The 55951-nt window shown below is 68.8% G+C and carries 57 protein-coding genes (2 of these 57 cut by a window edge); 25 read left to right on the top strand and 32 right to left on the bottom strand.

Annotated features, from left to right (window positions below; genetic code table 11):
* The 7 genes from AB0K08_RS11725 to AB0K08_RS11695 all read left to right on the top strand — a co-directional run.
* A protein-coding gene (locus AB0K08_RS11725; RefSeq protein ID WP_363354608.1) for a Fic family protein crosses the window boundary here: on the top strand, positions 1-504 show its end. 543 nt of this gene lie to the left of the window's left edge; the window shows 504 of its 1047 coding nt (coding positions 544-1047); the start codon falls outside the window, past its left edge; its stop codon occupies positions 502-504.
* Positions 501-851, top strand: coding sequence for a holo-ACP synthase (locus AB0K08_RS11720; protein ID WP_363354606.1), 351 nt, complete (start codon positions 501-503; stop codon positions 849-851). Before AB0K08_RS11725 ends, AB0K08_RS11720 begins: the two co-directional genes overlap by 4 nt.
* 23 nt (positions 852-874) lie before the next feature.
* Positions 875-2338: an NAD(P)H-hydrate dehydratase gene (locus tag AB0K08_RS11715; protein WP_363354604.1), complete on the top strand. Its 1464-nt coding sequence runs from the start codon at positions 875-877 to the stop codon at positions 2336-2338.
* 120 nt (positions 2339-2458) lie between these two features.
* Entirely contained in the window at positions 2459-2602 is a 144-nt protein-coding gene (locus AB0K08_RS11710; RefSeq protein ID WP_363354602.1) for a hypothetical protein, read from the top strand.
* Between the two features lie 85 nt (positions 2603-2687).
* Positions 2688-4853: an acyltransferase family protein gene (locus AB0K08_RS11705; RefSeq protein ID WP_363354600.1), complete on the top strand. Its 2166-nt coding sequence runs from the start codon at positions 2688-2690 to the stop codon at positions 4851-4853.
* A gap of 146 nt (positions 4854-4999) precedes the next feature.
* Positions 5000-7177 carry an acyltransferase family protein gene (locus AB0K08_RS11700; protein ID WP_363354598.1) on the top strand — a complete coding sequence of 726 codons (2178 nt, stop codon included), beginning with the start codon at positions 5000-5002 and terminating at the stop codon, positions 7175-7177.
* A gap of 90 nt (positions 7178-7267) precedes the next feature.
* Positions 7268-8785, top strand: coding sequence for an FAD-dependent oxidoreductase (locus tag AB0K08_RS11695; protein ID WP_363354596.1), 1518 nt, complete (start codon positions 7268-7270; stop codon positions 8783-8785).
* 69 nt (positions 8786-8854) lie between these two features.
* On the opposite strand, the gene AB0K08_RS11690 is transcribed toward AB0K08_RS11695, so the two are convergent.
* Positions 8855-8980 (bottom strand): hypothetical protein, encoded by a 126-nt coding sequence (locus AB0K08_RS11690; protein WP_363354594.1) that lies wholly within the window; start codon positions 8978-8980, stop codon positions 8855-8857.
* Between the two features lie 124 nt (positions 8981-9104).
* Between AB0K08_RS11690 and AB0K08_RS11685 the strand changes: the two genes are divergently transcribed.
* From AB0K08_RS11685 to AB0K08_RS11675, 3 genes are all read left to right on the top strand, one after another.
* Complete coding sequence (locus AB0K08_RS11685) at positions 9105-10046, top strand: iron-containing redox enzyme family protein (protein WP_363354592.1); 942 nt, start codon at positions 9105-9107, stop codon at positions 10044-10046.
* Positions 10034-10345, top strand: coding sequence for a CDGSH iron-sulfur domain-containing protein (locus AB0K08_RS11680; protein WP_363354590.1), 312 nt, complete (start codon positions 10034-10036; stop codon positions 10343-10345). The genes AB0K08_RS11685 and AB0K08_RS11680 overlap by 13 nt, the downstream gene beginning before the upstream one ends.
* Positions 10346-10422: 77 nt before the next feature.
* Positions 10423-10677, top strand: coding sequence for a DUF433 domain-containing protein (locus tag AB0K08_RS11675; RefSeq protein ID WP_363354588.1), 255 nt, complete (start codon positions 10423-10425; stop codon positions 10675-10677).
* Positions 10678-10782: 105 nt separating this feature from the next.
* Here AB0K08_RS11675 and AB0K08_RS11670 read toward each other — a convergent pair whose 3' ends face one another.
* The 6 genes from AB0K08_RS11670 to AB0K08_RS11645 all read right to left on the bottom strand — a co-directional run bounded on the left by AB0K08_RS11670 (position 10783) and on the right by AB0K08_RS11645 (position 14706).
* Positions 10783-10956, bottom strand: coding sequence for a hypothetical protein (locus tag AB0K08_RS11670; protein ID WP_363354586.1), 174 nt, complete (start codon positions 10954-10956; stop codon positions 10783-10785).
* 14 nt (positions 10957-10970) lie between these two features.
* Positions 10971-11453 carry a hypothetical protein gene (locus AB0K08_RS11665; RefSeq protein WP_363354584.1) on the bottom strand — a complete coding sequence of 161 codons (483 nt, stop codon included), beginning with the start codon at positions 11451-11453 and terminating at the stop codon, positions 10971-10973.
* Entirely contained in the window at positions 11450-12310 is an 861-nt protein-coding gene (locus AB0K08_RS11660; protein ID WP_363354582.1) for a hypothetical protein, read from the bottom strand. Before AB0K08_RS11660 ends, AB0K08_RS11665 begins: the two co-directional genes overlap by 4 nt.
* A 221-nt stretch (positions 12311-12531) precedes the next feature.
* The gene (locus AB0K08_RS11655) at positions 12532-13146 is read right to left on the bottom strand and encodes a class I SAM-dependent methyltransferase (RefSeq protein ID WP_363354580.1); all 615 of its coding nucleotides are present in this window, start codon (positions 13144-13146) and stop codon (positions 12532-12534) included.
* A gap of 61 nt (positions 13147-13207) precedes the next feature.
* Entirely contained in the window at positions 13208-14128 is a 921-nt protein-coding gene (locus tag AB0K08_RS11650; RefSeq protein WP_363354578.1) for a nucleotidyl transferase AbiEii/AbiGii toxin family protein, read from the bottom strand.
* Positions 14125-14706, bottom strand: a complete 582-nt coding sequence (locus AB0K08_RS11645; RefSeq protein WP_363354576.1) for a hypothetical protein — start codon at positions 14704-14706, stop codon at positions 14125-14127. Before AB0K08_RS11645 ends, AB0K08_RS11650 begins: the two co-directional genes overlap by 4 nt.
* 98 nt (positions 14707-14804) lie before the next feature.
* Here AB0K08_RS11645 and AB0K08_RS11640 point away from each other — a divergent pair, with 98 nt between their 5' ends.
* From AB0K08_RS11640 to AB0K08_RS11630, 3 genes are read left to right on the top strand one after another with little or no spacing between them, the layout of a single operon-like run.
* Positions 14805-17267, top strand: a complete 2463-nt coding sequence (locus tag AB0K08_RS11640; RefSeq protein WP_363354574.1) for a DEAD/DEAH box helicase family protein — start codon at positions 14805-14807, stop codon at positions 17265-17267.
* Between the two features lie 51 nt (positions 17268-17318).
* A complete protein-coding gene (locus tag AB0K08_RS11635) occupies positions 17319-17567 on the top strand; it encodes a type II toxin-antitoxin system Phd/YefM family antitoxin (protein WP_363354572.1) in 249 nt (82 codons plus the stop codon).
* 5 nt (positions 17568-17572) lie between these two features.
* Complete coding sequence (locus AB0K08_RS11630; protein WP_363354570.1) at positions 17573-17830, top strand: type II toxin-antitoxin system RelE/ParE family toxin; 258 nt, start codon at positions 17573-17575, stop codon at positions 17828-17830.
* Here AB0K08_RS11630 and AB0K08_RS11625 read toward each other — a convergent pair.
* Entirely contained in the window at positions 17818-18030 is a 213-nt protein-coding gene (locus AB0K08_RS11625; protein WP_363354568.1) for a hypothetical protein, read from the bottom strand. The genes AB0K08_RS11630 and AB0K08_RS11625 overlap by 13 nt on opposite strands.
* Before the next feature lie 715 nt (positions 18031-18745).
* Positions 18746-19648 (bottom strand): glucose-1-phosphate thymidylyltransferase RfbA, encoded by a 903-nt coding sequence (gene rfbA, locus AB0K08_RS11620; protein ID WP_363354566.1) that lies wholly within the window; start codon positions 19646-19648, stop codon positions 18746-18748.
* Positions 19649-19849: 201 nt separating this feature from the next.
* Here rfbA and AB0K08_RS11615 point away from each other — a divergent pair, with 201 nt between their 5' ends.
* The 3 genes from AB0K08_RS11615 to tsaE all read left to right on the top strand — a co-directional run bounded on the left by AB0K08_RS11615 (position 19850) and on the right by tsaE (position 22174).
* Positions 19850-19990 (top strand): hypothetical protein, encoded by a 141-nt coding sequence (locus AB0K08_RS11615; protein WP_363354564.1) that lies wholly within the window; start codon positions 19850-19852, stop codon positions 19988-19990.
* A 50-nt stretch (positions 19991-20040) separates the two neighbouring features.
* Positions 20041-21357 carry an alanine racemase gene (alr, locus tag AB0K08_RS11610; RefSeq protein WP_363354562.1) on the top strand — a complete coding sequence of 439 codons (1317 nt, stop codon included), beginning with the start codon at positions 20041-20043 and terminating at the stop codon, positions 21355-21357.
* A gap of 199 nt (positions 21358-21556) precedes the next feature.
* Positions 21557-22174 (top strand): tRNA (adenosine(37)-N6)-threonylcarbamoyltransferase complex ATPase subunit type 1 TsaE, encoded by a 618-nt coding sequence (gene tsaE / locus AB0K08_RS11605; protein ID WP_363354636.1) that lies wholly within the window; start codon positions 21557-21559, stop codon positions 22172-22174.
* A gap of 44 nt (positions 22175-22218) precedes the next feature.
* Here tsaE and AB0K08_RS11600 read toward each other — a convergent pair whose 3' ends face one another.
* From AB0K08_RS11600 to AB0K08_RS11590, 3 genes are all read right to left on the bottom strand, one after another.
* Entirely contained in the window at positions 22219-23142 is a 924-nt protein-coding gene (locus AB0K08_RS11600; protein WP_363354560.1) for a fumarylacetoacetate hydrolase family protein, read from the bottom strand.
* A 90-nt stretch (positions 23143-23232) separates the two neighbouring features.
* Positions 23233-24129 carry an MBL fold metallo-hydrolase gene (locus AB0K08_RS11595; RefSeq protein ID WP_363354558.1) on the bottom strand — a complete coding sequence of 299 codons (897 nt, stop codon included), beginning with the start codon at positions 24127-24129 and terminating at the stop codon, positions 23233-23235.
* The gene (locus AB0K08_RS11590) at positions 24126-25313 is read right to left on the bottom strand and encodes an MFS transporter (RefSeq protein ID WP_363354556.1); all 1188 of its coding nucleotides are present in this window, start codon (positions 25311-25313) and stop codon (positions 24126-24128) included. The genes AB0K08_RS11595 and AB0K08_RS11590 overlap by 4 nt, the downstream gene beginning before the upstream one ends.
* Before the next feature lie 209 nt (positions 25314-25522).
* Here AB0K08_RS11590 and AB0K08_RS11585 point away from each other — a divergent pair, with 209 nt between their 5' ends.
* Positions 25523-26470, top strand: coding sequence for a LysR family transcriptional regulator (locus tag AB0K08_RS11585; protein ID WP_363354554.1), 948 nt, complete (start codon positions 25523-25525; stop codon positions 26468-26470).
* Positions 26471-26550: 80 nt separating this feature from the next.
* Here AB0K08_RS11585 and AB0K08_RS11580 read toward each other — a convergent pair whose 3' ends face one another.
* The 4 genes from AB0K08_RS11580 to AB0K08_RS11565 all read right to left on the bottom strand — a co-directional run bounded on the left by AB0K08_RS11580 (position 26551) and on the right by AB0K08_RS11565 (position 30971).
* Positions 26551-28164: an S-layer homology domain-containing protein gene (locus AB0K08_RS11580; RefSeq protein ID WP_363354552.1), complete on the bottom strand. Its 1614-nt coding sequence runs from the start codon at positions 28162-28164 to the stop codon at positions 26551-26553.
* A gap of 206 nt (positions 28165-28370) precedes the next feature.
* Positions 28371-28841, bottom strand: coding sequence for a DUF664 domain-containing protein (locus AB0K08_RS11575; protein WP_363354550.1), 471 nt, complete (start codon positions 28839-28841; stop codon positions 28371-28373).
* Positions 28838-29974, bottom strand: coding sequence for a glycerate kinase (locus tag AB0K08_RS11570; protein ID WP_363354548.1), 1137 nt, complete (start codon positions 29972-29974; stop codon positions 28838-28840). The genes AB0K08_RS11575 and AB0K08_RS11570 overlap by 4 nt, the downstream gene beginning before the upstream one ends.
* Positions 29975-29978: 4 nt before the next feature.
* Entirely contained in the window at positions 29979-30971 is a 993-nt protein-coding gene (locus AB0K08_RS11565; protein ID WP_363354546.1) for a D-glycerate dehydrogenase, read from the bottom strand.
* A gap of 77 nt (positions 30972-31048) precedes the next feature.
* On the opposite strand from AB0K08_RS11565, the gene AB0K08_RS11560 reads away from it, so the two are divergent.
* Positions 31049-32011 (top strand): LysR family transcriptional regulator, encoded by a 963-nt coding sequence (locus AB0K08_RS11560; protein WP_363354544.1) that lies wholly within the window; start codon positions 31049-31051, stop codon positions 32009-32011.
* 30 nt (positions 32012-32041) lie between these two features.
* On the opposite strand, the gene AB0K08_RS11555 is transcribed toward AB0K08_RS11560, so the two are convergent.
* The 11 genes from AB0K08_RS11555 to AB0K08_RS11505 all read right to left on the bottom strand — a co-directional run bounded on the left by AB0K08_RS11555 (position 32042) and on the right by AB0K08_RS11505 (position 42788).
* Positions 32042-33046: a PDR/VanB family oxidoreductase gene (locus AB0K08_RS11555; protein WP_363354542.1), complete on the bottom strand. Its 1005-nt coding sequence runs from the start codon at positions 33044-33046 to the stop codon at positions 32042-32044.
* Between the two features lie 18 nt (positions 33047-33064).
* Positions 33065-33859 (bottom strand): ABC transporter permease, encoded by a 795-nt coding sequence (locus AB0K08_RS11550; protein WP_363354540.1) that lies wholly within the window; start codon positions 33857-33859, stop codon positions 33065-33067.
* Positions 33860-33862: 3 nt separating this feature from the next.
* Positions 33863-34741, bottom strand: coding sequence for an ABC transporter ATP-binding protein (locus tag AB0K08_RS11545; protein ID WP_363354538.1), 879 nt, complete (start codon positions 34739-34741; stop codon positions 33863-33865).
* A gap of 4 nt (positions 34742-34745) precedes the next feature.
* Positions 34746-35189, bottom strand: coding sequence for a DUF126 domain-containing protein (locus AB0K08_RS11540; protein WP_363354536.1), 444 nt, complete (start codon positions 35187-35189; stop codon positions 34746-34748).
* Positions 35186-36466 carry an aconitase X catalytic domain-containing protein gene (locus AB0K08_RS11535; protein ID WP_363354534.1) on the bottom strand — a complete coding sequence of 427 codons (1281 nt, stop codon included), beginning with the start codon at positions 36464-36466 and terminating at the stop codon, positions 35186-35188. The genes AB0K08_RS11540 and AB0K08_RS11535 overlap by 4 nt, the downstream gene beginning before the upstream one ends.
* Before the next feature lie 27 nt (positions 36467-36493).
* Complete coding sequence (locus AB0K08_RS11530; protein ID WP_363354532.1) at positions 36494-37792, bottom strand: FAD-dependent oxidoreductase; 1299 nt, start codon at positions 37790-37792, stop codon at positions 36494-36496.
* A gap of 69 nt (positions 37793-37861) precedes the next feature.
* Positions 37862-38977, bottom strand: coding sequence for an ABC transporter substrate-binding protein (locus AB0K08_RS11525; protein WP_363354530.1), 1116 nt, complete (start codon positions 38975-38977; stop codon positions 37862-37864).
* A gap of 180 nt (positions 38978-39157) precedes the next feature.
* Positions 39158-39970 carry an IclR family transcriptional regulator gene (locus tag AB0K08_RS11520; protein ID WP_363354528.1) on the bottom strand — a complete coding sequence of 271 codons (813 nt, stop codon included), beginning with the start codon at positions 39968-39970 and terminating at the stop codon, positions 39158-39160.
* A gap of 15 nt (positions 39971-39985) precedes the next feature.
* A complete protein-coding gene (locus AB0K08_RS11515; protein ID WP_363354526.1) occupies positions 39986-41071 on the bottom strand; it encodes an amidohydrolase family protein in 1086 nt (361 codons plus the stop codon).
* Positions 41068-42216 (bottom strand): amidohydrolase family protein, encoded by a 1149-nt coding sequence (locus tag AB0K08_RS11510; RefSeq protein WP_363354634.1) that lies wholly within the window; start codon positions 42214-42216, stop codon positions 41068-41070. Before AB0K08_RS11510 ends, AB0K08_RS11515 begins: the two co-directional genes overlap by 4 nt.
* Before the next feature lie 2 nt (positions 42217-42218).
* Positions 42219-42788, bottom strand: a complete 570-nt coding sequence (locus tag AB0K08_RS11505; protein ID WP_363354524.1) for a Rieske 2Fe-2S domain-containing protein — start codon at positions 42786-42788, stop codon at positions 42219-42221.
* 354 nt (positions 42789-43142) lie between these two features.
* Here AB0K08_RS11505 and AB0K08_RS11500 point away from each other — a divergent pair, with 354 nt between their 5' ends.
* Both AB0K08_RS11500 and AB0K08_RS11495 read left to right on the top strand, forming a co-directional pair.
* Positions 43143-43637 (top strand): hypothetical protein, encoded by a 495-nt coding sequence (locus AB0K08_RS11500; protein ID WP_363354522.1) that lies wholly within the window; start codon positions 43143-43145, stop codon positions 43635-43637.
* Between the two features lie 50 nt (positions 43638-43687).
* Positions 43688-44269 carry an RES domain-containing protein gene (locus AB0K08_RS11495; RefSeq protein ID WP_363354520.1) on the top strand — a complete coding sequence of 194 codons (582 nt, stop codon included), beginning with the start codon at positions 43688-43690 and terminating at the stop codon, positions 44267-44269.
* A 156-nt stretch (positions 44270-44425) separates the two neighbouring features.
* Here the strand turns inward: AB0K08_RS11495 and AB0K08_RS11490 are convergent, their stop codons facing one another.
* Positions 44426-46858, bottom strand: coding sequence for a calcineurin-like phosphoesterase C-terminal domain-containing protein (locus AB0K08_RS11490; protein WP_363354518.1), 2433 nt, complete (start codon positions 46856-46858; stop codon positions 44426-44428).
* 226 nt (positions 46859-47084) lie between these two features.
* Here AB0K08_RS11490 and AB0K08_RS11485 point away from each other — a divergent pair, with 226 nt between their 5' ends.
* The 4 genes from AB0K08_RS11485 to AB0K08_RS11470 all read left to right on the top strand — a co-directional run bounded on the left by AB0K08_RS11485 (position 47085) and on the right by AB0K08_RS11470 (position 49794).
* Entirely contained in the window at positions 47085-47411 is a 327-nt protein-coding gene (locus AB0K08_RS11485) for a hypothetical protein (protein WP_363354516.1), read from the top strand.
* 3 nt (positions 47412-47414) lie between these two features.
* Positions 47415-48227: a nitroreductase family protein gene (locus AB0K08_RS11480; RefSeq protein WP_363354514.1), complete on the top strand. Its 813-nt coding sequence runs from the start codon at positions 47415-47417 to the stop codon at positions 48225-48227.
* Between the two features lie 134 nt (positions 48228-48361).
* Complete coding sequence (locus tag AB0K08_RS11475; RefSeq protein ID WP_363354512.1) at positions 48362-48859, top strand: hypothetical protein; 498 nt, start codon at positions 48362-48364, stop codon at positions 48857-48859.
* Entirely contained in the window at positions 48859-49794 is a 936-nt protein-coding gene (locus tag AB0K08_RS11470) for a hypothetical protein (protein WP_363354510.1), read from the top strand. The genes AB0K08_RS11475 and AB0K08_RS11470 overlap by 1 nt, the downstream gene beginning before the upstream one ends.
* 105 nt (positions 49795-49899) lie before the next feature.
* Here the strand turns inward: AB0K08_RS11470 and AB0K08_RS11465 are convergent, their stop codons facing one another.
* The 4 genes from AB0K08_RS11465 to AB0K08_RS11450 form a co-directional block, all read right to left on the bottom strand.
* A complete protein-coding gene (locus tag AB0K08_RS11465) occupies positions 49900-51306 on the bottom strand; it encodes a hypothetical protein (protein WP_363354508.1) in 1407 nt (468 codons plus the stop codon).
* Positions 51307-51384: 78 nt separating this feature from the next.
* Positions 51385-52107, bottom strand: a complete 723-nt coding sequence (locus tag AB0K08_RS11460) for a hypothetical protein (protein ID WP_363354506.1) — start codon at positions 52105-52107, stop codon at positions 51385-51387.
* 209 nt (positions 52108-52316) lie between these two features.
* Complete coding sequence (locus AB0K08_RS11455; RefSeq protein WP_363354504.1) at positions 52317-53918, bottom strand: helix-turn-helix transcriptional regulator; 1602 nt, start codon at positions 53916-53918, stop codon at positions 52317-52319.
* A 46-nt stretch (positions 53919-53964) separates the two neighbouring features.
* A complete protein-coding gene (locus AB0K08_RS11450) occupies positions 53965-55134 on the bottom strand; it encodes an FAD-dependent oxidoreductase (RefSeq protein ID WP_363354502.1) in 1170 nt (389 codons plus the stop codon).
* A gap of 212 nt (positions 55135-55346) precedes the next feature.
* Between AB0K08_RS11450 and tsaB the strand changes: the two genes are divergently transcribed.
* Positions 55347-55951: the 5' portion of a tRNA (adenosine(37)-N6)-threonylcarbamoyltransferase complex dimerization subunit type 1 TsaB gene (gene tsaB / locus AB0K08_RS11445; protein WP_363354500.1), read on the top strand. It continues 100 nt past the right edge of the window; only the first 605 of its 705 coding nucleotides appear in the window; its start codon is at positions 55347-55349; the stop codon falls past the right edge of the window.

Raw genomic sequence — 55951 nt, 5'->3', positions numbered from 1 at the left:
ACGAAGGCCTACTATGACATCCTCGCGGAGGTAGGCCGGGGCAGCTGGCGACCACAGGGGGATGCCAGCCCCTGGGTTGAGTTCAATCTGACAGCCCACTACCGCCAGGCCCGCACCGTCCAGCGGCGGATCTGGCTGCTCAGCAGGATCGCCGAGCGTGTTGATGAGCTGGTGGACCGCCACGGAGTGCCCGAGCGCTGCGCTCCTGTGGTGGAGACGTGCTTTGCGGGATGGCGGATCCAGAACGCCACCTACCGGGACATCGCAGGGGTCAGTGCCAACGTCGCCTCGCGAGACCTGCGCCTCCTGGTGGACACCGGGATTCTGCAGAACCGCGGCCTCAAAAAGGGGGCCTGGTACATGCCCGCGGACGGCGAGGTCTCACGGCTTCGTTCCCTCCGTGGGGAGTCGGAAGACCTGTTTCCGGCTGGCCTTGATCCCTACCGGCTACTGCGCCGGGGAGAGACCCTCCCTACCAGTGCCGACGTTAGGATGGTTGGATGATCATCGGCATCGGCGTGGACGTCGTCCTGGTAACCCGCTTCAAACACCAGTTGGAGAAGGCACCTGCCCTCCGCGACCGTCTGTTCACACCGGCCGAGCGCGAACTCAACATCCGTTCCCTGGCCGCACGCTTCGCCGCCAAGGAGGCCGTGGCCAAAGCGCTCGGAGCCCCGGCCGGCATGAACTGGCAGCACTGCCAGGTGGACGTGGACGCCGCCGGCGCTCCGCACGTGGTGGCGATCGGAACTGTGGCCGACGTGGCAGATGCCAAGGGAGTCAAAAAGTGGCACCTGTCCCTCAGCCATGATGGGGATGTGGCTACCGCGATGGTGGTCGCGGAGGGCTGACCCTTTCTGCTGGAGGCAATGCCATGATCCACGCTTACACCGGAGCCGCCGTCAGGGCAGCCGAGAAACCCCTGCTCGACGCCGGTCACGGCGCGGTGCTGATGCGGCGGGCCGCTTGGGGGTTGGCCGCTGCGGTGTTGCGCGTGCTTCGCGCTCGCGGATCGGTAGCCGGTTCGACCGTGGCGGCGCTGGTCGGCATGGGCAACAACGGCGGGGATGCACTCTGGGCGTTGAGTTTCCTGCGCCGGCGTGGCGTGGACGCAGTGGCCGTGCCGACCGGGAAGGCGATGCACGAGGCTGGGCTGGCCGCACTCCGATCAGCTGGCGGCCGGGTGGCCGATCGGATACCGGAGGGCACGACGTTGCTGATCGACGGCGTCCTCGGGACCGGAGCCCGGGGCGGCTGGGAGCCGCCGCGCGTGCCGGAGGGAGTGGCCGTCGTCGTGGCCTGTGACCTGCCGTCCGGGGTGGACGCCGACACGGGGCACGTGGCCGGGGGAGTGATACCCGCCGACGTGACCGTGACCTTCGGGGCGCTCAAGACCGGACTGGTGGTGGGCGCCGGAGCACACGCCGCCGGTCGGGTGGAGCTCGTGGACATCGGCCTCGGCCCGCACTTGGGGGAGGCGGACGTCTCCTCGCTGGAGCGCGAGGATGCGCTCGCGGTCTTCACCCCGCCCGCCTGGGACGACCACAAGTACAGCCGCGGGGTGCTCGGGGTCTGTGCCGGGTCCGAGCAGTACCCGGGAGCCGCGGTGCTGGTGTGTTCGTCGGCGATCGCCACCGGGGTGGGCATGGTGCAGTACGCCGGCCCCCGGCGGGCCGCTGATCTCGTCCTGGCGGCGCACCCCGAGGTGGTGGCCGGGCCAGGTGTGGAGGGCAAGGCCCAGGCCTGGGTGGTCGGGCCGGGGCTGGGATCCGATGATGACGCCCGGCGGCGACTGGCCGAAGTGATTGACGTGTGCGTGGGTGGCGGGTTGCCGCTCGTCCTGGATGCCTCCGCGCTGGACCTGGTGGGGCTGGAGTACGTGGGCCGGCTCTGCGATGCCGGGTGCGAGGTGGTGCTGACGCCTCATCAGGGGGAGCTGGTGAAGCTGGTGGACCGGCTGGTCCCCGAGATCGCTGACGGCTTCTCGGACCTGGCGAAAGCCGACCCCGTGGCCGCCGCGCGCCGCACGGCCGAGGCGCTGGCCGTCGTCGTGATTCTCAAAGGTTCCACGACCGTGTGTGCCGCGCCCGGCGGCCGGACCCTGGTGCACAACGAGGGTGGAGCGGAGCTGGCCACGGCCGGCACGGGGGACTGCCTGGCCGGGCTGGTGGGTTCGGCCCTGGCCCGGACGGAGCGTGGCGATCCGGTCTCCACGGTGGAGAAGGCCGCCGCGGCGGCCTGGCTGCACGGGATGGCCGGAACGCTGGCCGCCGACGCGGGACCGTTCGGCGCGTCGTCGCTTCCGAGTGCGGTGCGTCACGCTCTAACCGATCAGTAGCTGGCAGTTCCCCGGGGAAGCCCGGAGTTGCCCCGTTTCCACTGGAAGCGGGGCCGGGGTGCGGTGGTACGTTGCACTGTCGCCTGAGATCGTCTCGACGAAATTGCGTGAGGGGTGCACATGCCGGAAGAGAGCAAGCACATCAAGTACCGGACTGAATACGTCCGGCGGAAGCGGTTCTCCGCGCGCCAGCTTCAGATCGTGGCCGCCGTCATCCTCGTGGTGGTCATCGGCGTCCTGCTCGGAGTGATCCTGACGGGCTGAGTCGTGTCCAGCGGCCCCTCAGCCGCAGGAGCCCCCTTAGCATGGATGGCAAGATCGCCGGAGACACAGAACGGGGGAATCCACAGTGGTCGCGGTAGCAGGGCAGAGGACCGAGACGTCCCCTGCCCGGAACGCATCGCGGCAGGGCTTCCGCCCCGACGTCCAGGGACTGCGTGCCGTCGCCGTGGGCGTGGTGCTCATCTACCACGCCGGGGTGCCGTTCCTGCCCGGCGGGTACATCGGCGTGGACGTCTTCTTCGTCATCTCCGGCTTCCTGATCACCGGGCTGCTGCTGAAGGAACTCGACCAGACCGGCCGCATCTCCCTCTCAGGTTTCTACGCCCGCCGGGCCCGGCGCATCCTGCCGGCCGCCGTGACCGTCCTGGCCGTCACCGCCGCCCTCACCCTGCTGTTCCTGCCGCGCACGCGGTGGGAGGGGATCGGCGCCGAGACCATCGCCGCCGGCCTCTTCGCCGTCAACTGGCTGCTCGCCGGCTCGGAGGCCGACTACCTCCAGGAGGGGGCCGCCGCCAGCCCGCTGCAGCACTACTGGACGCTGGCCGTGGAGGAACAGTTCTACCTGATCTGGCCCCTGCTGCTGGTGGGTGCGGCACTCCTGGCCCGCCGCCGGCCTGGGACGGCCGGAGCCTCCAGGCTCAGGGTCCTGGTCATCGCCGCGGTGCTGCTCCTCTCGGTGCCCTCACTGGCCTACTCGATCTACTACACCGCTGCCGATCCCGGCCCGGCCTACTTCGTCACCACCACGCGGTTGTACGAGCTCGGGATCGGCGCGGCCACCGCGGTCTTCGCCACCCGGCTGGCCGGGATCCCCCGCCGGGTGGCCGTGATCCTGGGCTGGGCCGGCCTGGCGGGCATCCTCGCCGCAGCGGTGTTCTACACGGCGGACACGGCGTTCCCGGGAGCCGCTGCCCTGCTCCCGACCCTGGGCGCCGCCGCCGTCATCGTCGCCGGCCTGAACGGCCGGGACCGCTCGGGGGCGGGCCGCCTGCTCTCGCTCCGGCCGATGACCTGGGCGGGGGACATCTCCTACTCCTGGTACCTGTGGCACTGGCCGCTGGTGGTCATCGCCACCGAGCTGGCAGGCGGGCTGACCGTGCCGGCCGGGCTGGCCGTCGTCGTGCTCTCCGCCGTGCCCGCCTGGCTGAGCTACCGCTACCTGGAGCGGCCCTACCTGCGGTGGCGCCTCGTGAAGCCGAACGGCCGCGCGCTGCGCGCCGGGGGAGCCGGGATGGCCGTGGCCGCGCTCGCCGGGGTGCTGCTGGTGACGGTGCCGTCCCCGGTGACGCCGGGTCCCACGGCAACCATCACCACCGTCCAGGACGAGGACGGCACCCAGCGCACGGTGGAGGTGTACGGCGCGGAGGCCCTGGCCGTGGACCCCTCGGTGGGCCGGGTGGAGAACGCGGGCGGGTTCATGCCGGCCGCGGAGGACGCCACCGAGGACTACCAGCGCAACCCCCAACAGGGCTGCCACATCCACGGGAAGGGCTCGGAACCGCGGGCCTGCGTCTACGGGGATCCCGGCGCGGAGTACACGGTGGCCCTGGTGGGGGACTCGCATGCGGCGCACTGGGTCCCGGCCCTGAAGCGGGTGGCGGGGGAGCGGGGCCTACGGCTGGAGTCCTACACCAAGTCCGCCTGCCCGCTCTCCACCGTGGTGGTCCGGGACACCGCGGACGGCACGCCGAACACGGACTGCCGCCACTGGGGCGAGAACGTGATGTCCCACCTTCAGCAGAGCCAGCCGGACCTGGTGCTGGTCACCAGTTCCCGGCATTCGAAGCCCGACGGCGGCCGGTACGCCCACGGCGCGGCCGCGGCCTGGCAGCGGCTCCAGGATGCCGGGCTCCGTGTGGGCGTGGTGCTGGATGTGCCCCGGCCGGACATCGACGTGCCGGAGTGCGTGGTGGGGGCCGCCGGAGATGTCGGGAATGTCGGGGAGGCGGGAGCGCCGGGCGCGCTGGCCGAGTGCGCCGTGCCCCGGGACGAGGCCCTCGCGAAGAGTGGGCGCTCGGAGCAGGAGGTGGCGCTCGCGCAGGTGGACGGGATCCCGGCGGTGGACCTCGCCCCGAAGATCTGTCCCGAGGAGCAGTGCTCCCCGGTGATCGGCGGCGTGCTGCTCTACCGCGACTCCCACCACCTCACGGCCACCTACGCCGCGACGCTGGCCCCGGACCTGGACCAGGCGCTCGTGGACGAGGGGCTGCTGGACGGTGCGGGCGGGGACTGACGGGCGGACTGACGGGCGTGCTGACGGCGTGCTGACGGGGTGTTGACGGCGTGTTGCCGGGGACACCGGGTCTGGCGGCGCCCGGCGGACGTATGATCAGCCGGACGATATCGGCGCCTGGATCAGGCAATCCCCTGGGGTGTGGCATGGCAACAGTGACCAGGACGCTGGTGCCGCCGGCCGTTCCGGGCGGCACGACGTCCGGCGAGAAGAAGAAGACGTTCCGGGCGGACATCCAGGGCCTGCGGGCCGTGGCCGTCGGGGTGGTGCTGCTGTACCACGCCGGGGTCCCCCTGGTGCCGGGCGGCTACATCGGCGTGGACGTGTTCTTCGTGATCTCCGGCTTCCTCATCACCGGCCTGCTGCTCAAGGAGCTCGGCGAGAACGGGCGCATCTCCCTGGCGGGCTTCTACGCCCGGCGTGCCCGGCGGATCCTGCCCGCCGGCCTGATCGTCCTGGCCGTGACGGCGTTGCTCAGCGTCCTGTTCCTGCCGCGCACCCGCTGGGATGAGATCGGCGTGCAGATCATCGCCAGTGCCTTCAACGGGGTCAACTGGGTCTTCGCGGCTTCCGAGGCCGACTACCTCCAGGCCGGCGCCGCCGCCAGCCCCCTCCAGCACTTCTGGACGCTGGCCGTGGAGGAACAGTTCTACATCGTCTGGCCGCTGCTGCTCGTGGCCGCGGCGTTCTTCGCCCGGGCCGGCGGCGCGCGGCGGGGGCGCCGGGGAGGCCGGCGCGCCGTGCCCGACGACGGCCGGCGGCTCCGCGTCCTGGTCATCAGCGCGGTGCTCATCATCCTGTTGCCCTCGCTGGCCTACTCCGTCCACCTCACGACCACCGACCCGGGGCCGGCCTACTTCGTCACCACCACCCGGCTGTACGAGCTGGGCATCGGGGCCCTCGTGGCGGTCTTCGCCACGCAGCTGGCCCGCCTGAACCGCACGGTGGCCCTGGCCCTGGGCTGGGCCGGCCTCGCGGCCGTGGTGGCCGCGGCGGTGCTGTACTCCGCGGACACCGCGTTCCCCGGCGCCGCCGCCCTGTTGCCGACCCTGGGCTCGGCCGCCATCATCGTCTCCGGCATGGCCGGCCGGGACCGGACGGGGGTGGGCCGCCTGCTCTGCCTGCGGCCCATGGTCTGGGTGGGCGGGGTGTCCTACTCGCTGTACCTGTGGCACTGGCCCCTGGTGGTCATCGCCGACCACCTGATGGGCGGGCTGACCGTGCCGGCCGGCCTGGCCGTCGTCGTGCTGTCCTTCCTGCCGGCCTATGCGAGCCTGAAGTGCATCGAGCAGCCGTTCATGAGGTGGCGGTTCGTGCAGCCCTCCGTGACGGCCCTGCAGGTCGGCGCCATCGGGATGCTCAGCCTGGCCATCGTCGGCGGGAGCTTCCCCCTGCTGATGCGGGCCGCCACCCCCGCCCCGGTCCCGGCCGTGACCGCCGTCCAGCAGGGCGGGAACGGGGCCGGCGGAGCCTCGGTGTATGGGGCGGAGGCCCTGGCGGTGGAACCGTCCACCGGCCTGGTGGAGAACGTCACCGCCGGGTATACGCCGAGCGCGGTGGACGCGGCCGCGGACCAGTCGAGGGTCTACGCCGACGGCTGCCACGTCACGGGGTCCGCGTCCGCGGCGCAGGCGTGCGTCTACGGGACGGTGGACGCGGAGTTCACGGTGGCCGTGGTCGGGGACTCCCACGCCGCGAACTGGGTTCCCGCGCTCACCCGTCTGAGCGAGGGACGCCAGATCCGGCTGGAGTCATACAGTAAGTCATCCTGCCCGCTCTCCGCCGAGGCCATCCTCACCGACCGTCACCGGGTCAGCGAGCACTGTCTCCACTGGGGCCAGAACGTCATCGAGGAGCTCGCCGCCTCCCGCCCCGACCTCGTCCTGGTGACCAATGCCCAGTACCGCGCGGCCAGCGGCGCACCGCTGGCCACCGGGCTCGCCGGGGCGTGGCGGCAGCTGCTGGAGGCCGACCTCACCGTGGCCGTGCTGATGGACACGCCCTACCCCGGGATCCACATCCCGGACTGCGTGGCCTCGAACGAGGACGCCCTGGCCGAGTGCGCCGTGGCCCGCGACGAGGCCCTGAGTCTGGGCGGCCGCGCGGCCCAGCAGGAGGCGCTGGACGCAGTGGATGGGATGCCCTCGATCGACCTGGCGGCCCTGATCTGCCCGGCCGAGGCCTGCTCGCCCGTGGTCGGCGGGGTCCTGGTCTACAGCGACTCCAACCACCTCACCGCCAGCTACTCGGAGACCCTCGCCCCCGCCCTCGAACAGGCCCTGGACGAGGAGGGCCTGCTGGGGGCGGAACCCGCAGGAGGGTGACACTGTGCCGATCAAGACCACGAGGACTTTTGACGGCGATTTCGAGGCCCAGCCCTTGGGTCGGCGCGAGGGCCTTGTTACCGTGCCCGCATGAGCACCCCCATGACGTCACTCTGGCTGGACACGAACCCCGTCGCCGCACCGGCAGCCGGGCCACTCGCTGCCGGGGCGCAGTACGACACCGTGATCGCGGGGGCCGGTCTGACCGGGTTGACCACCGCGGTGCTGCTGGCGCGGTCGGGTCAACGGGTCGCGGTACTGGAGGGGCGTTCCGTGGGGGCTGCGGCCACCGGCAACACCACGGCGAAGGTCTCGCTGCTACAGGGCACCACCCTCTCCCAGATCCGCAGCCACCAGACGGACACGGTTCTGCGGGCCTACGTGGACGGCAACCGGGAAGGACAGGCGTGGCTGTTGCGCTACCTGGAGGAGCGGGGCATCGCCTACCAGCGCCGCACCGCCTACACCTACGCCACCACCGAGCAGGGCGCGAAGACCCTCCGCGAAGAGTTGGAGGCCGCCCAGGCCGCCGAGCTGCCCGTCGCCTGGACGGATGAGACGGAACTGCAGTTCCCGGTGGCCGGGGCGATCGCCCTGGAGGACCAGGCCCAGATCCATCCGATGCAGGTCCTGGAGGCCCTGACCACCGAGCTGCGCGAGCGCGGTGGCGAGCTGATCGAGGGGGTGCGCGTGACCGGCGCCGGGATCGGTTCCCCGCTCACCGTGGAGACCAGCAGCGGCCCCGTGCGGGCCGACCACCTCGTGCTCGCCACGGGTGCGCCGATCCTGGACCGGGGCGGGTACTTCGCCAAGCTGCTGCCGCACCGGTCCTACGCCCTGGCCTTCCGCGTCCCCGGGGCGCCGGGGACCATCCCCCAGGGGATGTACCTCAGCGCCGATGCCCCGTCCCGGTCGCTGCGCACGGCGCCGGTCGGGGACGAGGAGCTGCTGCTGGTGGGTGGCAACGGACACGGGGTCGGCCGGAAGGACTCGCCGCGGGCCGCCGTCGACGATCTGGAGGCCTGGACGAGCCAGCACTTCCCCGGCGCTCAGCGGACCTACGCCTGGTCCGCCCAGGACTACCGCTCGGCGAACTACATCCCCTTCATCGGCACCCTGCCGCGCGGAGGCGGGGGGATCTATATGGCCACCGGGTACAACAAGTGGGGCATGGCCAACGGGGTGGCCGCGGCCCTGGCGATCTCGGGCGAACTGCTCGGCGGGAACCTCCCGTGGGCGGACACCCTCGGCCGGCGCATCACCACGCCCAGCGACCTGCTGACCGGGGCCAAGGACGGCCTTGAGGTGGGCGTCCGGGCGGCCACCGGATGGGCCACCGCCGAATCCCGGGCGCTGACCGCGGAGCCGCCGGTGGAGGGGGAGGGGATCGTGGGCCGGGTGGACGGGACCCCGGCCGCCGTGTCCACCGTGGACGGGGTGACGTGCCGGCTCTCCGCGGTATGCACCCACCTGGGTGGGATCGTGACGTGGAACGACGCCGAGAACTCCTGGGACTGCCCCCTGCACGGGTCCCGCTTCGCCGCCGACGGGTCCGTCCTGGAGGGTCCCGCCGTCAAGGCTCTGCCCCGGCGGGAGCCGGAGTCCTGACTCTCGAGAACGAGAACCTGAACCCGGCCCGCTGCCCGGACGGCGGGACTGCCGCCCGGGCCGGGGCGATCAGTAGTTGGCGGGCGGGTCCGAGGCCGGCATGGACTCCTCGACCTGCTCGTCCAACTCCTCCTCGGTCTCCGGGCCGGTCTTGTCCTCGTCCGCGGCATTCGGGTTGATGGGTTCTGTGCTCATCGTGTCCTCCTGAAGATCGGTTGGACTACCCAGTCTGCTCTAAAGTTGGCTAGGTGAGCACCTGGATGAACGGCGTGACCAGATCAGTGGTGAGGCCCGTGCGGTTGCAGGCGGAGGTGGGCCGGTGTTGATCCCGAACGCGCGAGGCGCGTTGAGCGAGACCGTGTTCGCGGCCATGCGCAGCGGTGACACCGCGCACCTGGGTGAGGCGCCGCCGTCGGACACTGCTGAAGATGCCCAGCTGACGCTGTGGGCCCTGTACGAACAGCACTACCGCGGCTTCGAGGACGTGGCCGGCGAGCTGGAGTGGGATCCGCAGCTCATCGCCGTGCGGCGCGGGCTGGAGCGGGAGTTCGAGGCGACCCTGCGCTCGCGGATGCCCGAGGCCCCGGACCCGGAGGGATTCGAGGAGGCCTTCTTCGCCTTCGTGGCCGACCATGACGGACCGTCGCTGGCCGCCCACGTCAAGCGCAAGGCCACCGAGGAGCAGGTCCACGAGCTGCTGCGACACCGGACGATCTACCACCTGAAGGAGGCAGACCACACCACCTGGGTGATCCCGCGACTCTCCGACCGGGTCAAGGCCGCCGTGATGGAGCTGCAGTTCGACGAGTACGGCAACGGGGACCCGAACCGGCTGCACGCCCACCTGTTCGTGCGCGGGCTACAGGACAGCGGGCTGGACGCCACCTACGGCGCGTACATCGACGAGGCGCCGCTGGAGACCCTCGAGGAGAACAACGCCATGTCCCTGTTCGGGCTGAACCGCCGGCTGCGCGCGGCCTCCCTGGGATTCCTGGCCGCGTTCGAGGCCACCAGCTCGTCCCCCTCCCGGAAGATGGCCCAGGGGCTGCACCGGCTCGGGTTCCCGGAGTCTATGATCGAGTACTACACGGAGCACGTGGAGGCCGACGCCGTGCACGAGCAGCTGGCCGTGCGTACCATCTGCGGCGCGCTGCTGGCCGAGGAGCCGGAGCTGCACGACGACGTCTACCTCGGGGCGTTCTCCGCCATGGACCTCGCCGACCGCTACGCCGAGCGGATGCTCGCCCTGTGGGCGGCGTGAGTCACGGCCAGGGGCACGACGCCGGCCCCGGCACCGGCGGTGCGCCCGGAGCCTCCGGCGCGGGGCCGGATTTAGACCGGGATCTGGACCGGGATCTGGACCACCCGGATGTCATCCTCTGCCCCGGCGGACCGATGCTGTTGCGCGGGGACCACGTGGTGCACGACGAGGACGGCACCGAGCACCGGACCACCCGCCCCGTCAGCGCGGTCTGCCGCTGCGGCAGTTCGGCGATCAAGCCGTGGTGCGACGGGACGCACAAGATCCTGCAGGCCCGCGAGAGGCGCCGGCAGGACTGATGGCTCGCAGTCCAGGAGCTACGGAGCGCCGGGCGCGGTAGGGACCCTATTCCAGGTACCGAACCTAGAATGGGGTCATGTCCCTTTTGCAGCGCATTGTCGTCGACCCCGCCGTTGTCCACGGTCGCCCAGTCATCCGAGGGACGCGCATGCGGGTCTCCGATGTCTTAGCGCTTCTGGCTTCCGGTGCCAGCGAGTCGGAGATCGTGGAGGACTATCCGTACCTCACCGTGGAAGACATCAGAGCCAGTCTGGAGTACGCGTCGGCAACACACGCCGCCAGGTGCTCATTGGATGGTTCGAACCTCTCATCGATCGCATCGTCGAGATGATCGCATCGGGACAACGATTAATCGAGTTGCGATGAACGCGAGAGCTACTACGCACCCCGGTGCTCCGATGCCATAGGCCAGGAGATGGCAGAACAGTAGATCCGGTCAGCGGGTCAGGCGCGCCAGCACCCCGCGCTCGAACTCCCGGGTCTCCACCAGGGTGAGCCGCCCGCCGGTCTGCTCCGCGGCATAGGCGGCGATCGTCTCCGCCTGCGCCAGGTTGCCCAACTGCAGGAGGCCGGCGCCGCCGTCGTGCAGGTGCCGGTCCATCAGGTCCACGCAGGACCTGGCAACTAGGGGAGGTGCTTCTCGATGAGGCCCGCCATCCGTAGACGGTCCAGAGAGTCAGGTACAGGGAACGCAGTGCGCTTGCGGACTATTCGACCGGACAGTTCCCCGAGAATCCGGACGGTGTGGGTGCGCAACCCCTTGGTATGGCCTTCCCTGGATAGTAGGAGGTTGATTTCGACCCTTTGATCCTCGGAGAGGTCTTTGTAGAAAAGGTTGCCGCCGTGCTTGGTGAAGTCCTGAGCGACCAGGTTCTGGGTGATGGGTTCAACGACATCGACGCTCCCGACGGCAGCATCGGCGTCCAGGGTGGATCGCAAGGTGGCACGGGGAGTCGGGTAGACGTGCAACAGGAGACGGACCATGTGGCCGCCGACGATCCTGTAGTCGCCGTCACCCATAGCTTCCGCAACTGCCTGCTGACCTCGGTATCCCAGGGCGTCGGAGTTGCTCAGTGCGTGGACCTTGACCTTGATCGGAGCGTTCATGTGGATCCTCCGATGATGTGGTCGGCAAGACGGTCGGCGGCCTCAACACTGTCCGAGTCACCGCCGAGCAGAATGTCCCAGTAGACGATGGCGGCGTCGGCGAGAACCGAGGGGGCTGTATCGGCTCCAGTGCTCGAGCTGTTGTCCGTGAGGCGCCAGAGTGTGGGGTCGCGGGGGACGCAGGTGATGAGTGTTGCTTCGTCCACTGGAGCGGGAACGAAGCCGTCGCCAGCGAGGTCTATGGGACCGCTGAGATACACGCGGCCGCGGCTCGGGAGCTTCCACGGGGCAATGCGGTCTGCGGCGACGTCGCCGCTGATGAGCGGGGCGATATGGAGCAGGTTGGCTAAGGTCACGGCCTTCGTAGTCTGTTGGACGGCCGTGTCCAAGCTGTACCAACCGAACTCCTGGCCACCTGGTCCGGTGTAGTCGTTCAGCCAGTGCTCCAGCAGCGCGCTCTTGTCGGTGGTGACGACGCCGTTGCCATGGTCGGTGACGAGCGGTCCGAGCTTGAGCACAGCGTTGGACACCGATTGCTGGCTGGTGCCGAGGACCTCGGCAATAACAGATTGCTTGGAAGGCTCGTTGGCAAGGAGCAGGTACCGTTCCACGGCCCAGCGTGTCCATGCCCGTCTGCTGGCGCGCCGGGGCTGTTCCGATGGGGGAGTCTCATCCGCTGTGTACGTGGTGCCCCCGTGGATGAGCTGGAGCGGATTCTCAGTGAGGATGTTGATACTGCCGGCTCTGGCCCGCTCGATGACCCCCTCGGTGGCGGTCTGACCCACCAGCAGGGCAGTGCTGCCAAGGCCTGGGTGCGTGAGGTGGTTTCGGACGGAGTGAGCGGTGAGACGCTCCACGGGAGGGGAGGGTACGACCTCGAGAGTCACGCCCTCGGGTGTGCGCAGCATCAATGAATTGCTCGTTCTACCTTCGTTGATGGCAAGGTCGAGCTCCCGCAGTAGGGTCACTACGTCTACTCGCATCGTTTCTCCAACAAGTCTCATCCCGTCTTCAGGGTTCTTGCTTGTTGGACAATTTCACCACGAATAGGGTATGCGACCAAATGACTGGTCGCGGATCAGCGACTCAGGCGCACCAGGACGCCGCGCTCGAACTCCCGGGCCTCCATCAGGGCGAGCCGCCCGCGGGTCTGCTCCGCGGTATAGGCGGCGATCGTCTCCGCCTGCGCGAGGTTCCCCAACTGGAGGAGGCCGGCGCCGCCGTCGTGCAGGTGCCGGTCCATCAGGACCACACAGGTGCGCGCCAGGTCCAGGCCGTCCCCGCCGCCGTCGATGGCCAGGACCGGGTCCTCCGGGAACCGGGAGGTCTCGGCCGAGCGGACCCACGGCGGGTCCGCCACGATCACGGCGAAGCGCTCGCCGGCGTCCAGGACCTCCTCCATCCGCCCCAGCCGAAAGCTGATCTGCGCGGCGAGTCCGTTGGCGGCCGCGTTCTGCAGGGAGAGCTCCTCGGCGGCGGGGTTCACGTCCACCATGACCAGCTCGCGGCCGGTGTCCTTCACGGCGCCGAGGCCGATGTGCCCGGCCCCGGCGCAGAGTTCCAGGACCGGCCCCCCGGGGGCCGTGGGGAGCAGCTCGGCGGCCCAGGTGGACTGGGCCTCGGTCCAGGGGCGGGGTTCGAGGACGCGGTGGTCGTAGGTGATGTCCAGGCCGCAGAAGGTCAGGTGGGGCATGGGTTTCATTGTGCCGGATGGGATCAGTGCAGTGCGCTGTGAGCCGCTGTGACGGATGATCTCACTCGATCGAGGCGTTCTCGAGCCACTTTGCGGTGCGAGGGTTCCACATCGCCCGAGTCAGGTTTCCAAGGAGCACTGGATCGGAGAACGCAGCGATGGCCGCCAGGACCTCGCCGAATCTGGCTGGGAGTTCTTCCTCGCGGTGAACGCGAGAACGCCATGCTCGCCACTTCTGCTGCGCGACGCGGGGCATCCCTTGCAAGACCACCGACAGGGGACGGAACTGTACCCTCCGGTAGCTGGCCACGACCCGTAACGAAGTTGCGAGCTCGTCGGCTTGGACGTGGTGAACGCGGATGAGGGTGTGGATGTCCGCGAAATCTCGCCAACGGGTGTTGGCCACGCCCCGATCGATGGCTGTAATGATCTTCTCGGCAAGCACCATGGTCAGCGGGTAACCGAGCAACTGGACCGGCGGCTGTCCGAGATCCACAAGTCGAGGTAATGCGGTCAGTATTGGTCGAGGCCAGATCGGGTCACCGAAGTTCACGTCGACGCCGATCGTCAACCGCGCAGTACCCAATCTGCCGATGAGCTTGACGCGAATCCCGGCGTACTCGTCATCGTCTCGGATGACCGCTGCCGTGATGCTGTCCTGATCGAAGACCACTCCGTCAGGCAGGTCGAGAATTGCGATCTCCCGGAATCGTGTGGATACCTCATTTGCGTCGTTGTTGAGGCGGGTGGCCTCCAAGTCGATGTCCTTGGTCGGACGGCGCACCGCGAATGCCGCGAGTAACACCCCTCCCTTGAGAACGAAGTCGTCACGGTCGGGCGATGCCGCCAATCGTGCGAGGAGTGCTTCGAGCACATACAGGGTCTGCAGTTCCTGGACATCGCCACCGGTATTCCTGGCAAGCCGACGGATCGCAAGTCTCGCAGTTCCGGCCGGTGTTCCGTCATCGGGTGCTGGAGTCACAGGAGAATCTCCAATGCGTTGTGGAGGGCCGGTCTGGTCTCTGCGAACGGTAGCGCCATGCTCAGCAACGTGCCGGCCGAGTTTCCACGTACTTTGAGCCACCTTTTAAGTGCTCCGAGAGCGAGGTCAGTGCCCCACTCGTGCCGGAGCCGAAAGAGGTCGATGATCGTTCGTTCTGCTGAATACAAGCCGATGGTCATACCGCCCGGAAGCGTATGTTCAGTTCGACCGACGAGGAATGTATCCACCGAGAAGCGGTGCCAGCTGACCGGCGCGTGGAGGACCGCTATCGGATGAGTTCCACGCGGGATGGCGATGTGGCTCTTCCGCGGGATCTCATCGGTCAAATCGTGCAGGGAGAGCGCCGTGAGCAGACAGAGCGTTGCCTCTGGCCTCTTGGCAGCAATCGCCATCCACGCTGCCGTTGTGTCATCGACGGCGTCAGTGCGCATGAAGGTCCCCGGGGCAATCCGCTCGTACTCGCCCCTCTGAACCAGGAGATCCAAATGGTGACGTGTCAGGCCCAGGTTCTTGAGTTCTCGGTACTGCAAGAGATCGGGCAAGGTCTTGCTACTCATGCCATCCCTGATTCAACGGAAGTAGTTACACCCCCAGCATACCTGGCACGAATTCTGTTGACGAGTGATTGATGTCCGGGGGTGCGTAGACTCGGGCTATGGGTGCCGAGAAGCCAGAAGCTCCCCTTAGTGAACTTGATCATCAGGTGCTTCGCGCTCGCGAGAGAGTCGAGCACCTTGAGCACGAGCTCTGGACGGCCCGGACTGAATTAGCCGCGCTGGAACGGCAGATACAGGTAGCTCATCGCCACTCTCCTGACACCCTCGACCCAACTGCCGCCCGCGTTCCCTCCGTTGGGTTGGTCAATGCGTCGGCGACACCTGCGGAAAAGCTGAACCTGTTTCAGCAGCGATTCGTGGGGAGGCCGGATGCCCATGCCACGCGCTGGGTAAGCCGGAAGACGGGCAAATCCGGCTGGAGCCCGGCTGTGAAAGGTGGCTTCTACACGGACCAGAAGACGGACGCAGACCTTCTGCCTCTGACCTCAACGGACATGGAACGGCATCTTCGGGGAGCGGGAGAGGACGGTTCAAGGGAGTTTCATGTGGGGCTCTATCCCTTGAGGGTCGATGATCGGTGCAAGCTCCTCGTCTGTGACTTCGACGGGCGAACGTGGCGCGACGACGCGGCAGCGTATGCACACGTCTGCTTGGAAGCGAGGATTCAGAGCATCGCCGAAATCTCCCGCTCCGGCGACGGTGCTCATATCTGGGTCTTTCTCGATGAGTGGCTCCCCGCAGCAACCGTCCGCAAAGCCGGCATGGTGCTACTGCGACGCGCAATGCAGAAAAGCGAAGGACTGTCACTGGAAAGCTATGACCGGTTCTTCCCGGCTCAGGACGTGCTGCCTACTCAATCTCCGGGGCGCATGCGGCTGGGTAACCTGATCGCCCTGCCACTCCAGGGGGACTGCCGGCGCCGCGGGACGACGGTGTTCGCTGATCCGACGACTTGGAAACCCTATGAAGACCAGTTCCAGGCGCTCTCGTCCGTGACGACGGTTCCTCGCAAGGTAATCGACGGCCTTGCGGCGGAGACGACGTTGCTGGAGTTGGGACCCGCCGCATCGATAAAGGTTCCGAAGCGCCCACTACGGTCTGAACTCAGATCCGGATTGAACGGTACGGTTCTCGAAATCCGTCGGGATTCGATGTTGCACGTTCCGACAGAGGGTCTGCCTGGTGCGTTCGTCACCGAGCTCAAGCACAGGGCGTCGCTGGCTAACCCCGAGTTCTACCGCAGGCAAGCCCAGCGTTTCAGCACCTTCGGCGTCCCCCGTGTGGTGACCTGCTTCGAACATGAAACGTCCGAACTCCGGCTCCCCCGCGGGCTCGCCGATGAGGTTCGCCAGCTGCTGGTCAAGGCGGGGGCGAAAGTCGCCATCAAGCACCAAGGCCCGCGTCGTCGGAAGCAGGACATCGCCTTCGCCGGGGAACTGCGGACTGATCAGCGACAGGCTGTTCAGGCACTGCTGAAACATCAGGAGGGGGTCTTGGTGGCTCCGCCTGGAGCCGGCAAGACGGTCATGGCATGCGCGCTCATCGCCGAGCGTCGCGTGGCCACTGCTGTACTGGTCAACCGTGCGGAACTGCTGGATCAATGGCGAGACAGGCTCACCACTTTCCTCAACCTCGAAGATCAGCAGATTGGCCAGTTCGGCAACGGCCGTAAGAAGCGTCACGGACTGGTTGACTTGATTATGATGCAGTCCGTCAGCCGCCGGGATTCCGACCCGGGCATCTTGGACGACTACGGGCAGATCATCGTCGACGAATGCCATGCCATCGCAGCGCCTTCTACTGAAGCTGCCATCCGACAGGTTAACGTCAAGTACTGGGTCGGATTGACTGCGACGCCCTTCCGGGCTGACCAGATGGACGGACTGATCACCATGCAATGCGGGCCGATCCGGTACGAGATGGAAGCACGCGTAGACGAGGATCGCAGACTTGTTGTCCACCAGACGTCATTCACCACGGATGAACCTGGTACGGACGGGCCTTCCATCCAGGCCATCTACACGGAACTCAGTGTGGACAAGAATCGCAATGCGCTGATCTCCGACGTGATTATGAAAGCAGCGGCCGCAGGACGCACGTGCATGGTGCTGACCAACCGAGTGGACCACCTCAAAGCCCTTTACGGTTTGCTGAAGCCTGAAGCGCCATGTGAAGTGTTCGCCTTGCACGGTCAACTCAGCACACACGAACGGCGTGAAGTACGGGAGGCGATCGCGGCCACTACTCAGGGTGGCAAGACGTTCGTTCCCATCGCCATTGACAAGGTGGCCGGAGAAGGACTCGACATCCCGGCGCTGGACACCCTGTTCTTGACCATGCCCGTGTCATTCAAAGGCAGGATCATCCAACAGGCAGGTCGGGTCACCCGGGGTGCGGTAGGGGGAGAGGGGGCCGCTGTGGTGCATGACTTTCGTGACTCCGCGGTGCCGCTATTGGAACGAATGTACCGCCGGCGTCGCAGAACACTGGAGAAAGAAGGCTTCTCGCAAGAAGCTGAGCCACCAATGCTCTTGAATCTCACGGCCGGCGCTCAGACCTAGCGACAATAACTACAAACGCAGTGCCCAATCGTACAGACAGGGGGTTTGAGCATGATTATCCTGAGTGTCTCCGAAGCGAGGAAGTCCTTCGCGGATGTTGTCGAGCAGGCTAAGTCCGAGGCTGTTTTCATAGAGAAGCGGGGCGTGACGGAGGCCGTGGTGATCAGCCGTGCGCGGTACGAGTCCTTGATGGAAGCGTCCGAGGAGGCTGAGGATCTCGCCGCTTTCGACGAGGTGATGGCCGAGGAGGGGGAGAACATCCCCTGGGATCAGGTCAAGGCTGACCTCGGCTGGACCTGACCTCGGTGGTCTATCAGATCGAGCTCACTGCAGCAGCGCTGCGGGCTTTGAAGCGGATCGACCGGCAAGACCACGCCAGGATCCGAGGGGCGATATCTCTTCTGGCGACCGATCCCCGCCCCCCAGGCGCCACGCCCCTGAAGGGTCGTGACGGATGGCGTGTCAGGGTCGGCAACTATCGAATCATCTACACCGTTCAGAACGACCGGCTGATCGTGGTGGTGGTGGCCATCGGGCATCGAAAAGACGTCTACGAGAAGTAGGGGTGACCGCCACCAGCAAGGTGCCGTGAGACTGCCGCGCCTCGGCTCAGTTCCTGGGCGCTGCGTTCGTGCTCCCGAGTCTCCAGCAGGGTGAGCCGCCCGCCGGTCTGCTCCGCGACGTAGGCGGCGATCGTCTCGGCCTGCGTGAGGTTTCCCAGCTGGAGGAGGCCGGCGTCGCCGTCGTGCAGGTATTGGGCCATCAGGTCCACACAGGTGCGTGCCAGGTCCAGACCGCTTTCGCCGCCGGCGGACTCGGCTACTTCATGGGTGGAGCTCGCGGAATGGGTACCTCTATCGGCCGACGGTGATTGGCCGACGTGGGATCTTGTGGAATGGTTCACCGGCATGGGCTCGTCAGATCGATGGGTCTTGGAGAGTGACTCTTGGAGGGGCAATGAAGACGATTGCGAAGCGCGTTGCGGGGGCTGCTTTGGCCGTGGGATTGCTTGGTGGTTCGGGTCTTGTCACGGCGGGGCCTGCGACAGCCGAACGGCATTATTACAAGAAGGCAGAAGCGCCGAATCAGCAGGTTTGCACCATGTTGCATGCGGCGCATTATGTGGCGGTGAGGCAATCCGGGGCGCGGATCACGAGCAGGACGCGTTGCCTTCCCGATAATCCTGGTGGGACCAGATGGGTCGGTTGGATCTTCTACGCAAAGTAGGGCTGAACGTACCGCGTTCTGGACCAGGCCAACGCCATGACGCCCGCCGCGAGTGCACTCGTGGCCAACGGTGACGCCGTGGAACGCGGGTGCAGGCCCACTGCGACCAGTGGTCTGCTGCAGTGGAGACGCGCAGTGTGCCCCAGGACGAGCTCGCCGGAAGGACCGGGTAGCCCAGGCGGCACCTCAGCCGGCCTGCTCGCCCCTCTGCAACGGGATCGTCTGCTCGTCCACACGGTCCGATGCAGACGTCAGGACGCCGCGCGCAGGCTCAGCTCCGGGATGCGGCGTTCGTTCTCGAGCAGTTCCAGCAGGTATTGGCCGTAGCCGGATTTGACGAGGGGTTCGGGGACGCGGCGGAGTTGGTCGTCGGTGAGGAAGCCGCGGCGCCAGGCGACCTCTTCGGGGGCGGAGACCTTCAGGCCTTGGCGTTTCTCCACGGTGCGGATGAAGTCGGAGGCGTCGGTGAGGTCGTCGAAGGTGCCGGTGTCCAGCCAGGCGGTGCCGCGGGGCAGGATGGAGACCTGGAGGCGTCCCTGCTCGAGGTAGGTGCGGTTGACGTCGGTGATCTCCAGCTCGCCGCGGGCGGAGGGCTTGAGGTCGCGGGCGATGTCGATGACGTCGTTGTCATAGAAGTACAGCCCGGGCACGGCGTAGGTGGACTTGGGGGCGGTGGGTTTCTCCTCGAGGGAGAGCACCCGGCCGTCCTCGTCGAACTCGACCACGCCGTAGGCGGAGGGGTTCTTGACCTGGTAGCCGAACACGGCGCCGCCGTCGAGGTCCTGGAATCGGGTGAGCTGGTCGCCCATGCCGGCCCCGTAGAACAGGTTGTCGCCGAGCACGAGGGCCACGGTGTCGGTGCCGATGTGGTGTTGGCCGAGCACGAAGGCCTGGGCGAGGCCGTCGGGGGAGGGCTGGACGGTGTAGCTCAGGTTGATGCCGAAGCGGGAGCCGTCCCCGAGGAGCCGGTGGAAGGCCTCGGCGTCGTGGGGTGTGGTGATGATCAGGATGTCCTGTATGCCGGCCAGGATCAGGGTGGACAGGGGGTAGTAGATCATCGGCTTGTCATAGACCGGGACCAGTTGCTTGGACACACCCAGGGTGATCGGGTGCAGTCGGGAGCCGGTGCCACCGGCCAGGATGATGCCCTTCATGGACTCGAACCTAGAGTCGCGGCGCGGCGCGGGTAAGGCGGGGGCCTACTCGTCCGGTACGTGGGCGGGACCTGATGGACGACGCCGGCCTCTCGCCTTCTGCCCGCGACCTGCACTTCACCGGGATTTCGGTTGAGGGCCGGAGCCGGCCGGGACAGGATTGAGCTCGGCCCCGTCAGTCCCTGCTCCCCGAGGAACCCCATGCCGAACAGCAACAAGCCGGTCAGATACCGCACCGAGTACGTCCGCCGGCGCAGCCGCGTCACCGGCGCCCAGATCGCGGCGGGCGTGGTGGTCGTGGCGGTGCTGGTGGGATTCTTCCTGGTGCTGATGAACCTGTAGCCCGTCCTGCCCCAGGAACGTCCGCCACAGGTGGAAGAATGAACGGCATCATGTCAGCAGACCAGCACACCGACCAATACACCGGCCACCGCACCGATCGCACCGCCGACCACCCCCAGGCCCCGGCTCCGAGGGACCGCCCCCGTCCCGGGCACAGTCCCACCGGGTCCTCCAGCACCACCGTGGCGCTGAAGCACACCGGACCGGCCGAGCGGGCCGCCGTCGTGGATCTGGCCGCCATCCGGCACAATGTGGCCGCCCTGCGCTCCTGGGTGCAGCCGTCCGCGCTGATGGCCGTGGTGAAGGCGGACGGCTACGGCCACGGCGCGGTGCCCGTGGCGCGCGCCGCCCTGGACGCCGGGGCCACCTGGCTGGGCGTGGCGCACGTCTCCGAGGCGCTCGACCTGCGCGAGGCCGGGATCTCCGCGCCCCTGCTGGCCTGGCTGCACACCCGGGACACCCCCTTCGGCCGCGCCGTGGAGGAGAACATCGACCTCGGGGCCTCCGGGTGGGAGCTCGAGCCCATCGCCGCTGCGGCCCAGCGCCTCGAGCGCCCCGCCCGCGTGCACCTGAAGATCGATACGGGGCTGGGCCGCAACGGCGCCACCCTGGAGGACTGGCCGCACGTGGTGGCCCGCGCCGCCGAGCTGCAGGAGTCCGGCCTGATCCGCGTGGTGGGGATCTTCTCCCACCTGGCCGTGGCGGACGAGGAGGAGCGCGAGGCCGAGACGGACGAACAGCTCGACGTCTTCCACGGTGCCGTGGAGACCGCCCGTGCCGCCGGACTCCACCCGGACGTGCGGCACATCGCCAACACCCCCGGCATCCTGGACCGCCCGGACTCCCACCTGGACCTGGTCCGCGCCGGCCTCGGCATCTACGGGCTCACCCCTTTCGCCGGCCGCCCCGCCTCCGACTTCGACCTACGGCCCGCCATGTCCGTCACCACCACGGTGGCGCAGAACAAGGCCGTCGGCCCCGGACACGGGGTCTCCTACGGCTACCGCTACCGCACGACGGCGGCCACGCGCCTCGCGCTGATACCCCTCGGTTACGGGGACGGGGTCCCGCGCACCGCGATCGCCGCCCCCGTCTCGATCGGCGGCCGGCGGTACGAGGTGGCCGGGAAGATCGCGATGGACCAGTTCGTGGTGGACCTGGAGACGATGGACGAGTCCGCGGCACCCGTGGGGGCCGGCGTGGAGCTGTTCGGGCCGAAGTCCGGGATCACCGCCGACGAATGGGCCTCCGCAGCCGGCACCATCAACTACGAGCTCGTCACCCGGATCGGCTCCCGCGTGCCGCGCATCCACGTGGACACCCAGCCCGGTGAGGACACCGGCGCCCCGACGGGCCCCGGCCGGTGAGCACTTTCACTTTGAGGGCAAAGCCACCGAGTTCGGGCCCCACCCCCTCCGTTTTGAGGGCAAAGCCACCGGGTGCGGGCTCTACCCCCTCCGTTTTGAGGGCAAAGTCACCGGGTGCGGGCCGAGCCGCGGGGGCCACCCCGTGAAGGACCTGACGGGGGCCGCCGGGCGACTGCCGGAGCCGGTGTGGCGTGTGGAGGTGACCCTGGACGGCACCGAAGCCACCCAGGCATGGGCCGCAGAGCTGGCCGCGGTGCTGCGGGCCGGCGACGTCCTGATCCTGACCGGGGAGCTAGGGGCCGGCAAGACCACCTTCACCCAGGGACTCGGAGCCGGGCTGGGCGTGCGCGAGGGCATCATCTCCCCGACCTTCGTGCTGTCCCGGATCCACCCCTCGGTGCGGGACGAGGGCGACGCCGACGATGGCGGCGCCGGTCCGGATCTGGTGCACGTGGACGCCTACCGGCTGGGCTCCGCCGGGGAGCTGATGGACCTGGACCTGGACGCCACCGTGGACCGCTCCGTGACCGTGGTCGAGTGGGGGAGGGGACTGGCCGAGGCTCTGGCCGGCTTCCCCGACGACCCGGACGCCTCCTGGCTGGACCTGGAACTGGTCCGTGCCGTGGGGTCTGTGGGGTCCGCACCGGCCGAGGCGGGCGGACCGGCCGAGCCCGGGGCCGGCGTCGTGCCCTTCATCACCGACTTCTCCGACGAGGACGGCACCGGAGCGGACGAGGTGCGCACCGCCGTCCTGCTGGCCTACGGGCCGCGCTGGGATGGCGTCGATGTCTCCGGGGTGGCCCCCGCAGATGACTGAACACTGGGGTCGCCGTCCACCATTCCCTGACCGCGGCTGCAGCCCTACCTCCAGCGCTGTCGCGTGCGTGGGCGGGCAGCCGGAATCGGGGGAGCCGGAACCGGATCGCCCACGGTGTTCTCAATCTCTCCGACGCCTTCGATCACGAGGCGCACTGAGTCGCCAGGCTGCAGTGGCGGCGGTGTGAGCCCGCCGTTTCGACCCCAGAGCTCTCCGAGGCAGCCGCCATTGCCCACCGTGCCCGAACCGAGGACGTCACCGGTGACCACCCGCGAGTTGCGGGAGGCGTAGGCCACCAGTTCGGGAAAGGGCCACCCCATATTCGACACCAAGTCCTCACCGACCAGATCGCCGTTGACGTAGGCCTCCGCTCGCACGGCGAGGAATCCATCCTCGTCGAGGTACTGGGTGAGTTCGTCGGCGGTCACGATCCATGGCCCCAACGTCATTCCGAAGTCCTTACCCTTCGCGGGGCCCAACCGCACCTGCATCTCACGGGCCTGCAGATCGCGCGCTGACCAGTCGTTCATGATGCAATACCCGAAGATGACTGACGCGCTCTGATCGACATCGAGGTTGGATTCGGGTGCCCCCGGGCCGCCGCCGATGACGGCCGCCAGCTCGAGCTCGAAATCGAGCCGGTCGGAGACCGGAGGCCTGATGACGGCGTCCGTTCCCGACATCGTATGGGGATTGGTGAAGTAGAACGTGGGTGCCTGATACCACTCGGCTGCCACGTCGCCCTTGCCCTCGACGCCCGCGCTCACGCCCTCGACATGCTCTTCGAAGGCCACGAAATCGCGAACCGTGCTCGGCTGCAGCGGGGCCAGGAGTTGGACCTGGCTCAGCGGGGTTCGAGGTTCATGGAGCACGCGGTCGAGCAGGATCCGCGCCCCGTCGATCCCCGACTCAAGCACTGAGGTGACGGTCGCACCGTCTGGGAACGGCACCACTGCGTCCTCGATCACGAAGCCCTCGCCGTGGGCTCCGTCGTGATGCGTCCATCGGGCTAGTCTCACGTTGTTCTCATTTCACTCTTGGTTCAGGGGCCGGATGGGTCAGGCGTGGCAGTCGAGGGATGCACCGTCGTTGTACTCGTACATGTCCTGCCACGCACTCGGCATGTCGACCTCCGTGCCGCGCAGCTCAGCGAGTGCGCGGTGCAGATTGCCGACGATGCGCTCTCGCTCAGGCCAGTTCGCGAACGGACCGAGATCGAGGCCACGGGCTGCTTCCAAGGGGCTGAGTCCGCGCTCGTTGGCATCTGCTGCTGCCTCGATGACGAACGAGAGATAGGAATGCACCGGCTCGAACAGTTCCGGTCCGCCGACCGGCCCGTGGCCCGGTACGACGGTGAGGGGATCGAGTGCGGCGAGTTCGTCGAGCACGTGCATCCAGCCACGCAGTGAGCCGGACAGCGCAAACGGAGTGCCGCCGTTGAAGACGAGGTCACCGGTGAACAGCACACGCTCCGTCGGCAGCCACACGAAGGCATCGCCGGAGGTGTGCGCTGTCATGCCAGGATGCCGGACTTTGATGGGGCGGTCGCCGGGAGCGATGGTGAGGGAATCGTCGAAGACGATGGTCGGGAGCCGGGGCTCGGCCGCGCCCTGGGTGAACGGCGTGAAGATATGAGGCGCCAGGGCATGCGGTGCGCGAAGCTCATCGGCCACACTCCGGTGGGCGATGATCTCCGCCTCGGGCAGCAGTGAGGCGCCGTTGCAGTGGTCCGGATGCGCGTGCGTCAGCACGACGCGGTGAACACGTCCACCCACGGTCCGATCGACTGCGTCGAGGTAGTCGCGGGTACGTCGCTCGGTGGAGGTGACGTCAACGCTCGTCAGGCCGTCGGGGCGTGCGATGAGCCCCATGTTGTTGATCATCCAGCCGCCGTCGGGCTGGATGTAGGCCCATACGTCCTTGGCAAGCTGCTGCAGCATCGGCTGGTTGGTCATAGTTCCACCTTCGTGAACTTCGGCAACGTGAGCAGGAGGACGGCGGCGATAGCCATCATGGAGGCGGCGATCACCAACGGGCTCGAATAGCTCCCCTGAGCGTCGAAGAGGAATCCAGCGACGACCGGACCCAGCGCGCTGCCGATCATGAAGACGCTGTAGACGAAGCTGTACAGCGAGGCGAAGGCCCGACGGTTGAAGTATCGCGAACTCAGGTAGCTCATGAGATCGATCTCCGCACCGAAGCCGATGCCGATCAGCAGCGCTGTCACGGGGGCCAATGCGGGGCCTCCCCAGAGCAGCAGGAGACAGCCGATCGCCGCGGCGATGAACATGGGCACGGCAACATGGGTGGCATAGAAGCGGTCGAAGAGCCAGCCGATGACCGGACGGGCGATCACGGTCCCGACGCCGATGAGTGAGGACAGCAAGGCCGCCTGCACCGGAGCGACCCCGGAATCGATGAGCAGGGGCACGAAGTGCGGCACCATCGTGAGCAGGGCCCAGCCGAGCAGGAAGAACGCGGCGCACAGTATCCAGAACTCGCGACGCTGCATCGCGTGGCGAATGTGTGCCGGCTTGGTGACCGCCGCGTCGAGGGATTCGGGGGATTCGAGGGGCTCGAGGGGTTGGGCGGCAGGGGCCGATGGTGAGTTGAGCCGCGCGAAGAAGACGAGCACGAAGGGCAGCGCCGCCAGGGCTGCCATCACCAGATAGGCACCCCGCCAGCCGGAGTCGGCGATGACGATGCCCATGAGCGGCGGAAGCAGCAGACCTGCTGAGCCAAGGCCTGCGGCCATGATGCCGAGCGCGATGCCGCGACGAGTGTCGAATTTCTCAACGATCGCCTTGGAGTACGTGACGGCCGAGGTGCCGGCCCCGAGCAGGCCCGCGACCGCGTAGAGCGTCAGGAACACTGCAAGACTCGACGTGAACAGGCCCAGCATCGCGAGTGTCATGACGAGCAAGGGGACCGAGACCAGGGTCACCCGCTTGACCCCGAATCGGTCCAGCAGTTTGCCGACGAACGGCAACGCGAAGGCGAGCCCGAGCGAACTGACGAGGCTGGCGAGGTTGATCTGGCCGCGGCCCCACCCGAATTCATCCTGGAGTGGCACCACGAGCGTGCCAAGGATGTACCCGAGGGAACTGAATCCGACGCCGGCGCCGATGGTCGAGAACAAGAGCGCGGGCCATCCCCGTCGGATCTCTCCTGTGGGAATCGGCCGCCGGGGCGTCTCAGTGACCATAGTCATGATCGATCTCGCTTTCCTTCTTCATTGAAATCGCATTGCTTGAGGCAAGGCACGAGATGATCGTCACATCAGACTAATATTCGTACAAGCGCTAAATTGAAATGGCGCATATCCATGAGACAGATATGGGAGGGATCATGGCGCGGTTCGACTTCAACCTGCTGCTTCCGCTTCACGTACTGCTGGACGAGCGCAGCGTGACTCGCGCTGCCAGCCGACTACACCTGAGCCAACCGGCGACGTCGGCTGCGTTGTCGCGACTTCGGCGGCACTATGACGACGAGCTGCTCGTCCGGGCAGGTCGCACGATGCAGCTCACGCCCTTCGCACGAGACCTTCTGCCTGCCGTGGTGCACGCGATGACGCAACTCAAGCCGGTCATCGACCGCAAGCTGACCTTCGACCCGTTGCAGAGTGAACGCCGATTCGTGATCGCCTCGACCGACTACATGACGGCGATCCTCGCCGGTCCTCTCCTCGAGACGTTCGCCCAGGAGGCGCCGGGCACATCCATCGACTTTGCGCCCCAGCCTTCCCGTGACGGGACACTCGGTGCGTTCGCCTCACTTGACCTCATTGTCGGCCCAGAAGGCTTCGGCATCCCCGGGAGATCGAGCGAGCTCTTCACCGATGACTTCGTGCTCATCGCATCGCCGGACAACGAGGTCCTGGCAGGCAGCTGCCCTTCCATCGATGACCTCGCCACGCTGCCGCACGCAGTGGCCTACCTCAACGATCCGGACCAGGACGCTATTCAGGATCTGCTCCGCAGAGCTGGGATCGACAACGCCGTCAGTGCTCGACTCTTCGGCCTCGCGACCCTTCCGCTGCTGGTGGCCGGCACTCAGATGGTGGCACTTGTTCCTCGGATGCTCGCGGCGAAAGCTTCACGAACGCTGGCGCTGTCCACCTTCGAATTGCCCGACGGCATGTCGATTCCGATGGCCGAGCACGTCTACTGGCATCCACGCGACGAAGACGACCCGGCGATCGAGTGGCTGCGAGGCGCACTCGAACGTACGGTGCCGATGCTGTCACGCACGCCGAGTGGGCCGACGCCGCGAAAGCTCCACCGCAAGCCGTGACGCGACGAGCTCGGCCATGCCGCCATCGACCAGGAACTCGTGGGTGGTGGCGAAGGGCGAAGCGTCAGAGGCTTCCCTCCCTACGGACGCTTGCCGGCGATGATGGTGCGGGCCTTGGCGAGGTGGGCTGAGGTGCACTTCCCGCCGTAGCCAGAGTAGTACGTGGTGTACGGGTCGAGCATGCCGGTCCGTTGTGCGCCCATCGCGTCGGCGATGCAGTCCGCCATGTGCTCGACCCCGCTGTGGTATTCGCTGGTGGGGATGCCGCTGCCGTTGTTCGGGTACGCCGTATCCATGCCGTTCACCAGGGCCTCGTAGTCGTACTTGTAGGCGCGGAACTGCAGGATGTGGCCGCACTCGTGGAGCTGGGTCGCCACGCTGGGACCGCTGTTGGCCGCATACAGGTCACCGAGCTCGATGGCCTCCTGGACGTCCAGCGCATCATCGTTGTCACCGACCAGGCTCAGCCGGTAGCTCGCGAAGCCGCCGCCGTAACCGGCGATCGTGGAGAGCGGGACGTCCCAGCACCACTTCGCCATGTTGTTGTTGGCGTGCTGGAGGTAGGTCTTCGGTTTCGGGTAGCGCTTGGCCGTGGTGCCCGGTTGGCCGGCGGTCAGGAAGTCGGAGTTCACCCAGCCCGTGGTGGTCCCGGACGTCACCTTCGTCATGGCTCCCTGGGCGGAGACCTTGGTGAGCGCGGCCTGGGCGGGCAGGGTCTTCAGCTTGCGGGACTCAAAGCTGTTGGACTGGTAGATCGACGTGGTGACCTTCAAATAGACCGCGGTGGGCTTCACCGGGGGCACATAGGGCTTGGGCGGGGTGACCGGCTGAGCCGGGGGCGTCCCACCGTTCTGATAGGTCTGCAGGGCGTAGAGGAACTTCGCGGACTCGCCACGGGTGATCGGCCGGCCGGGGCGGAAGGAACCGTCCGCGTAGCCGGTGATCATGCCGGTCTGCTGGAGCCAGGCCGCCGGCCCGAAGAAGTACCGGTGCCTCTGGTCCTGCATGTCCGAGTAAGGGCTGGTGGCCGGGGGCGTGTAGTCATCGATCCCGGCGGCCCGGAGCATGAACGTGGCCAGCTCGCCGCGGTTGATGTCCTGGCCGACCCCGAAGGTGCCGTCTGAGTAGCCCTGGGTGATGCCCTTTTCCCGGGCCCAGGAGACGGCGGTGAAGGCGAAGTGGCTGGGCTGGACGTCCGGGTAGTCGATGCTGGCGCCGGCCTGGTGGCTGTCGCCGGACATCCGGTACAGGAGGGTGATGGCCTCGCCGCGGTTGATGTCCTTGCCGACTCCGAAGGAGCCGTCCGAGTAGCCGTTGGTCAGGCCCGCGCAGGCCAGCCACGTGACCGCGAGGTAGAAGGTGTGGCGCGGGGCGACGTCGCTGAAGTCCACCAGACAGGGACTGCTGGCGGTCGGAGAGCTGCCCGCGTCATCGGTGCCGGGCGTCTTGTCCGGTCCGGCATCCGGTCCGGAGTCCGGGCCGCGGTCCTTGCCCGCGGTACCGGGGACGAGCGTGATCGGGTACGGATCCGAGCTGATGGAGACCTCCGGCCCCCGGTGGTTACCGGCGGGAGCGGCGGCGAGGGCTGCCGCGGGAAGGGAGACGGCCACGACGAGGGCGACAGCGGTGGAGGCCAGGGTGCGGACGAGGGCGCGAGGGCGGCGCCACAGCGGGGAATCGGGATGAGACGGCATGGCGGGGCACTGCTTTCTGCGAGTGACGACAGGGGGATGCCGAACGCCCCGCTGGACCGGGGACCATCATCTTGACACGCGCCGCCGATCCTGTCGGCTGTTCACCGGCGGGTGGCCCAGCCGGGGGTGACGTACCGCCGCGGACCGGCCATCTGAGTCTCACGAATTGACGGCGGATCCGGGGGAACTCGGGCAATTCGTGCGACTCAGTTGCCGGTGGTGGTGCCGGACTCCGCGGCCAGGATGAGGTCCCGGATGACCTCCATCTGGCCCAGGTGCTGGGCCAGCTCCGTGTGGACGTGCTGGAGGACGAAGCCCTGGGTCATCGGCCGAACAGTCGCCGGGGGCGACTTCCGCACCGGGGAAGCCGGCTCCACCTCCAGCAGGTCCGCGGCGAACTGCCGTTGCACTTCGCGGACCGCATGCAGCAGCGGCTCCACCGGTCCGCGGGCGGCGAACTCGGCGTCCCGGTCCCGGTGCGCCGCACGGCCCAGGATCACGTGGCCCACCCAGAAGGTCACCACGCCGTGGCAATGAGTGAGTAGGGCGAAGGGTGAGTTCGCCCCGTCCAGCGCGGGGTGCCGGTTGGCCCGCTCGTCCCCGAGGTCCTCGACGATGCGTGCCATCGAGTCCAGGGCGGCGTCGCAGAAGTGCTGGTACTCCTCCCGACCGATCATGCTGGTCCTCCGCCCCGGGCCGCCTGGATCGCCTCGAGGGCCCGCTGGGTGGCCCGGGTGACGTAATCCGCCGCCCGGGCGAAGGCGTCCTCGGTGTCCGCGGCGAGGTCCATCAGGCTGGCCGCCGCGACGATGCCGTACTGGGTCAATTGTTCCCGCGGCACGGTGATGTCCCCGGCCACGAGCGCGACCGGCACGCCCCGGTCCCGGGCCCGCCCGGCCGCGGCCAGGGGTGCCTTGCCGTGGGCCGAGCCGGCGTCCACCCGCCCCTCTCCGGTGACCAGCAGCTCGGCCTCGGCCAGGGCCGCGTCGAACCCCACCAGGTCCGCCACCAGGTCGAAGCCGCGTTCCAGCCGGGCGCCGGTGAAGGCCAGGAAGCCGGCCGCGAAACCTCCCGCGGCGCCGGCACCGGCCACGTTCACGTCCCGCCCGGAGGTCGAGGACAGCACAGCCGCCCAGTGCCTCAGGGCCTCATCGAGCCGGCGGACGGCGGCGGCGTCGGCACCCTTCTGCGGTCCGAAGACGCAGGCCGCGCCGTCGGGGCCGTAGAGGTGGTTGTCCACGTCGGTGGCGATCCGGAGGGCGACGCCGGCCAGTCGGGGATCCAGACGGCCCACCTCGAGGCGGGCGGCCTCGGACAGCACATCGATTCCGGGGCGGAGCGGGGTGCCGTCTCCGGAGTAGAGCGCCAGGCCCAGGGCCTGCAGGGCGCCGGCGCCGCCGTCGGTCATCGCGGAGCCGCCGAGACCGATCACGATCTGCGTGGCGCGCGCGTCCAGGGCCGCGGCGATGAGCTGCCCGGAGCCGTAGGAGTGGGAGTACAGGGCGGACTCGACGCTCGGTGTGGTCAGCAGCAGGCCGGAGGCCGCCGCCGTCTCGATCACGGCCGTGCCGCCCCGCAGGGCCCACCGGGCCTCCACCTCAGCTCCCCTCGGGCCGTTCACCCGGGTGCGCTGCTCGGTGAATCCGGCAGCGAGGGCCGCCTCGAGGGTGCCGTCGCCACCATCGGCGATGGGCAACAGGGCGATGTCCGCGTGGGGATGCGCCCGCCGCACTCCCTCGGCCATGGCGGCCGCGGCCTGGGCCGCGGTGAGGGTGCCCTTGAACTTGTCCGGGCTGATGAGGACCCTCACCGCACTACGCCCAGGCATCCGGGTTGACCGGGTGCGCCGGGAGCTGACCGCGGGCCATGGCCACGGCGTTGTGAGCGCAGACCCGGGCCATGTCCGCCCGGACCGCCTCGGTGGCACTGCCCAGGTGGGGCAGCAGTACCGTGTTGGATAGCTCGGCCAGGCCCGGGGAGAGGGCCGGCTCGTGCTCGTAGACATCCAGTCCGGCCCCGGCGATGTCCCCGGCCACCAGGGCGCGCACCAGGGCGGCCTCATCCACCACGGGTCCACGGGCGGTGTTGACCAGGATCGCCGAGTCCTTCATCCGCCGCAGCACGTCCTCGTCCACCAGGTGGCGGGTCTGTACGGTCAGGGGCACGTGCAGGGAGAGGAAGTCGCTGGAGGAGACCACCTCGTCCCAGCCGGCGGGGGCGATGTCCCCGGCCAGGCCGGCGTACTCCGCGGGGTCCACCGGACGGCCTGTGGGTGGGCGGGGGCAGAACCTGACCGTCATGTCGAAGGCCAGGGCCCGTTGCGCGACCGCCCGGCCGATGCGCCCGAAGCCGGCCAGGCCCAGGGTCCGCCCGGAGACGTCGTGGCCGAGCAGCAGGTCCGGCTGCCAGCCGGTGAAGGCCCCGGAGCGCAGGAACTGATCCGATTCCACCACCCGGCGGGCGGTGCCCAGGATCAGCAGCAGCGTGAGGTCGGCGGTGGCGCGGGTGAGGATGTCCGGGGTGTTGGCCACCATGATCGATCGTGCGGTGGCCGCCGGAACGTCGATGTTGTTGTAGCCGGCGGCGTAGTTGGAGACGCCCGTCAGGGTCGCCGCCGCCAGCAGGTCGGCGTCCACGGGGTCCACCAGCTGGGAGACGAGCACGTCCACGCGGCCGGAGGAGCATTCCCGGTGCAGCTCCTCCCGGCTCAGTGGCGCAGCCGGGCTCACCACCCGGCCGGCCTCGGCCAGGATCTGCATCCCCGGCGCGGGCAGGGGCGTGGTGACCAGGAACGTCGGAGTGCTCATAGTGCCTTTCATGCGCCAGAGGGATCGGTAGGATTATGACCATCAGTCATCGTGATGAACGAAAGGGGGACGTGGGCATGGAATTCCGGCAGCTGGAGTACTTCCTGGTCCTCGCCCGCACGCTGAGCTTCACCCGGGCCGCCGCGGAGCTGTACGTGGTCCAGTCTGCCGTGAGCCAGCAGATCGCCAAGCTGGAGGCCCAACTGGGCGTCCGCCTCTTCGAACGGACCTCGAAGCGGGTCGTGCTCACTGAGGCCGGCCAGCTGCTGCGCACCAGGGCCGAGGACCTCACCCGGATGGCCCAGTCCATCGAGCAGGAGGTCGGGACCTTCGGGCAGGAGGTCAAGGGCACCCTCAGGGTCGGCCTGTCTCAGGGCGCGCACGCGGCCCTGGACCTGGTGCAGCTGTTCGCCCGCTACCACGAGACCTACCCGGGGGTGCGGCTGGTGATCGGGGACCGGCACACCGCGCTGAAGGAGCTGGCGGCGGGCGTGGCGAACTTCGAGCTGGACGTGGCCTTCGTCTCCCATGACGCCACCCTGGGCCTGCCGAACGGCCTGCACGGCGTCCGGCTGGCCACCGAGCAACTGGTGGTGGTGTGCCACCCGGGGCACCCCCTGGCGGGCCGGCCCAGCACCACGCTCGCGGACCTGGCGGCCACCGGCCCCATCCTCGACTCGGCCCCCGAGACCCGGCTGCGCAGCATCGTGGACGGGGCCTGGCAACGGGCCGGGATCGAGCGGACCAGCGCCATCGAGGTCTTCAACACCGGCCAGCTGGCCCGGTACGCCGCCAGCGGGCTCGGGGCGGCGCTGGTCTCCACCGCCGGCCTGCGCTTCGTCAGCCCGCCGGCCGGCCAGGAGGATTTCACCATCCTGGAGCTGGAGGAGGGCATCGGGTATTCGGTGAGCTGCATCTTCCGGGCCGCCCGGCAGAGCTCCCCACCCTCGCGCCACTTCCTGGACCTGGTCGCCGACTCCGGGCTGGACCCGGAGGTGTCCCAGCGCCTGCGGGAGGCAGCGGGGACCGCGGGAGGGTAGGGCCGCCGTCGGGCCTCTTCTGCTCTGCATTCAGAGCTCGAGGACCAGGCACGGGGTCTTGCACCGCGAGACGCACACCATCATGACCTCGTTCTCCTCCCGCTCCTGATCGCTGAGCACCGCGTCCCGGTGATCCGGCTCGCCCGCCAGCACGATGGTCTCGCAGGTGCCGCAGGTGCCCTCCTGGCAGGAGTGCGGCACGTTGGCGCCCACCGCGTTGACGGCCTGCAGGATCGAGACCCCCGGTTCGACCGTGAGGGTCTTCCCCGTCAGGGACAGCTCGACCTGGAAGGGTTGGTCGCCGGACTGGTTCGCGTCCACGTCGTTCACGAAGCGTTCCATGTGCAGGGCGGTGGCCGGCCAGGCGGAGGTCAGGGCCTCGGTGGCGTCCATCAGCGGCCCCGGCCCGCAGCAGTAGATGAGGGTCTCCGGGTCCGGGGTGGCCAGGATCCCCGGCAGGTCGATGAGCCCGTGCACGTCCTGCGGGACCAGGCTGATCCGGTCCCCGTAGCGGTCGAACTCGTCGGCGAACGCCATGGCCGTGCGCGTGCGACCCCCATAGTGCAGGGCCCACTCGGCACCGTTGCGCTCAGCCTGCTCCAGCAGCGGGATGATCGGGGTGATCCCGATCCCGCCGGCGATGAAGATGTACCGCGGGGCCTCGCGCAGCTCGAAGTGGTTCCGCGGGGCGGAGACCCTCAGCCGCTGGCCCAACTGGAGCCGGTCATGGAGGTAGCTGCTGCCGCCGCGGCTGGCCGGCTCGCGGAGGATGCCCAGACGGTATTCGGAGCGGTTGGCCGGGTCCGAGCACAGCGAGTACTGACGGACCAGCTCCGCCCCGTCGTCCCCGGTCACGTGGACGTCCACGTGCGAGCCCGGGGTCCACGCCGGCAGCGCCTCGCCCAGGGGATGGGTGAGGGTGATACTGATGACGCCGTCCGCGATGGCCTCCTTGGCGGTTACCTGGAGGTCCAGCAGTTCGATGCCCGTGGGGGCCTGGTTGATGGCTTGTGGGTTCACGGTGTCTCGGTTCATGGTGTCCTGGCTCATGGTTCAGCCCAGGTTCTTCTGCCCGTAGACGGACTCGTGCCACGGGATGAACACCCGTTTGAAGGACGTGACGATGAAGTACATGGTCAGGCCCAGGATGGCGAGCATGATGATCACGGCGAACAAGCCCGGAGCATTCAGCTCGTTCAGGGTCCGCACCACGAGGTAGCCCAGCCCCTCGTTGCCGCCAAGGTACTCGCCCACGATCGCGCCGATCACGGCCAGCACGATGGCCGATTCCATGCCGGCGAACACGTTGGGCATGGTGCTCTTCAGCTCCAGATGGACGAAGGTGTGCCACTTGCTGGCATTGAGGCTGCGCATGACGTCACGCTGGCCCGCATCGACCGAGCGGACGCCCAACAGGACGTTGAGCATGACCGGGAAGAAGGCCAGGACGGCGGCGATGATGACCTTGGAGGTCATGCCGAATCCGAACCAGATGACGAACAGCGGGATCAGGGCGACCTTCGGGATGACCTCGATGGCGATGATCAGTGGCCGGACGGTGACCTCGATGATCGGGAACTTGCCAAGGATCACCCCGACGATGCAGCCGATGATGACTCCGGCGGCGAACCCGACGGAGATCTCCCGGACGGTCACCCAGATGTGCTCCCAGGTGCCGGGCTCCTGGATCATCACCATGAAGGTCTGCAGGATCTGGGACGGCGGGGGCAGCACCAGCTCCGAAACCTCCAGCACCCGGACGGAGACCTCCCAGACGGCGAAGAGGATGAACAGCAGTGCAGGGGTGCTGATCCACGGCAGGATCTTGAACAGTCTTTCGCGGGTCATGGTCTATTCCTCTGCGTCGAGTGCGGTGCGGAGCCCGGCCACGACGCGGGCGAACTCGCGTCCGGTTTGGACTTCGATCTGGCGGGGACGTTCAATGTCCACCGTGGTGATGTCCTGGATCCGGCCGGGGCGCGGCGTCAGGTGGACCACCCGATCGCCGAGGAACGCGGCCTCGGCGATGTCGTGGGTGACGAAGACGACGGTGGCCTCGGTGGCCAGCGCGATCCGCTGGATCTCGAGGTTCATCCGCTCGCGGGTCATGGCGTCCAGGGCTCCGAAGGGCTCATCCATCAGCAACAGTTCCGGGCTGCAGCTCAGCGCCCTGGCGATGGCCGCGCGTTGGCGCATGCCGCCGGACAGCTCGCGCGGGTACGACGACTCGAAGCCGCCGAGCCCCACGAGCTCGGCCAGCTCCCGGGCCCGTTCATGGCGCTTGGCCTTGGACACCCCGCGGAGCCGCTGCGGCAACGAGATGTTGTCCAGGATGTTGTACCAGGGGAAGAGGTTGGCGTCCTGGAAGACGACACCCAGCTGGCTCACCACGGAGGAATCGACCGTGTTGCCCTTCCAGAGGGACTTCCCGCCGATCTTGACCTCGCCGGAGGTCGGGCTGACCAGGCCGGCCATCACCCGCAGCAGCGTGGTCTTGCCGCAACCGGAGCGGCCGATCAGGGACACGAACTCTCGCTTGCGGATACTCAGGTTGATGTCCGAGAGGGCATGGGTGGTGGCCCGCTTGGTGACGTAGTCCTTGCTGACGCCGATGATCTCGATCTCGGCCGAGCCTGCCGGTGGCCCGGAGGGCCCGACGGCGGCCGGTACGGTGGAGGGGCCCGTCACCTCGGTGGCGGGCTGGCTTGAGAGTCTGTCGGTCACTGTCATGTCTTCACGCACCTTGAGAGATTCCTTCTGTTGTCGCCTTTTTCGGGGTGACTGTGATGAGGCCCCGGTCGGCATCGACGGCGACCCAGTCACCGGTCTGGATGAGCTCCAGTGGGTCCCGGTCGAGTTCGGAGATGGTGGGGACCCGGGTGACGACGGCACCCAGGACGGCCTTGGTGGTCATGGCGCTGAAGATCATGGCCCGTGGGGCGGTGCCCATCAGCCGGGTGCTCTGGAAGAACCCGGACCAGCCGGAGGACCCCTTCGCGCCCGGGAAGACCAGGACCTTGTCCGTGAAGCAGACGTCGAACAACTCATGCCGGGACTCGATGATCACCCCGCGGGCCGGGTCGATGCCGCCCCAGCCGGAGATCGTCTCGTGGGAGACAAGGGCCTCGCCCTCGGTGGTGCCGGGCACGATGCCCCGGCCGGTGATCTGGATGCTCATGCCAGTTCTCCTCTCCACCGGCCTGTGACTGCGGCGTCCACGCATTCCTCGAGGGTCCCGAACCACGCCTCGATCCCGAGGATGGCGGGCAGGTAGTGCGCCTGTTTGGCCGAGTCCGTCGCGAAGACGCGGGTGCCCTCCGGGGCCACCTTGGACATCGCCGGACAGGAATCGGTCAGCACCTTGCCGCCGGCCCGCTGGATGGCCTGCGTGTACCCCAGACGGTCGGCCTCAGTGCGCAGGGCCCGGGGTGTCATGATCCACAGCTCGGTGTCCCCGTGGAGGGTGCGCCCCTCAAGGGCGCGGGCCGCGCGGGCCACCTGGTCCAGGGAGGCGTGCGGGCAGCCCAGCAGGATGAAGTCCACCTCGGTGGAGGAGCCCTGGTTGTTCAGCGTCTCGTACATGAGCCGGCGTTCGCGCTCGCCGTAGACGATCGGTTCCGGTGCCCGGGCCCCGCCGAAGGCCGCCTCCAGGGTGGGTGCCTCCGGGGTGAGGCCCGGGACGTGGTAGATCTCCACCCCGCCTGAGGAGGCGGTGGCGGCGCCGAAGTGCTTGAGGTCCTCATCCTGCGGGGGTGCCCATTGACCGGTGATCACGGGGCGGTTCTCCTGGACCGCATCGCCGACGAAGTATCCGAACATGCCCCAGTCCTGGAAACCCCGCACGGGCGCCTGCGCCTCGATGTGGTGGGTGCCGTAGCGGTTCTGGGGCAGGTGGTTGCCCCAGTAGGGGATCTTGCCGGTCAGGGAGGCTGCGCCGGTGGAGGCGGTGCCCTCGCAGTTGGTGCGTGCGCCGAGCACGGAGTTGCAGTACACCACGGCGGAGGACTCCATCCAGGCGCAGTGCTCGTCCCGGGTGGGCAGGTTGCCCACCTGGTACGGCGTGCAGGTGGCCAGGACGTTGACCCCGAGATCCGTGACGAAGGCCTCACCCTCCTCCTGCAGCTCGGCCAGGTGCGGCGAATACGGCGTGATGTTGACCGCGTCCTTGCCGAAGCCGTGCTGGAGCTGGCAGGTGGGCACCCGCATCGGGGGGATCTCGATGTCCTCGTCGCAGTCCAGGTTGATCACCGAGAAGGACTTGTTCCAGCCGCCCTCCCGGACCAGCCGCTCCTTGACCGGGGATGGCTGTGTCATGGTCCCGGCCACGTTGCGGGTGTCGCACAGCCGCTCCGCGCCGAGTCCCTCACCGTAGCGGACCAACAGGTCCATCGCGGCGGCGACGGCCGGCCCCTGGGTGCCGTCCAGCATGGACTTCTCCTCATCAGTGAGTCTCACCGGTGACCTCCGTTCTCCTGTGGATTCTCATGACGCCACATTCGCGTACACCCGCTCCCGCAGGTCGCTGTGGTTGATGTCCTGAACGCTGCCCGTCCGCGTCTGGGCCGCCAGGTCCAGGGCGTGGGCCGCGCCCTCGCCCATGGCGGCGCAGGGACCCATGACCCGCACGCTGGACAGCGCCGCGGCATCCCCGTCCACGCAGCGCCCGGCGGCCACCAGGTTGCGGGCGCCCTTCGGGATCAGGCTGCGTAGCGGGACGTAGTGCACGTGGTCGGATTCGAAGGTCTCCCACACGTAGCCGGTCACCCGGTCGTGCAGTTCGACAGGCCAAGCCGTGCGTGCCACCGCATCCTCGAAGGCGTGCCCGGTGCGGACCTCATCGAGCGTCAGCTGGTGCTCGGCCGCGATCCAGCGGGTCTGCCGGCGCCCCGGAAAGCCGTAGGCACGGACCTTCGCCTGACCGAACGCGGCCGGGAACTCCTTGCGCATGAAGTCCACCACGCGGTCTGCCTGGGCGCGGCCCTCGAGCTGGGCCCGGGCCGCGGCCACCGCCTCCAGCGGCGCCTCGATGTGCGTCATGTTCATGACCGCCGTGTTCCGGCCGGGGAAGAAGAAGGCCAGGCCGTCCCGGCGCACCAGTCCGTACTGCTCGGCCTTCTCCTCCACCCGGGCCACCAGTTCCTCCCGGGTGGGCGCCTGCTGCTCGTTCAGGTTCGCCAGGCGGACCTGCTGGGAACCCCACACGGTGCGTTCGGGCACCCGGCACGGCAGCCCGGCCTCCCAGGTCAGGGCGGCGTCCCCAGTGGCGTCTACGAAGCCGGCTGCGGCCACGCGGACGTCGCCGTGGCGGGTGGCAAAGGTGGCCGCGGAGACCGTACCGTCCTGCTGCTCGACCCGGTGGACGGAAGCCCCCAGGACCACGGTGATGCCCAGCTCGGAGACCAGGTTCTCCATCCACCGCCCGAGCACGACCTCGTCATAGCTGACCGTCATGGTGTGCGAGCGGTTGAAGGCGATGTCCCCGGTGCGTGAGAGATCCTCGAACATGCGCTCGAAGATCCCGTGGGTGAGCTGCCGGTAGTCCGGACCGATGCCGTAGATGCCGCAGAAGAGCCCGATCAACGAGTTGACGCACTGGCCACCGAGGACGGGCAGCGCATCCACCAGGACGACCGATCGGCCCAGCTTCGCCGAGGCCACCGCGGCGGATATCCCGGCGATCCCGGCGCCGACGACGCAGACGTCCGCCTCGAGCTGCTCGGGGGCCGGCATGCGGTCCTTGGTGACGGTGTGTATCCTCAGTTCGGTGAGTTTGTGCGGCAAGGGTTCTCCTGGTGGTCTGACGGGTCGGGCGGCGTGGGTGGGGTGACGGGCGGGGTCGTCCCGCGACGGTCACTCGGGCAGCAGGCTGTTGTCCACCCACTCCGCTGAGTCCAGGCCGTCCGGAACATCTCCTGCCGCGACCAGTTCCTCGTAACCGGCCTGCCATTCGGCCTCGTCCGTGGTCAGCAGAGGCGACTCGCCACCATTGGTCCACTGCCGGCGCTGCTCCTCCAGGCCTGCCCGGGCGATGTCGTCGTCCATGAGCGTGGCGAAGTCGTATTCACTGCGCAGGGTCTCGATCGTGTCGGTGAGGTCCTCGTCGGCGACGATGGCCGCCGTGGCCTCCTTGATGGCGGCCAGGTACTTCTTGAGCTTCTCGGGTTCGTCCTCAATGGACTCCGGGGTGGTGACGTAGACCTGGGCTCCGGCCGTGAGGGCATCGCTGAAGTCATAGATCAGAGCGTCGTCGTTCTGCGTCTGAGCGATGAGCGCGCTGTCATGGCTGACCATGTAGCCGGCCAGGGTCCCGTTCTGGACCAACTGGAACGTGGCAGGCGTCAGGCCGACGACCTGCTGCTCCACCTCGGAGGGGTCGATTCCCGCGTTCTGCAACATCAGGGAGACGGTCTTGCTGCTGCTCCCGCCCTCCGAGGGCACGCCGATGGTCTTGCCGACGAAGTCCTCTGGGCTCTCCAGCGGGGCCTCGGAGGAGTGCAGGAGCTTGATGGACGGATTGCGGGTCAGCGTGCCGACGTTCCTCAGGGGCATGTCCTCCGCGCCGACGGCGTTGTAGGTATCGAGGGCATCGATCCGCGTGATGTCTCCGGCGCCGGAGAGCAGCAGCTGCATGGCCTGGGGGGATCCCTTGACCTCCTGGATCTCCACGTCCAGTCCGTGCTTCTCGAAGTACCCGCCGGAGACTGCCATCATCTCCGGGACCATGGACAGGGTCTCCATGGGCAGGTAGCTGAGGAAGGTGATCTCCTGCAGTTCGCCGGAGGCGGCCGAGTCGCCGGTGGCCTCCTCGGAACCGGTCTCCGCACCGGCTCCCGCCCCGCAGCCGGCCAACAGACTGGTGCCAAGGGCGGCCACCGCCAGGGCGGCCAGCGGGCGGCCGCGCCGGTTGATCCGGTCGCTGTGGGGAGCTGCGGTGGTTTGGACTGCGCGAGTGAGGCGATTCAACATGATGTCTCCTTGACGTGGAGCTGGGTGTGGGGGTGCTGCGATGACCTCGACGATCCCATCAGCGGCTTGCGTGATACAGGTCACTTTCCGAATATCGGAAGAAGGCCTCTGAGTGGCGAGGGCCGACGCCGGGCGCGAGGCACCTACAGGCGAGGGGCCGGCGTCGGGCGTGGGATTCCCCTAGTCCGGCACCGGGATCAGGTAACCACCGTTGCGCAGGCCCCGGGAGATGGCCCGGGAGGCTGCCTGCAGCATGTAGCCCAGCGGTTTCCGGTCGGATTGCTCGTGCGGGATGATCAGGGACAGGGCGGCGCGCGCCGAGCCGTCGGGAGCGAAGATCGGCACGGCGACGGCCACGTAGCGGACGTTGATCTGCCGGTCGCCGACAGCCAGGCCCTCGTGGCGGACCTGGGCCAACAGCTGCCGGACACGGTCCGGGTCGGTCTCCGTATATGGGGTGAACCGCTGCAACGGCCTGGCGAGCACGGACTCCTGCACCTCCGGCGGCGCGAAAGCCAGCATGGCCATGCCCACCGCCGTCACGTGTAGCGGGTACCGGGCGCCGATGCGCGGGGGCTCGTCCGCCGCGCCGACGGGCACCAGCCGCTCCACGAAGACCGCCTCCTCCTGCTCACGGATGCTCAGATGCACGGGGAAGTGGGTGGTCTCCGAGAGGTCCTGCATGAACGGCAAGGCGACGCGCTGCAGCCCCACGGAGCGGGGCGCGTGGGAGGCGATCTCCCAGAGCCGCAGCCCCACGTGGTACTCGCCGTTGGCCTTCCGCTCCAGGGCGCCGCTGTCCGTCAGCTCGGCCACGATCCGGTGGCTGGTGGTCAGCGGCAGCCCCGTCCGGCGGCTGATCTCCGAGATGGTCTGCTGGGCGTGCTGGTTGTCGAAGGAACCGAGGATGCGTAGGGCGCGCTCCACCACCGAGCGCGGGACCAGCTCCCGCACCTCAGGGTGTTGGACTGCTGGGCCGGCGACCTGCGTCATGGGTCTCACCGTGGCCTAGGAGTCCAGCCGGTAGAAGTCCCGGGCGTTGCCGTGCAGCACGGCGGACCGCTCCTCGTCCGTCAGCGCATTCAGCAGGCGATCGCGCTCGCCGCCGTGGTCGTGCGGGAAGTCCGAGGCGAACATCAGCAGGTCCCCGGCGCCGATCTGGTCCAGGATCTGCCGGACGTGCACCGGGTCCGAGGGCAGCTGGACGGGCTCGGTGGAGGCCCGCACATTCTCCAGCAGGTAGTGGGCGGGCTCGTGCTTCATCCACGGCACCTCGCGCCAGATCGCCTTCCAGTCCTTCTGGAACCGCATCATCAGCGCGGGCAGCCAGCTGAACCCGCACTCCAGCAGTGCGACGTGCAGCCGGGGGAACTGGTCGAAGACCCCCTCGGTGACCAGGCTGACGAGCTGTTCCTGCACCAACACCTGCGAGTTGAGCAGGTAGTCGTCGATGTAGGTGTTGGTGAAGCCGGCGCTGACCGGGGCGCTGCCGCGCCGGCCCCAGGCGTGCAGGCCCACCACGAGCCCGTGGCGGTCCGCCGCCTCGAAGACCTCCCGGAACCGGACGTGGCCGTAGCGGGCGTCGTGGCCGCGGACGGGCAGGAGCACCTGGACGAACCTCTCGTCCGCGCCGACCCTGTCGATCTCCGCGACGGCGGCCTTGATGTCCACCGAGGGCACGACGATGCTGCCGCGCAGCCGGCTGTCCTGGGCCAGCCACTCCTGCGCCATCCAGTCGTTGATGGCGCTCGTGACCGCGACCTGGCAGTAGGGGTTGCGGTTGGCGCCGAAGGAGCTGACGCAGTTGAGGATGGCGGTGGCCGGCCGGGCGACGTCCAGGTAGTCGCTGCGCAGCGTCTGAAGTCGCTGGGGCAGCGGGCCGCCCGAGGTGGCGAAGCCTTCGGGGTAGGACGCGCCCGCGGTGGGGGACAGGTCCGTCTCGGCGTCGGCGAAGTACTCGTTCCAGTAGGCGCTCAGGTAGGGGGCCAGGTCCTGGACGGAGGCCGGCGCCACGTGGACGTCCACGTCCACGGTCTGGGTGTCCACGGCCGCGCCCGGGGCGTGGGTACCGGCGGTGTCACTGATGGTGGTCATCGGGTGGCCTCCTGGGTCTGCTGCTTCTGGTCGTTGAATCGGTAGAAGCGCTCCCCGTTCTCGTGCAGGATCATCCGCTGGAGGTCGGCCGGCAGGTGCTGCAGGGCCAGCGCGGGGGAGTCGAAGTCCCAGTGCGGGTAGTCGGAGGAGAAGATGATCCGGTCCGTCATCCCGGTCATCTCGTAGAGCTCCGCCACGTCCTTGGGATCCTTGGACTCCTCGATCGGCTGCGTGGTGAACCAGTAGTGCTCGCGGAAGTACTCCGAGGGCAGTCGGCGCAGCTTCGGGTAGTCCCGGCGCAGCACCGAGTAAGCGGAGTCCATGGACCACATCAGCGGGGCCGCCCAGGTGATGCCGCCCTCGATCAGGACGACCTGCAGGGTGGGGAACTGCTCGAACACGCCCTCGAGGATCATGTTCATGGCCAGGGCCACCATGGTGTTGCCGGTGGTCACGTGCTCCTCGAGGTAGAAGGAGGGCCAGCCCGCCCCCATGTGCGGCAGCCCGCCCACGTGGACGCCCACGGGCAGGCCGGCCTCCACGGCGGCCGCGTAGATGGGCCAGTACCGCGGTTCGCCCAGGGGGTGCAGGGCGTTGGATGGCAGCAGGACCTGGACGAACCGGGGGTCATCGGCGCACCGCCGGATCTCTTGGGCCGCCAGCTCGGGAGCCTCGTGCGAGACGCAGATGCTGGAGTGCAGCCGCGGTTCGGAGTCGAGGAAGAGCTCCTTGACCCCCTCGTTCATGGCCCGGCACAGGTCCGCGGTGAACCCGGGTTCACCGACGCCCAGGGTGGCGGCCTGCAGGGGGATGAGGATGCCGTGGTTGATGCCGTACTGGTCCAGCAGTTGGTCCTGCATCATCGCCAGGGAGCTGCCCGGAGGGCCCTCCTCGGGCCGGGCGTCGAGCCGCTGGCCGCCGTTGCGCACCCGCGGGGTCATCTCCGGAGGGGAGGGGACGCGGTGGCCGTGCCGCAGCCACTGCTCCCGGTGCACCGGGTCCTGCATCCGTTCGGCGATCTGGTGCCGCATGAGGGTGGGGTGGATGTCACCGTCCACATGGGCCATGGCCGGGGTTGAGGCCGGGGCTGGGGCTGTCTGGGCGGACGGGTTCGGGGCTGTGGTTGTGGACGGATCGCTGGTCATGGTCACGGGGCGCTCACTCCTGAGGTGGGGGCGGGGGCGGTGGCTGGTGTGGAGGCTGGTGCGCTGGCTGGTGCGCTGGCTGGTGCACTCGCGGGGATCTTCGGCCGGGCGCGCGGGCTGGTGTCGATCACCACGTAGTCCTCGTCCACCTGGACGTCGAAGGTGTCGGCGACGTAGGGGCCCGGCGTGCGCCGGCCGGCCGCGGCATCCGGGAGGCCCGTGGCGGGTTCGTCCAGGTCGCTGCCGGGCGTCACGCTCACGCCGTAGCCGCGGGCCGGTGGCTCGCCGGGACCGAGGAAGGACTGGCCGGTGGAGAGCTCGTACTCCCAGCCGTGCCACGGGCAGGCGACGAAGGTGGCCTCCTCGTCGAGTGAGGCCTCTCCGGGCGCCGCCGAGTACGCCCAAGACTTGGTGCGGCCGAGGCAGAGCGGGCCGCCCTGGTGTGGACAGGAATTGGCAAGGGCGTAGAACGCGTCGCCGATCCGGTAGACGCCGATGGACCGGTTGCCGGCCTCGATGATGCGTTTCTCACCGGGGGCGAACTCGGAGGCACGGCCAACAACTATCTTCATCGGTGATGAGGTCCTTCCACAGGGGAGCGCCCGGCTGCGGCGGGGCCGTCGAGCCGTCGAGGGACGGCATATCGGACGGCCTATGGGGCGGCCGGTGGGCTGCGAGGTGCCGCAGTCAGCTGACGCTGGAGCGCATGTGTCCAGTGTGAGCTGGCTCTCCGCATCTGTCTAATGACTAAGTTCAATATGATCAATCAGTGGTGCTAATGATTGGTGTCCCGGCCGTGTCGGTCGCTCGCCTGGGGGCCAGGAAGACTCTTATTCGCCCGCGAAACCTGCGGTAGGATTGAACATCAGTAAACGGAGGTTCTTACGATGTCTGTCCACATTCCTGACCGTGTTGAACGAGAGGCCTTGCAGCGCCGCGAAATGGCGGACATCACCGCCATGCGCGGGGCCATCGACGTTCTCGGCAGCGCCATCAGCTCCCTGGACCAGCCGGTGTCACCCCAGATGGCTGCCGGTGTTGCCGCTTCGTCGCGGGCCAGACGAGCCATCGGCGACGAGTTCGGATGGCTCACCGCGACCGAGGCATCCCGGCTGCTCGGTTCAACCCAGCCCGGTGGTGCCTACGCCAACGACCAGAGGAAGAATGCCAAGGCCTTGGGCGTTCCGGTGCGCAACACCTTCGCCTACCCCGGATTCCAGTTCACGGATTCTGGTCACGTGCACCCCACCGTTCTTGCGGTCCTGCGCTCCGCTGACTCCCTCGCGGTCGACGCCGACACGGTGGTCCAATGGTTCTGCCTGCCCAGCGCCGGCCTGGACGGCGTGCGGCCGGTGGACATCCTCATCGAGGACGAGACAGTCTTGGCGGACTTCAACGGCCGATTCGGAGCCCAGTGGTGAGAGAGGTCGAGTGGCCCAGCGGGAAGTTCGCGGTCGCTCACGATGAAACCGTGGAGCAGGGGAGCCTGCTCTACCGAGTCCTCGACGGAACTTCGGGACGCTCCGTCACCGCATTCAACCCAGGTCTCGGATCGCCGACCCGGTTCGCATTCTTCACCGGCGCCCATGGCGAGACGATTCCGGTGCTCTACGCGGCGCTGACCGCGGAGGCGGCCATTGCCGAATCCATCCTCCGTTACGTGCCGGTGGCCGGCGGAGAGCTGCTGCGACGGGACTATGAGCCCATGGTGCTGGGCGGGGTGCGGCCACTGCGCGCCCTCAGGTTGGCATCATTCAAAGGCCTTGGTCTGCGTGCGCTCGGCACCGACCAGACTGAGGTCTCGGAAACGGGGCCGGATCGCTATGAGGAGACCGTGTCGTGGGCCAAATCGGCCCATCTGGCAGGCTTCGACGGGGTGGCGTGGATGAGCCACCGGTGCAACTCTGACGTCGCAGTGATGATCTTCGGCGACCGGGTTGATGCCGCCGATCTAGAGCAGGATGACGGGGTGGCGAAGATCTTCCGCCGCCAGGTCGATCGCGAGTGGCTGACCGACCTGTGCGCCGGGTTGCACATCACCGTCCGCTGGTAGGGGCCGTCCGCGCACACGGTCTTCATAGCCGCCGTCTGACGTGCGTTGATGGCCTCTTGGTGCTCGTCGCGCAGGGTCAGCCGAGGCGCAGAGTGACCCCGCCCCGTCACAACGGTGGGGGCGGGGTCACTCTGCGCCTAGGTCAGCCGGCGGGCGTCAGCCCTCGTTGGCGATCATGGTCTCGTAGCGGTAGAGGATGGTCGCGACCTCGGCGCGGGTGATCTGCCGGTCGGGCTGGTAGGAACCGTCGTGGTAACCCACCGACAGGGCCTCGGAGGCCAGCCAGGTGATGGCCTGGTAGGCCGCGTCCGAGGTGGGCACGTCGGTGAACTCGGTGTCCTCCGGTCCCAGGTGCTCCGGGTCGACGGCCCGGTACAGGAAGGAGGCGAACTCGCCGCGGGTGACCTCGCGGGTGGGCTTGAACTCGCCGTCCGCGTAGCCCTGGGTGATCTCGTTCGCCTTCGCCCAGGAGATCGGCGCGTAGTGGGTGTGCTCGCCGGTGACGTCCGGGAACGGGGCACCCTCGGGGGAGAACTCCGGATCCAGGTACCGGTACACGAACGCCAAGGACTCACCGCGGGAGATCTCCCGGTACTTGCCGAAGGACCCATCGGAGTACCCGTTGGTCAGGCCCTCCAGCTGCATCCACCGCACCGGGGCGAAGTGCTTGGACCCCGGCTGGTTGTCCGTGAAGTGCTCGACCGGCTCGGCGGTGCCCTCCTCGACCTGGAAGGTCAGGGTCTCGGTGGAGACCTGGCCGTGCACGTCCGTGGCAGTCACCTCGGCGGTGTGCTCACCGGCCGCCAGGTCCTCGGGCACCGGCAGGCGCCAGAGGTGGGAGGTGCGGTCCGCCACCGAGCCGCCGTGCACCAGCTGCTCCTGCACGGCCACCGGGTCCGAGTACTCGGCGCCGACGAACTGCTCCTCGCCCGCCATCGGCTGGGTGCGCTCGGCCGCCACGGGCTCGCCGCCGTCCACCGAGACCTCCACGGTGGAGCCGGTGGCGCCCATGAAGAAGTTGGTCGTCAGCCAGGTGTCCGCCAACGCGTCCTGGCCCACCGTCAGCGGGTCCTCGAACGCCGGTGCGGCGCCCTCGGCGTCGATGTGCTCGGCGAACCAGTCGCGGTAGGCAGGGGTGTTCAGGCCAAGGGCCATCTGGTCGGTGCCGTCGTCCCCGGTGCGGGTGAAGCGCTCGGTGACCTGATTGCCCTCCAGGTCCATGGTCAGCACGCCCGGGTAGGCGCCGTCCCGCTGCAGGGCGGTGGGGTAGCCGCCGTCGAGCATCTCACCGGAGTACCAGTCACCGGAGATCGCGCCCACGGTCAGGTGCGGGAAGGGCAGCTCGTCCACGTCGAACAGCTCCTTCCAGGAGGCCAGGCTGTCGCCCTCGCGCATGTTCTCGATCGCGTGCACGTGACCGGCCAGCGAGATGGCCTCGCGGCCCTCGAGCAGCTCGTGGATCTCCTTGACCTGGTCCGTCTGGTGCTGGGTGCCGTTCTGGTCAGCGAAGCCCAGCAACGGGATGTGGGCGGCGATCACCACGAGCTTGTCCTTCGGGGTGTTGGCGATGTCCTGGCGCAGCCACTCCATCTGCTCCTCGTCGATGGCCCCGTTGTACTTCGTGTCACCGGCGAAGGGGTACTCCACGTTGTTCAGCGCCACGAAGTGGGCCTCGCCCACGTCATAGGAGTAGTACTCCGGGCCCAGGCCCGCGCGGTAGGAGTCGAAGGCGTGCTCCTGCTCGGTGGCGTCGAAGTCGATGTCATGGTTGCCCGGCAGGAAGCGGGCCGGGCCGTTGATCATCTCGGTCAGGGTGCGGATCCCCGGGTACAGGGAGAGATCGTCGCCGGCCACGTCCCCCACGAAGAGCGCCCCGCAGTCCTCATAACCGGAGCGGGCCGCCATATCGGCGAAGGCCCCGGCCCGGGCGAACTCGATCTCCTCCTCCGTGTAGGTCTGCACGTCACCGCCCACCAGGCACTCCTGGGTGGAGGCGGCGGCGCCCTCGTCCTGGGCCAGTGGGAAGTTCACGGCCGCCGGCAGGTCACCGGTGGGCTCCAGTCCGCCGTACTTCAGCTCCGGCGATCCCTCGGGCAGGTGGTGGTAGTGGAACTGGGCCACGTTCTCGTCATCCACCGGCACCTGGTAGTCGGCCGGCTGGGTGACGAACGCCGTCATGTTCTCGAAGGCCGGCAGCTCGTAGGCGCCGTCCTCATCCGTGGTGACGATGTCCCGGCCGTTGGACACGCTCACGTCCGCGACGCCCGGTTCGCCCTCGTCCTGCCGGGAGTTCTGGTTCAGGTCGTCGAAGACCACGCCCTCGAGGACCTCCGGGGTCTCGTCGGCGCCGTCGACCACCTGCACCGAGCCGCGGAAGGCGGTCTCGTCCCAGACGGCACCCGCGGTGGTGGCGGCGGTGGTTGCGGTGGCCGAGGCGGCCGAGGTGGTGTGGGAGGCCGGAGCCGTGACGGGGGTGGCCGCTGCGGCGGTGACCGCCGGGCTCAGCAGGGCGCCGGTGGTGGCCAGGGCCAGGGCGCCCGCTGCCAGGCGGGCCGATCGATGGCGGGTGGGGCGGGTGAACGCGTTCACGAAATACCTTCCGATGGAGGAGTGGTCCGGCCGGGGGTAACCGTTTGGCGCTCTCCACCCTGAGACCCACCTGTGAACAGCGGCCCACGGGAAGGTATACGGCGGCGAGATCGCCGTGACGCTTGGCCGACCCGTGCTTGAAGGCGCAAGTAGGTGGCCGGCGCCACGGCCTGTGGCACGATGTGCATGAAGACCACCGGCTGACCAGCTGACGAGGAGGAGCCTGATGCAGTCCCGCACCCTCGTCACGGCGGCGGCCGGTGCCTACACCGCGAACTGCGCCCTCGGTACCGCGGTGGCGCTGAGGTGGGTGGACACCTCGGGGACCCGCTGGCTCCACCACGCCCTGTATGCGGTGACGCTCACGGCGACGGCCGTGGCCGTCGTCGTCGGTTCGATGCGCCGATCCCCGGCGGCCCTCGCGCTGGCCCCGGCCGCCGTGCCCCTGGTCCTGCTGCAGCGGCACGGGGCCCGGCCGCGGCGCCGCCACCTGCGGGACGCCCTGTGGGCGGCCCCCTGCTACGTGGCCGGGCTCGTCCTGGCCTGGAGGTGAGCCATGGAATTCCTCGATGCCGTGTTCAACCGGCGCACCACGAACGGGCCGTTCCGACCGGACCCCGTCAGCGCCGAGCACCAGCAGTTGCTGATCCGCGCCGCGGCGGCCGCGCCCTCGCAGTTCAACAGCCAGCCGTGGCGGTTCGTGCTCATCGAGGACCGGGACACCATCGAGACCGTGGCGGACATCAGCGGTGAGAGCATGACCGAGGTGATGGGCGCGGGGACCTTCTTCGACCGGTACAAGAAGTACTTCCGGTTCAGCCAGCGGGAGATGGACACCGCCCGCAGCGGCATGCTCTTCGACAAGCTGCCGGCGCTGCTGCGGCCCTTCACCTCACGCGCGTTCACCCCTTCGGGGCAGCAGCTGATGAACCGGCTGAAGGTGCCGCAGAAGCTCGGCGAGGAGAACCGCCGGCTGGTGGCCGGTTCCCCGCTGCTGATCGGCGTCATGCTGGAGCGCGGCGAGTACCGGCCCGGGGAGCTGTCCGGCTTCTACTCGGTCTTCAGCATGGGTGCCGCGATGGAGAACCTCTGGCTGACCACGGTGGAGCTGGGGATGGGCATCCAGTTCATCTCCTTCCCCATGGAGGCCCCGCACCAGTGGAAGCGCATCGTGACGATGCTGAACGTGCCGGACGAGCTGGAGCTGATGGCCGTCTACCGGTTGGGCTACCTGCCCGAGAAGACCCACCGGCCGGCCATCGACTGGTCCAGCCGGGAACGACGCCGGCCCTCCCAGTTCGTCTTCCGGGAAACCTGCGATTCGCCCCAGGAGGGGTGGGACAGCGACGTCCGGCCGGGTTCGGCGTGAGGTACACAGACGCGATGGGTAGTTCTCCCCATCGCGGCTCCGGCGCCCGGTGACTAGCGTGGTTCACGAGGAATTCACCTTCCGGTGGGGCCGCACCTGGCGCTCTCGGCACCGGAGGGGCAGGAGGAGATCGCATGCGGACGCTGGCCATGGACCTGCCGGAGCACTGGGTCAGGTACCCCGTGGACGGGTTCCACCTGGTGGCGGCCGCCCCCGTGACGGAGGCCGCGGAACGCATGTTCACGGACGGCCTCGAGCCCGGCGGCCCCCTGCCCGAACCCGAGCTCGCCGCGAACATCGTGGCCACCACCTACGCCGGGGAACCCGCCGGACTCTGCGGGCTGAACCGCCTCTACGTGGTGGAGGACGTCACCTGCACCGTGGGCGGGCTGCCAGCCCGCAGGATGGACCTCACCCGCTGGACCGGCCGGAACAACATCTTCACCCGCCGTTGGCTGGTCCAGGAGGCGCTCGCCGCTGGCCGGGCCACCCTGGAGATCACCGCCAGCTGCCTCATCAGCGACTACCAGCAGCTCACCCGCGTCTTCGATGCGGTCATCGCCAGCGCCCGCTTCACCGCGGCCCCGGAGCACCCGGCGGCCCGGCCGGCCCCGCTCCGGGCCGTCGCCTGATGCCGTCCACCTCCCGGCACCACCAGCCCATCCATGACGTGGAGGCGCTGCAGCGCCATCTCAGCGGTGAGGATCGACGTCGGAACGCCAGTCCCGAGGACCCCGGCCGGTTGCGCAGCGCCGACCTCGAGGTGCTCCAGTCCGTACACCGGCTCGGCTCCCTCGGTCGCTTCGCGACGGTCCGCAACCGCAGTGCCCTCGGCCGGCTCGTCCGGGAGGGCTTCCTGACCCTGGACGGGGTGCTGGACGCGGCCGGCGAGGACTTCATGCGCCCCGTCGCCACCGCCCAGGACGTGCTGGCCCTGCGTGGTCGATGCGGTACCGAGCGCACCCTGATGCAGTCCTGGCTGGCGGGGGAGCAGGTCTCCACCGTCTCGGGTGCGCCGGGCGCGGACGTGATGGCCGGCGTCGTACCGGAGAACCGGGCCCGGTACACCGTGGCGCTGGCGGAGCGCGGCGCCCTGGCCTCCCAGGCCTGCACGTGGGCCGGCGTGCGCGCCGCGCCCGCGCTGCTGACCGGCGAGCTGCTGGTGGACGAGGACGAGTTCACCGCCCGCGTGATCGATCCGCAGCACCCCGCGCCGGACGGCTCGTCCGCGGAGCTGACCGAGCTGTGGGCCCAGCCCTGGTTCGTCTGGGAGGCGACCTCCTCCGCGCTCGGCGTGAACCTGGCGTTCATCAGCGCGCAGGGCGCCGGGAACTACGTGTTCGGGGCGGACGCCGAGGCCTCCGAGCGGGACGGGCGGCTGCTGCTGCGGCTGGCACCAGTCACCGCCCGGACCGTGTGGGAGACCATGTGGGTGCTCACCCATGGCGGCGGCGAGGATCCCGCTGAGGGGGCAACCGGCGCCGGGGGCGGACAGCGCGAGGTGCTGGGCGTGCCACAGACCGGCACCCACCAGCTACCGCCGCCGGACCTGCCCGCCACCCGCTGACCTGCGCCCCGCTGACCTGCGCCCCGCTGACGTCGCCCGCAGAGGATCACGGCATCGATAACTGTCGATCCGCTCGGCGATTCTCGACGCGTGGCGCGGCCGTGATCAGGGGGCCTCGGGGTGGCCGTCGACGACCGCCATCTCCACCGGGGTCACCTCCAGGTCCACCTCCTTCACGACCACGCCGGACTCCAGGTCGATGATCACGAGCTGCCGGTTCTCCGCATCCGTCACGTAGGCCATAGACCCGGCGACCTTGAGGATGGGGCCGGGCTGCTGCCACTCCTCCTGCTCCTCCCAGGGCTCGATCACGGCGATCTCGTCCGTGACCTCGCCGGTCTGTTCGTCGATCACGGTGAGCTCGCCGTCGTCGGTCAGCACGAGCGCCTCGCCTGCCGGGCCGCGGGCCAGGGAGCGGAACCAGTAGGAGGAACCGAGCTCCACGGTCTGCAGCTCATCCGTCAGCGAGTTGATCAGGGCCACCTGCGTGGGCCGTTCGAACTCGGCGTCAGCCTCAGTTTTCAGGTCCCCGAGCACGATGGGGGAGTCCTCCGAGCCGGCCAGGTTGCCGGTGCGCTGGTAGTCGTGCTCGGCGTCGACTTTGTGGAAGGCGCCGTCCCGGTAGATGACCGGGCCGTCCTCGCAGCCCAGCACCACCACGTCCCCGTTCTCGGTCGGCGCCGCCGCGGCCTCGCCATGCACGCCGGTGCAGTCGGTGGTCTCCGCGACGGAGGTGTTTCCGCCCTCGCCGCCCAGCACCTGCACCGTGTCTCGTTCCTCCTCAGTGCCCTGCGTGGTCAACAGGCTGCCGTCCGCCAGGCGCAGGGCCACGCCGTGGTGGGGAGCATCCGTGGAGCTGGTCTCGGTGCGCGGCTGGCCGTCCTTGAGGTGCTCCGAGGTGAAGGTCTGGATGGACCCGTCCCCGTCGGCGAACAGGGTGGTGAGCCCGCGGTGGTTGACCACGTGCCCGGCGTGCGGGGCCTCGAAGGTGATGCCGCTCAGCCCCGGCGTCGACTCGTAGTAGTGGAAGTGGTCACCGTGGCCCTGCGCATCGATCCCGGTGTTGTAGACCTCGAACTCATCGCCGTGGGTGACCAGCACGTGCTGGCCGTCGCCGGCGTTGTTCAGCCGCAGGAAGGCCTCCAGCTCCTCCTCGTGGACCACCTTGCCGGACTCGGCATCCAGGGTGACCAGGCCGCCCTCGTGGGCCAGCACCACCCGCGGTGCGAGCGAGGCGACCTCCGCACGCGAGTCCCGCTGAGCGGCGTTGACGGGTTCGGCCGGATCGGCGGCGGTGGCGCTGGGGGAGCCTCCGGCTGAGCCCGACGCCGGCCCCTCACCTCCTCCGGAACCGGCACCTGGCGCGTCGGGCGCGCAGGCCGAGAGGGCGAGGGCCAACGCAGCGACCGAGGCGAGGGAACCGAGGTGGCGGGTGCGCCGCCGTCGGGCGTGGACTTCTGAGTTCGAGGACAAGCGGGCAGGGGTGGGCAGGGGCGGTGGTGATGGGTTCATGCCGGTGACTCTAAACGCAATTGCGAATCAATTGCAATAAGAGATGGCGGGTCGGTGGGGTCTATAGAACAACGAGGGTCACAGAACGCAGTGACGCAGGTACATCTGGAACGCGCCGTGGTTCCCCCACTCGGCGGCACCCATCACGTCTTCGACCTTCCCCACGGAGTCGATGGCCTGGGTGAGTAGCTCTGAGGACAGCCCGTAGAGGTCGAGGGCCTCGTCAACCTCCTCCAGTTGATACCCGACGTCCGTGACGGACGCCCGGAACATCGTCACGACGTCCTCTGGGGCCGGCTGCCCCAGGACGGATTCCGTGACTGCGTACTGATGGCGTACCGACTCTTCCTGCGCGGCGGTCATCCCCTCGGCGAAGACGGTGCAGACAATCTCCTTCCCGACCTGCTGGATCTGATCCTCCATGTGAGCCCTGAAATCCGGGCGAGGAACAACCGTCAGGTGAGTCGAGAGCAGGTCCTCGGAGTCTTCGACAATCTCCGCGAGCACCCTGTCCGATTCAGTCCATGCCACCCGCAATCTCTTCAGTTCGGCAGAGATCCGAACGGCCGCATCGAGGTCGACTTGCGCTGCCGTACTGAGCGGCGCCCCCGTGGGGACCTGACGGAGGTGGTCATCCAGCTCTGAGATCCTGGTCTCCAGATCGAGGTGGCGTGTGGGTTGGCCGAGTAGCCGGGCGATGTCGTCGGTGCTCGTCTTGGCGGCGTTCGCTGATTCCCGGGCTGCCGGACCGCACCCGGAGAGCGGTACGGTCACGAACAGCGTCAGAAGGGCTACTGCCACCCATCGACCACATTGCCGCGGCCTAGACATGTCCACCCCCGCCGTCGAGCCAATGGTGCGGTCAGGTATACGCCGTGCTCGAGTGGGGTGTCCAGAGCCGGAACCCGCGGTAGACGTCGCATCGCATGCCTCGCCTCGAGGATCACGGCATCGACAACTGTCGATTCCTACGGCGATTCTCGACGTGTAGCGATGCCGTGATCCGTTGACTACGTGGCGAGGCCTCGTTGGAAGGCGTACGCGGCCGCTGCGGTGCGGGAGCCGACGTCGATCTTGGTGAAGATGTTGCTCAGGTGCCGGGCCACGGTCTTCTCACTGATGACCAGTTCCGCGGCGATCTGCCGGTTGCTGTGGCCGGCCGCCACGAGGGCGAGCACCTCCAGTTCGCGGCCGGTCAGGCCGTCCGGGGCCTCGGTGACCCGCTCCGGCGGGACAACGCCACCAAGCGCCGCACCGGACATCTCAGCCCACTGCGTCCCGGCCTCCGCGTCAGCGGGCGCGGCCCCGAGACGGACGAAGGTCTCACGCGCCGCGGCCAGCTCGTCGGCCGCGGTGTCCACATCGCCGACACGCGCCAGGGCCCGCGCCCGGAGCGCCCGAGAGCGGGCCTGCTCGAAGGGGCACCCCACCCCGCCCCACTCGTGCACGGCCTTGTGAGCGTAGGGCAGGGCGCCGGCGGCATCACCGCGCGCGAGCTCCACGCCGGCATGGGCGTAGGCCGCCGCGGCGGAGACCGAGGCGCACTCGGTCAGGGTCGCCAGCTCATCCAGCTCGGCCGCCAGCCCCGCGACCTCCTCCACGGAGTCCCCGGCGGTGCCGGCCCTGACCAGGACCTCGACGGCGGCCGGCAGCAAGGCGACCCGGTGCGCCGGGAGCGGGGTCTCGGCCAGGCACCGGCGGACCGCCGCGACGGCCGCCTCCGCCCGGCCCTCCGCGAGCCATAGCAGGGCCAGCCCGGGCTGCGGGTCGCACCCGAGATCTGCGGCGGTGCGGTAGGCGGCTGCGGCCTCGTCCGCCTGCCCGCGCAGGCGCAGCACATCCCCGCGGGAGCGCTCGGCCCAACCGGCGGCTCCGAGGTCGCCGCGCCGCTGGTGGCGCCGCCGCGAGTCGTCCAGGGCCACCAGCGCCTCGCCCCAGTGGCCCTGCAGGGTCAGCACCTGCCCTCGGTGGACCGAGCAGTGGCCGGTGAACAGCTCGAGCCCGGGCGTGGAGCCGCACCAGGTCACCAGCGCGGCGGTCCACTCGCAGAGCCGGTCGATCGCGCCGATCTCCTGGCAGCCCTCCACCGCGGCGCACCATGCCAGTCCGGTGGCCAGTGCCCCGGTCTCCCCGGCGAGGATCCCGGCCATGGCCTCGTCCAGCAGGTTCAGCCCGCCCCGCACGTCGCCGGAGTAGATCGCGGCCCGGCCCAGCGCGACCTCGCCGAGCACCACCAGGTCCTCCTCGTGCTGACTGCGTCCGATCGCCACGACCTGGGGTGCCAGTTGCGCCGCGGCGGGGAAGTCCCCGGTGAGGATGGCCCCGTGCATCTGCAGGAACGCCAGGTAACCGCGTTCCGTGGGTGCCTCGACGAGTTCGCCGAGCAACCGCTCGGCCCGGCCGGCCCAGCCGTTGAACAGGGCCGGCTGGCAGGTGGTGCCGTAGACCATGGCGAGGGAGAAGGCGACGGCGAACGCCCGGGCCGGGTCGCCGTCGTCGAGGGTCCGCCGGTACGCGAGCTGGAGGTCCTGGACGGCGCGCTCATAGTCTCCGGCCAAGTGGTTGGCGGTGCCGCGGGCCACCAGGTCGGCCACGGATGGGTCAGTGGCCATGGGCGGTGCCTCCTTGACCGGAGGATACCGCCCAGGGAGGGGCCGGTCACGGGGTGGTGGACGGGGCCGTGGCGCGGCTGGCCGATTGCTCCGCGGCGATCCGGCCCGCCACATAGTCCGCATCCTGTCCGACCCCGTAGAAGTTCATCGAGGACATCGAGGTCTGGAAGGCGAGCCCGCAGAAGTACAGGCCCGGGACGTCCTGGGCGACGCCCCGGTATTCCCGCGGCCAGCCCTCGGCATCCAGCGCCGGCAGCTGCAGCCAGGAGTAGTCGTGGCGGAAGCCGGTGGCCCAGATGACGTTCGTGGCGGGGACGGCGGTGCCGTCCGCGAGCAGCGGTTGGCCGTCCCGCGTCCCGGTCACCCGGGCCTCGGTGCGCACGACGCCGGCCCCGTCCAGATCCTGCGCCTGCACCCTCAGCCTGGGGGCACCGTGGTGCAGCACCTCTGGGCGCTTGCGGCGGCCCATCGGGGTGTTGCGGCGGAAGACGTAGGCGTGCTGGATCATGACCAGCGGCATGATCAGGTGGATCAGCGGGCTGCTGAACCGCACCGGGATCTGGCCGAGGTCGCGGCCGGAGAGGGTGGTCGGGTGCCCCGCGGCCGCGATCTCGAGGGCAATGTCGCAGCCCGAGTGACCGCCGCCGACCACCAGCACAGGGCCCGGGCGGAGCTGTCCCGGCCGACGGTACTGGCTGGAGTGCAGTTGCAGGATGGACGGATCGAGGTCTCCGGCGCAATCCGGGAGGGCCGGTCTCTGGCCGAAGGGGCCGGTGGCCAGGACGACCGTGCGGGAGAGGTAGGACTCGGTGGCTTCGGGGGTGGGGCCGGTCTCCGTGCGGAAGCCCTCGGAGGTCCGGGTGAGGCGGACGACGGGGGAGTCCAGCTGTACTTGGATCTCGTGGCGCCGTGCATAGTCCTGCAGGGCTTCGGCCACCTCGTCCTTGGAGGAGTAGCCCCAGGGCTCCCCAGGGAAGCCGTAGCCGGGCAGACGGTTGAACTTGTTGGCGGTGAACAGCCGCAGGGAGTCGTACTGGTGGCGCCAGTGGTCGCCGACGCGGTGCGCGGCCTCCAGGACCACGCAGTCCAGGCCGCGGCGTTGGAGGTGGTAGGCGGTGGACAACCCGGCCTGGCCGGCGCCGATAATGACGGCGTCGTAGGTGTGGCGGGGGAGTTGTGGGGTTGGAGCGGTGGGGGCGGGGTCGATGCGTTTCATGTCTCAACGCTAGGAATCCGAGGGGAGGTGGCGCGTCGGCCGGACCACCCATCTCGCGCGTACCGCCGTGGGGGACATGGGGATTAATGCCCATGCCTCTGATCATGAGAGCGGTAATCGTCGATCTGCCCGGCGTGTTTCGACGACTATCGAAGCCGTGATCTGGGGGCGGGATGGGAGGACGGGTACGGACGGTTCGTAGAATGGTTCCCGTGCCTGACAACCCCTCCGAGTCCTTCCGTCCCCTCCTGGCCCTCGACGCCTCTGCCACCGCCAGCGCGGCCGTGGTCGCCGACGGTGAGATCCTCGCCCACTGGGCCTCCACCGAGACCAACACGCACGCCGAGGTCCTCGCCCCGGCGGTCCGCCGGGTGCTCGCCGAGGCCCAGGTCGAGGCGGGGGATGTGCGGGCGGTGCTGGCCGGCGTCGGGCCCGGGCCGTTCACCGGGCTGCGCGCCGGGCTGGTGACCGCCCGCTCGCTCGCCTTCGCGTGGGGGATCGAGGTGCACGGCGTGATGAGCCTGGACGCGATCGCGCTCACCGCCGCCGAGGAGGCCTTCCGCGCCGGCGTGGAGGAGTTCGTGGTGGCCACCGATGCGCGGCGCCGCGAGGTCTACTGGGCGCACTACTCCCAGGTCGGCGGCCAGTTCCAGCGCCTGCATGGGCCCTTCGTCACCGCTCCCGGGGAGGTGACCCCGCTGCCGGCCTACGGCGCCGGAGCGGGGCTGTACCCGGACTCCCTGGCCGCCGTGCAGTCCTTCACCCACACCGTGCCCGACGCCGGCTCGCTCGGCCTGGTGGGCGAGCTCGCGCTGCG

Source organism: Citricoccus sp. NPDC055426 (assembly GCF_040677445.1).
GTDB lineage: Bacteria > Actinomycetota > Actinomycetes > Actinomycetales > Micrococcaceae > Citricoccus.
The sequence above is the reverse complement of the archived record's forward strand: the minus strand, read 5'-3'. Positions and strand labels throughout refer to the sequence as shown.

Excerpts from the sequence above, each read along its gene's own strand:
- AB0K08_RS11720 (WP_363354606.1), top strand. The coding sequence starts at position 501 with ATGATCATCGGCATCGGCGTGGACGTCGTCCTGGTAACCCGCTTCAAA.
- AB0K08_RS11715 (WP_363354604.1), top strand. The coding sequence starts at position 875 with ATGATCCACGCTTACACCGGAGCCGCCGTCAGGGCAGCCGAGAAACCC.
- AB0K08_RS11710 (WP_363354602.1), top strand. The coding sequence starts at position 2,459 with ATGCCGGAAGAGAGCAAGCACATCAAGTACCGGACTGAATACGTCCGG.
- AB0K08_RS11700 (WP_363354598.1), top strand. The coding sequence starts at position 5,000 with ATGGCAACAGTGACCAGGACGCTGGTGCCGCCGGCCGTTCCGGGCGGC.
- AB0K08_RS11695 (WP_363354596.1), top strand. The coding sequence starts at position 7,268 with ATGAGCACCCCCATGACGTCACTCTGGCTGGACACGAACCCCGTCGCC.
- AB0K08_RS11690 (WP_363354594.1), bottom strand. The coding sequence starts at position 8,980 with ATGAGCACAGAACCCATCAACCCGAATGCCGCGGACGAGGACAAGACC.
- AB0K08_RS11675 (WP_363354588.1), top strand. The coding sequence starts at position 10,423 with ATGTCCCTTTTGCAGCGCATTGTCGTCGACCCCGCCGTTGTCCACGGT.
- AB0K08_RS11665 (WP_363354584.1), bottom strand. The coding sequence starts at position 11,453 with ATGAACGCTCCGATCAAGGTCAAGGTCCACGCACTGAGCAACTCCGAC.
- AB0K08_RS11655 (WP_363354580.1), bottom strand. The coding sequence starts at position 13,146 with ATGCCCCACCTGACCTTCTGCGGCCTGGACATCACCTACGACCACCGC.
- AB0K08_RS11645 (WP_363354576.1), bottom strand. The coding sequence starts at position 14,706 with ATGAGTAGCAAGACCTTGCCCGATCTCTTGCAGTACCGAGAACTCAAG.
- AB0K08_RS11640 (WP_363354574.1), top strand. The coding sequence starts at position 14,805 with ATGGGTGCCGAGAAGCCAGAAGCTCCCCTTAGTGAACTTGATCATCAG.
- AB0K08_RS11635 (WP_363354572.1), top strand. The coding sequence starts at position 17,319 with ATGATTATCCTGAGTGTCTCCGAAGCGAGGAAGTCCTTCGCGGATGTT.
- AB0K08_RS11625 (WP_363354568.1), bottom strand. The coding sequence starts at position 18,030 with ATGGCCCAATACCTGCACGACGGCGACGCCGGCCTCCTCCAGCTGGGA.
- rfbA (WP_363354566.1), bottom strand. The coding sequence starts at position 19,648 with ATGAAGGGCATCATCCTGGCCGGTGGCACCGGCTCCCGACTGCACCCG.
- AB0K08_RS11615 (WP_363354564.1), top strand. The coding sequence starts at position 19,850 with ATGCCGAACAGCAACAAGCCGGTCAGATACCGCACCGAGTACGTCCGC.
- alr (WP_363354562.1), top strand. The coding sequence starts at position 20,041 with ATGTCAGCAGACCAGCACACCGACCAATACACCGGCCACCGCACCGAT.
- AB0K08_RS11595 (WP_363354558.1), bottom strand. The coding sequence starts at position 24,129 with ATGACCAACCAGCCGATGCTGCAGCAGCTTGCCAAGGACGTATGGGCC.
- AB0K08_RS11585 (WP_363354554.1), top strand. The coding sequence starts at position 25,523 with ATGGCGCGGTTCGACTTCAACCTGCTGCTTCCGCTTCACGTACTGCTG.
- AB0K08_RS11580 (WP_363354552.1), bottom strand. The coding sequence starts at position 28,164 with ATGCCGTCTCATCCCGATTCCCCGCTGTGGCGCCGCCCTCGCGCCCTC.
- AB0K08_RS11575 (WP_363354550.1), bottom strand. The coding sequence starts at position 28,841 with ATGATCGGTCGGGAGGAGTACCAGCACTTCTGCGACGCCGCCCTGGAC.
- AB0K08_RS11565 (WP_363354546.1), bottom strand. The coding sequence starts at position 30,971 with ATGAGCACTCCGACGTTCCTGGTCACCACGCCCCTGCCCGCGCCGGGG.
- AB0K08_RS11560 (WP_363354544.1), top strand. The coding sequence starts at position 31,049 with ATGGAATTCCGGCAGCTGGAGTACTTCCTGGTCCTCGCCCGCACGCTG.
- AB0K08_RS11555 (WP_363354542.1), bottom strand. The coding sequence starts at position 33,046 with ATGAACCGAGACACCGTGAACCCACAAGCCATCAACCAGGCCCCCACG.
- AB0K08_RS11550 (WP_363354540.1), bottom strand. The coding sequence starts at position 33,859 with ATGACCCGCGAAAGACTGTTCAAGATCCTGCCGTGGATCAGCACCCCT.
- AB0K08_RS11545 (WP_363354538.1), bottom strand. The coding sequence starts at position 34,741 with ATGACAGTGACCGACAGACTCTCAAGCCAGCCCGCCACCGAGGTGACG.
- AB0K08_RS11540 (WP_363354536.1), bottom strand. The coding sequence starts at position 35,189 with ATGAGCATCCAGATCACCGGCCGGGGCATCGTGCCCGGCACCACCGAG.
- AB0K08_RS11525 (WP_363354530.1), bottom strand. The coding sequence starts at position 38,977 with ATGTTGAATCGCCTCACTCGCGCAGTCCAAACCACCGCAGCTCCCCAC.
- AB0K08_RS11520 (WP_363354528.1), bottom strand. The coding sequence starts at position 39,970 with ATGACGCAGGTCGCCGGCCCAGCAGTCCAACACCCTGAGGTGCGGGAG.
- AB0K08_RS11515 (WP_363354526.1), bottom strand. The coding sequence starts at position 41,071 with ATGACCACCATCAGTGACACCGCCGGTACCCACGCCCCGGGCGCGGCC.
- AB0K08_RS11510 (WP_363354634.1), bottom strand. The coding sequence starts at position 42,216 with ATGACCAGCGATCCGTCCACAACCACAGCCCCGAACCCGTCCGCCCAG.
- AB0K08_RS11505 (WP_363354524.1), bottom strand. The coding sequence starts at position 42,788 with ATGAAGATAGTTGTTGGCCGTGCCTCCGAGTTCGCCCCCGGTGAGAAA.
- AB0K08_RS11485 (WP_363354516.1), top strand. The coding sequence starts at position 47,085 with ATGCAGTCCCGCACCCTCGTCACGGCGGCGGCCGGTGCCTACACCGCG.
- AB0K08_RS11480 (WP_363354514.1), top strand. The coding sequence starts at position 47,415 with ATGGAATTCCTCGATGCCGTGTTCAACCGGCGCACCACGAACGGGCCG.
- AB0K08_RS11475 (WP_363354512.1), top strand. The coding sequence starts at position 48,362 with ATGCGGACGCTGGCCATGGACCTGCCGGAGCACTGGGTCAGGTACCCC.
- AB0K08_RS11470 (WP_363354510.1), top strand. The coding sequence starts at position 48,859 with ATGCCGTCCACCTCCCGGCACCACCAGCCCATCCATGACGTGGAGGCG.
- AB0K08_RS11465 (WP_363354508.1), bottom strand. The coding sequence starts at position 51,306 with ATGAACCCATCACCACCGCCCCTGCCCACCCCTGCCCGCTTGTCCTCG.
- AB0K08_RS11455 (WP_363354504.1), bottom strand. The coding sequence starts at position 53,918 with ATGGCCACTGACCCATCCGTGGCCGACCTGGTGGCCCGCGGCACCGCC.
- AB0K08_RS11450 (WP_363354502.1), bottom strand. The coding sequence starts at position 55,134 with ATGAAACGCATCGACCCCGCCCCCACCGCTCCAACCCCACAACTCCCC.